This window comes from Kitasatospora sp. NBC_00458 (assembly GCF_036013975.1).
Classification (GTDB): domain Bacteria; phylum Actinomycetota; class Actinomycetes; order Streptomycetales; family Streptomycetaceae; genus Kitasatospora.
In genome coordinates, this window is record NZ_CP107904.1 from 3,535,001 (window position 1) to 3,590,369 (window position 55,369).

The 55,369-nt window shown below is 74.6% G+C and carries 53 protein-coding genes (1 of these 53 only partly in view); 21 read left to right on the forward strand and 32 right to left on the reverse strand.

Annotated features, from left to right (window positions below; genetic code table 11):
- Nucleotides 1-388: 388 nt before the first annotated feature.
- Nucleotides 389-1,393: a stage II sporulation protein M gene (locus OG550_RS14085; RefSeq protein ID WP_327677454.1), complete on the reverse strand. Its 1,005-nt coding sequence runs from the start codon at nt 1,391-1,393 to the stop codon at nt 389-391.
- A gap of 230 nt (nt 1,394-1,623) precedes the next feature.
- Between OG550_RS14085 and OG550_RS14090 the strand changes: the two genes are divergently transcribed.
- Entirely contained in the window at nt 1,624-2,598 is a 975-nt protein-coding gene (locus tag OG550_RS14090; protein WP_327677456.1) for an RDD family protein, read from the forward strand.
- A gap of 41 nt (nt 2,599-2,639) precedes the next feature.
- On the opposite strand, the gene OG550_RS14095 is transcribed toward OG550_RS14090, so the two are convergent.
- The gene (locus OG550_RS14095) at nt 2,640-3,293 is read right to left on the reverse strand and encodes a hypothetical protein (protein WP_327677458.1); all 654 of its coding nucleotides are present in this window, start codon (nt 3,291-3,293) and stop codon (nt 2,640-2,642) included.
- Nucleotides 3,294-3,432: 139 nt separating this feature from the next.
- On the opposite strand from OG550_RS14095, the gene OG550_RS14100 reads away from it, so the two are divergent.
- Together OG550_RS14100 and OG550_RS14105 are read left to right on the forward strand one after the other, a co-directional pair.
- Complete coding sequence (locus tag OG550_RS14100) at nt 3,433-3,984, forward strand: SigE family RNA polymerase sigma factor (protein ID WP_327677460.1); 552 nt, start codon at nt 3,433-3,435, stop codon at nt 3,982-3,984.
- Nucleotides 3,981-5,207 carry a hypothetical protein gene (locus OG550_RS14105; protein ID WP_327677461.1) on the forward strand — a complete coding sequence of 409 codons (1,227 nt, stop codon included), beginning with the start codon at nt 3,981-3,983 and terminating at the stop codon, nt 5,205-5,207. The genes OG550_RS14100 and OG550_RS14105 overlap by 4 nt, the downstream gene beginning before the upstream one ends.
- Nucleotides 5,208-5,377: 170 nt before the next feature.
- Here OG550_RS14105 and ahcY read toward each other — a convergent pair whose 3' ends face one another.
- The 6 genes from ahcY to OG550_RS14135 all read right to left on the reverse strand — a co-directional run bounded on the left by ahcY (nt 5,378) and on the right by OG550_RS14135 (nt 11,859).
- Complete coding sequence (ahcY, locus tag OG550_RS14110) at nt 5,378-6,826, reverse strand: adenosylhomocysteinase (protein ID WP_327677463.1); 1,449 nt, start codon at nt 6,824-6,826, stop codon at nt 5,378-5,380.
- A gap of 341 nt (nt 6,827-7,167) precedes the next feature.
- Nucleotides 7,168-8,145, reverse strand: a complete 978-nt coding sequence (locus tag OG550_RS14115) for a cation diffusion facilitator family transporter (protein ID WP_327677465.1) — start codon at nt 8,143-8,145, stop codon at nt 7,168-7,170.
- Nucleotides 8,146-8,236: 91 nt separating this feature from the next.
- Nucleotides 8,237-9,520, reverse strand: coding sequence for an SIS domain-containing protein (locus tag OG550_RS14120; RefSeq protein WP_327677467.1), 1,284 nt, complete (start codon nt 9,518-9,520; stop codon nt 8,237-8,239).
- Nucleotides 9,521-9,671: 151 nt separating this feature from the next.
- Nucleotides 9,672-9,854 carry a Trm112 family protein gene (locus tag OG550_RS14125; protein WP_327677469.1) on the reverse strand — a complete coding sequence of 61 codons (183 nt, stop codon included), beginning with the start codon at nt 9,852-9,854 and terminating at the stop codon, nt 9,672-9,674.
- Between the two features lie 86 nt (nt 9,855-9,940).
- Nucleotides 9,941-11,326 carry a phosphomannomutase/phosphoglucomutase gene (locus OG550_RS14130; protein ID WP_327677471.1) on the reverse strand — a complete coding sequence of 462 codons (1,386 nt, stop codon included), beginning with the start codon at nt 11,324-11,326 and terminating at the stop codon, nt 9,941-9,943.
- Nucleotides 11,327-11,493: 167 nt separating this feature from the next.
- On the reverse strand, nt 11,494-11,859 hold the full coding sequence (locus OG550_RS14135) for a DUF3499 domain-containing protein (RefSeq protein ID WP_327677473.1): 366 nt from the start codon (nt 11,857-11,859) through the stop codon (nt 11,494-11,496).
- A gap of 349 nt (nt 11,860-12,208) precedes the next feature.
- Between OG550_RS14135 and OG550_RS32780 the strand changes: the two genes are divergently transcribed.
- Entirely contained in the window at nt 12,209-12,478 is a 270-nt protein-coding gene (locus OG550_RS32780; RefSeq protein ID WP_442905994.1) for a metallopeptidase family protein, read from the forward strand.
- A 90-nt stretch (nt 12,479-12,568) separates the two neighbouring features.
- Here the strand turns inward: OG550_RS32780 and OG550_RS14145 are convergent, their stop codons facing one another.
- From OG550_RS14145 to OG550_RS14155, 3 genes are all read right to left on the reverse strand, one after another.
- Nucleotides 12,569-14,254 carry a DUF5719 family protein gene (locus OG550_RS14145; protein WP_327677477.1) on the reverse strand — a complete coding sequence of 562 codons (1,686 nt, stop codon included), beginning with the start codon at nt 14,252-14,254 and terminating at the stop codon, nt 12,569-12,571.
- Between the two features lie 6 nt (nt 14,255-14,260).
- On the reverse strand, nt 14,261-18,157 hold the full coding sequence (locus OG550_RS14150) for a glycosyltransferase family 2 protein (RefSeq protein WP_327677479.1): 3,897 nt from the start codon (nt 18,155-18,157) through the stop codon (nt 14,261-14,263).
- 293 nt (nt 18,158-18,450) lie between these two features.
- Nucleotides 18,451-18,720, reverse strand: coding sequence for a WhiB family transcriptional regulator (locus tag OG550_RS14155; protein WP_030310813.1), 270 nt, complete (start codon nt 18,718-18,720; stop codon nt 18,451-18,453).
- 619 nt (nt 18,721-19,339) lie between these two features.
- Here OG550_RS14155 and OG550_RS14160 point away from each other — a divergent pair.
- From OG550_RS14160 to OG550_RS14170, 3 genes are all read left to right on the forward strand, one after another.
- Nucleotides 19,340-19,984 (forward strand): cysteine dioxygenase, encoded by a 645-nt coding sequence (locus OG550_RS14160; protein WP_327677482.1) that lies wholly within the window; start codon nt 19,340-19,342, stop codon nt 19,982-19,984.
- 69 nt (nt 19,985-20,053) lie between these two features.
- Nucleotides 20,054-21,061 (forward strand): 2-phospho-L-lactate transferase, encoded by a 1,008-nt coding sequence (gene cofD / locus OG550_RS14165; protein ID WP_327677484.1) that lies wholly within the window; start codon nt 20,054-20,056, stop codon nt 21,059-21,061.
- On the forward strand, nt 21,058-22,350 hold the full coding sequence (locus OG550_RS14170) for a coenzyme F420-0:L-glutamate ligase (RefSeq protein WP_327677486.1): 1,293 nt from the start codon (nt 21,058-21,060) through the stop codon (nt 22,348-22,350). Before cofD ends, OG550_RS14170 begins: the two co-directional genes overlap by 4 nt.
- Nucleotides 22,351-22,372: 22 nt before the next feature.
- Here the strand turns inward: OG550_RS14170 and OG550_RS14175 are convergent, their stop codons facing one another.
- The 3 genes from OG550_RS14175 to OG550_RS14185 are packed head-to-tail and all read right to left on the reverse strand — an operon-like array spanning nt 22,373 to nt 23,903.
- Entirely contained in the window at nt 22,373-22,642 is a 270-nt protein-coding gene (locus OG550_RS14175; protein ID WP_327677488.1) for a type II toxin-antitoxin system RelE family toxin, read from the reverse strand.
- On the reverse strand, nt 22,639-22,911 hold the full coding sequence (locus tag OG550_RS14180) for a type II toxin-antitoxin system Phd/YefM family antitoxin (RefSeq protein ID WP_327677489.1): 273 nt from the start codon (nt 22,909-22,911) through the stop codon (nt 22,639-22,641). The genes OG550_RS14175 and OG550_RS14180 overlap by 4 nt, the downstream gene beginning before the upstream one ends.
- A 56-nt stretch (nt 22,912-22,967) precedes the next feature.
- Complete coding sequence (locus OG550_RS14185) at nt 22,968-23,903, reverse strand: DNA-3-methyladenine glycosylase family protein (protein ID WP_327677491.1); 936 nt, start codon at nt 23,901-23,903, stop codon at nt 22,968-22,970.
- A 39-nt stretch (nt 23,904-23,942) separates the two neighbouring features.
- Here OG550_RS14185 and OG550_RS14190 point away from each other — a divergent pair, with 39 nt between their 5' ends.
- Nucleotides 23,943-24,434, forward strand: coding sequence for an SgcJ/EcaC family oxidoreductase (locus OG550_RS14190; protein ID WP_327677492.1), 492 nt, complete (start codon nt 23,943-23,945; stop codon nt 24,432-24,434).
- A 123-nt stretch (nt 24,435-24,557) separates the two neighbouring features.
- Here the strand turns inward: OG550_RS14190 and OG550_RS14195 are convergent, their stop codons facing one another.
- Nucleotides 24,558-25,901 carry a peptidoglycan recognition protein gene (locus OG550_RS14195; RefSeq protein WP_327677494.1) on the reverse strand — a complete coding sequence of 448 codons (1,344 nt, stop codon included), beginning with the start codon at nt 25,899-25,901 and terminating at the stop codon, nt 24,558-24,560.
- 104 nt (nt 25,902-26,005) lie between these two features.
- On the opposite strand from OG550_RS14195, the gene OG550_RS14200 reads away from it, so the two are divergent.
- The 3 genes from OG550_RS14200 to OG550_RS14210 all read left to right on the forward strand — a co-directional run bounded on the left by OG550_RS14200 (nt 26,006) and on the right by OG550_RS14210 (nt 30,174).
- Nucleotides 26,006-26,797 (forward strand): TIGR03089 family protein, encoded by a 792-nt coding sequence (locus OG550_RS14200; protein WP_327677496.1) that lies wholly within the window; start codon nt 26,006-26,008, stop codon nt 26,795-26,797.
- Nucleotides 26,798-26,833: 36 nt separating this feature from the next.
- Nucleotides 26,834-28,201, forward strand: coding sequence for an LCP family protein (locus tag OG550_RS14205; protein ID WP_327677498.1), 1,368 nt, complete (start codon nt 26,834-26,836; stop codon nt 28,199-28,201).
- A 215-nt stretch (nt 28,202-28,416) separates the two neighbouring features.
- The gene (locus OG550_RS14210) at nt 28,417-30,174 is read left to right on the forward strand and encodes an LCP family protein (protein WP_327677500.1); all 1,758 of its coding nucleotides are present in this window, start codon (nt 28,417-28,419) and stop codon (nt 30,172-30,174) included.
- A gap of 76 nt (nt 30,175-30,250) precedes the next feature.
- On the opposite strand, the gene OG550_RS14215 is transcribed toward OG550_RS14210, so the two are convergent.
- Nucleotides 30,251-30,883, reverse strand: a complete 633-nt coding sequence (locus OG550_RS14215) for a DapH/DapD/GlmU-related protein (protein WP_327677502.1) — start codon at nt 30,881-30,883, stop codon at nt 30,251-30,253.
- 106 nt (nt 30,884-30,989) lie between these two features.
- A complete protein-coding gene (locus tag OG550_RS14220) occupies nt 30,990-32,030 on the reverse strand; it encodes a glycosyltransferase family 2 protein (protein ID WP_327677504.1) in 1,041 nt (346 codons plus the stop codon).
- 175 nt (nt 32,031-32,205) lie between these two features.
- Here OG550_RS14220 and OG550_RS14225 point away from each other — a divergent pair, with 175 nt between their 5' ends.
- Nucleotides 32,206-33,846 carry an LCP family protein gene (locus tag OG550_RS14225; protein ID WP_327677506.1) on the forward strand — a complete coding sequence of 547 codons (1,641 nt, stop codon included), beginning with the start codon at nt 32,206-32,208 and terminating at the stop codon, nt 33,844-33,846.
- Nucleotides 33,847-34,002: 156 nt separating this feature from the next.
- Here the strand turns inward: OG550_RS14225 and OG550_RS14230 are convergent, their stop codons facing one another.
- The 4 genes from OG550_RS14230 to OG550_RS32785 all read right to left on the reverse strand — a co-directional run bounded on the left by OG550_RS14230 (nt 34,003) and on the right by OG550_RS32785 (nt 38,586).
- Nucleotides 34,003-36,570 (reverse strand): ABC transporter permease, encoded by a 2,568-nt coding sequence (locus OG550_RS14230; RefSeq protein WP_327677508.1) that lies wholly within the window; start codon nt 36,568-36,570, stop codon nt 34,003-34,005.
- A gap of 19 nt (nt 36,571-36,589) precedes the next feature.
- Entirely contained in the window at nt 36,590-37,378 is a 789-nt protein-coding gene (locus OG550_RS14235; RefSeq protein WP_442905995.1) for an ABC transporter ATP-binding protein, read from the reverse strand.
- 378 nt (nt 37,379-37,756) lie between these two features.
- Nucleotides 37,757-38,311, reverse strand: coding sequence for an NADPH-dependent FMN reductase (gene ssuE / locus OG550_RS14240; protein ID WP_327677510.1), 555 nt, complete (start codon nt 38,309-38,311; stop codon nt 37,757-37,759).
- Between the two features lie 188 nt (nt 38,312-38,499).
- Entirely contained in the window at nt 38,500-38,586 is an 87-nt protein-coding gene (locus OG550_RS32785) for a putative leader peptide (protein WP_355403890.1), read from the reverse strand.
- A 320-nt stretch (nt 38,587-38,906) separates the two neighbouring features.
- Between OG550_RS32785 and OG550_RS14245 the strand changes: the two genes are divergently transcribed.
- Together OG550_RS14245 and OG550_RS14250 are read left to right on the forward strand one after the other, a co-directional pair.
- Complete coding sequence (locus tag OG550_RS14245; RefSeq protein ID WP_327677512.1) at nt 38,907-40,322, forward strand: LCP family protein; 1,416 nt, start codon at nt 38,907-38,909, stop codon at nt 40,320-40,322.
- A 48-nt stretch (nt 40,323-40,370) separates the two neighbouring features.
- A complete protein-coding gene (locus OG550_RS14250) occupies nt 40,371-40,865 on the forward strand; it encodes a hypothetical protein (RefSeq protein ID WP_327677514.1) in 495 nt (164 codons plus the stop codon).
- 98 nt (nt 40,866-40,963) lie between these two features.
- Here OG550_RS14250 and OG550_RS14255 read toward each other — a convergent pair whose 3' ends face one another.
- The 3 genes from OG550_RS14255 to OG550_RS14265 form a co-directional block, all read right to left on the reverse strand.
- Nucleotides 40,964-41,584 (reverse strand): hypothetical protein, encoded by a 621-nt coding sequence (locus tag OG550_RS14255; RefSeq protein WP_327677515.1) that lies wholly within the window; start codon nt 41,582-41,584, stop codon nt 40,964-40,966.
- Nucleotides 41,585-41,856: 272 nt separating this feature from the next.
- Nucleotides 41,857-42,366: a barstar family protein gene (locus tag OG550_RS14260; protein WP_327677517.1), complete on the reverse strand. Its 510-nt coding sequence runs from the start codon at nt 42,364-42,366 to the stop codon at nt 41,857-41,859.
- 1 nt (nt 42,367) lies between these two features.
- Nucleotides 42,368-42,802, reverse strand: coding sequence for a ribonuclease domain-containing protein (locus OG550_RS14265; RefSeq protein ID WP_327677518.1), 435 nt, complete (start codon nt 42,800-42,802; stop codon nt 42,368-42,370).
- Between the two features lie 206 nt (nt 42,803-43,008).
- On the opposite strand from OG550_RS14265, the gene OG550_RS14270 reads away from it, so the two are divergent.
- Nucleotides 43,009-43,533, forward strand: coding sequence for a peptidylprolyl isomerase (locus OG550_RS14270; protein ID WP_327677520.1), 525 nt, complete (start codon nt 43,009-43,011; stop codon nt 43,531-43,533).
- Between the two features lie 84 nt (nt 43,534-43,617).
- On the opposite strand, the gene OG550_RS14275 is transcribed toward OG550_RS14270, so the two are convergent.
- Entirely contained in the window at nt 43,618-44,196 is a 579-nt protein-coding gene (locus tag OG550_RS14275) for a TetR/AcrR family transcriptional regulator (protein WP_327677521.1), read from the reverse strand.
- 109 nt (nt 44,197-44,305) lie between these two features.
- On the opposite strand from OG550_RS14275, the gene OG550_RS14280 reads away from it, so the two are divergent.
- On the forward strand, nt 44,306-44,746 hold the full coding sequence (locus OG550_RS14280; protein ID WP_327677523.1) for a hypothetical protein: 441 nt from the start codon (nt 44,306-44,308) through the stop codon (nt 44,744-44,746).
- 93 nt (nt 44,747-44,839) lie between these two features.
- On the opposite strand, the gene OG550_RS14285 is transcribed toward OG550_RS14280, so the two are convergent.
- Complete coding sequence (locus OG550_RS14285) at nt 44,840-45,334, reverse strand: peptidylprolyl isomerase (protein WP_327677525.1); 495 nt, start codon at nt 45,332-45,334, stop codon at nt 44,840-44,842.
- Nucleotides 45,335-45,485: 151 nt separating this feature from the next.
- Nucleotides 45,486-46,133: a class I SAM-dependent methyltransferase gene (locus OG550_RS14290; RefSeq protein ID WP_327677527.1), complete on the reverse strand. Its 648-nt coding sequence runs from the start codon at nt 46,131-46,133 to the stop codon at nt 45,486-45,488.
- Nucleotides 46,134-46,245: 112 nt separating this feature from the next.
- On the opposite strand from OG550_RS14290, the gene OG550_RS14295 reads away from it, so the two are divergent.
- From OG550_RS14295 to OG550_RS14305, 3 genes are all read left to right on the forward strand, one after another.
- Nucleotides 46,246-46,854, forward strand: a complete 609-nt coding sequence (locus OG550_RS14295) for an NAD(P)H-dependent oxidoreductase (RefSeq protein WP_327677529.1) — start codon at nt 46,246-46,248, stop codon at nt 46,852-46,854.
- Between the two features lie 272 nt (nt 46,855-47,126).
- A complete protein-coding gene (locus OG550_RS14300; protein WP_327677531.1) occupies nt 47,127-47,726 on the forward strand; it encodes a hypothetical protein in 600 nt (199 codons plus the stop codon).
- 139 nt (nt 47,727-47,865) lie between these two features.
- The gene (locus tag OG550_RS14305) at nt 47,866-48,081 is read left to right on the forward strand and encodes a DUF397 domain-containing protein (RefSeq protein WP_327677532.1); all 216 of its coding nucleotides are present in this window, start codon (nt 47,866-47,868) and stop codon (nt 48,079-48,081) included.
- 51 nt (nt 48,082-48,132) lie between these two features.
- Here the strand turns inward: OG550_RS14305 and OG550_RS14310 are convergent, their stop codons facing one another.
- The 3 genes from OG550_RS14310 to OG550_RS14320 form a co-directional block, all read right to left on the reverse strand.
- Entirely contained in the window at nt 48,133-48,621 is a 489-nt protein-coding gene (locus tag OG550_RS14310) for a GNAT family N-acetyltransferase (protein ID WP_327677534.1), read from the reverse strand.
- Between the two features lie 116 nt (nt 48,622-48,737).
- Nucleotides 48,738-50,006, reverse strand: coding sequence for a beta-ketoacyl-[acyl-carrier-protein] synthase family protein (locus tag OG550_RS14315; protein WP_327677536.1), 1,269 nt, complete (start codon nt 50,004-50,006; stop codon nt 48,738-48,740).
- A 265-nt stretch (nt 50,007-50,271) separates the two neighbouring features.
- Nucleotides 50,272-51,555, reverse strand: a complete 1,284-nt coding sequence (locus OG550_RS14320; RefSeq protein ID WP_327677538.1) for an LCP family protein — start codon at nt 51,553-51,555, stop codon at nt 50,272-50,274.
- Nucleotides 51,556-51,745: 190 nt separating this feature from the next.
- Here OG550_RS14320 and OG550_RS14325 point away from each other — a divergent pair, with 190 nt between their 5' ends.
- Both OG550_RS14325 and OG550_RS14330 read left to right on the forward strand, forming a co-directional pair.
- Complete coding sequence (locus OG550_RS14325; protein WP_327677540.1) at nt 51,746-53,086, forward strand: UDP-glucose dehydrogenase family protein; 1,341 nt, start codon at nt 51,746-51,748, stop codon at nt 53,084-53,086.
- Nucleotides 53,087-53,233: 147 nt separating this feature from the next.
- The gene (locus OG550_RS14330) at nt 53,234-54,223 is read left to right on the forward strand and encodes a TIGR04222 domain-containing membrane protein (protein WP_327677542.1); all 990 of its coding nucleotides are present in this window, start codon (nt 53,234-53,236) and stop codon (nt 54,221-54,223) included.
- A gap of 66 nt (nt 54,224-54,289) precedes the next feature.
- Here the strand turns inward: OG550_RS14330 and OG550_RS14335 are convergent, their stop codons facing one another.
- Together OG550_RS14335 and OG550_RS14340 are read right to left on the reverse strand one after the other, a co-directional pair.
- On the reverse strand, nt 54,290-54,709 hold the full coding sequence (locus tag OG550_RS14335; RefSeq protein WP_327677543.1) for a CoA-binding protein: 420 nt from the start codon (nt 54,707-54,709) through the stop codon (nt 54,290-54,292).
- A gap of 117 nt (nt 54,710-54,826) precedes the next feature.
- Nucleotides 54,827-55,369: the 3' portion of an ABC transporter permease gene (locus OG550_RS14340; RefSeq protein WP_327677545.1), read on the reverse strand. The gene runs 243 nt beyond the window's last position; the window shows 543 of its 786 coding nt (coding positions 244-786); its start codon lies off the right edge, out of view — the gene reads right to left on this strand; it ends in the stop codon at nt 54,827-54,829.

Sequence of the window (55,369 nt, forward strand, 5' to 3'; positions counted from 1 at the left end):
AAGGAACGGACACTTCCTTCAGGCGGCTTTCACACCGGCCCTCCGGGCGCTTCGTTCTTTCGTGTTCCCAGCCTACCAGACGTTTTCCGCTCCGTTTTCCGGAGTTTCATTCGCCCGATTCCCGCTGGTGGGATTTCCTTCAACTTCGCTCGAAAGCCTATCAAAGCTTTCGGAGTGCTCAGTTCCGGGATTTACCTCGTCGGAGAGGGTGCGCATTCATGAAACGCGCTCACCTCGACTCGGCGGTGTCGAAGACACTAACGCCTGTCCCCGACTGGTGTCCAGTCGGTCGCAACCGTTCGAACCTACTAGCCCGGCACGACCACGTCAATGGTTCGGCTGAGATGCGAGGAGACTAGCAGGTCAGGGGCCTGTTGATCACATCGACTCAGGCGGCGACCGGCTGAAGGTCCGCCCGGTCGGACGCTTCCAGGTCCCCGGTCTCCCCCGTCGCCGCGGCCTTGCGCCCCAGCACCAGTGCGTAGAAGAGGAAGGCCGCCTCCGCCAGCGCGCCGATCGCGATCCGTGCCCAGGTGGGCAGGCCGGAGGGGGTGACGAAGGCTTCCAGGACGCCGGAGACCGCGAGGACGGTCGCGAGGCCCATGGCCATGCCGATGACGGACCGGCCCTGTTCGGCCAGGGCGGTCGCGCGGGTGCGCGGGCCGGGATCGATGATCGTCCAGCCCAGGCGCAGACCCAGTCCGCCCGCGACGAAGACCGCGGTCAGCTCCAGCAGGCCGTGCGGGATGAGCAGGCCGAGGAAGATGTCGAGCCGGCCGGCGGACGCCATCAGGCCGACACCCAGTCCGAGATTGAGGACGTTGCTCCAGAGCACCATCACCACCGGGATGCCGAGCGCGACGCCGTAGAGCAGGCACTGCACGGCGATCCAGGCGTTGTTCGTCCAGACCTGCGCGGCGAACGAGCTGGCGGGACGGTCCGAGTAGTAGGCCTCGTAGTCGCCACCGGGCCTGGTCATCTCACGGATCTGGTCCGGGGTCGCCAGACTGTTCCGGACCTCGGGGTGGCCGGCCACCCACCAGGCGACGAGTGCGGTCGCGAGCATGGAGAGGATCGCGACCGGGAGCCACCACCGTCGTGAGCGGTAGAGCGCGGCCGGGAAGCCCACCGTGTAGTAGCGCGCGACGTCCCGCCAGCCGCTGGTCCGACTGCCGGTGACCGAGTCGCGGGCCCGCGAGACCAGGCTGGTGAGCCGGCCCTCAAGGGTGGGATCGGGTGCGGCGGCCTGGACCTTGGCGAGGTGTCCGGTGACGCGCTGGTAGAGGTGGACGAGCTCGTCCGCCTCCTCCCCGGTGAGGCGGCGCTGCCGGGCGAGGGCGTCCAGCCGGGCCCACTCACCCTGGTGGGTGGCGACGAAGACGTCCAGGTCCATTCGGCGGCTCCAGGGTCGGCGCGGGGCGCGGGGCGGGCAGGTCGGACAGGTGGGCCCAGCATGCCAGGGCACGGGGGCGCGCGGGCGTCCGGGACCTCCCTTCCCGACCGGGTCCGGGGCCCCGTATGTTGACGACTGCGGACCACGGGATCGTGGGGGCCGATCCGACGGATCCCCTTCTCCCCCACGGATCACGATCCACGAACCACCGACGGGAACGGACGGGTGTCTTGAGCGACCTGGTGACGGGCGAGGCGGTCGTCCTCGGCCTGCGCGCGGCGAAGCTTCCGAGCCGGGCACTGGCGGTCGCACTGGACCTCGCCCTGCAGACCGCCGGTCTGGTGGTGGTGTCGCTGGTGCTGAGCCTGACCCTCGTCGACATCGACGGTGCCGCGGTCGCCGCGGTGACGATCGGGCTGATGGTGTTCTTCCTGGTGGCACTCCCCGTCATGGTCGAGACGCTGACCCGCGGGCGCTCGCTCGGGAAGGCCGCGTTCGGACTCCGGGTGGTGCGCAGCGACGGCGGACCGGTGCGGTTCCGGCACTCGCTGGTCCGCGGACTGGTCGGCTTCCTGGAGATCATCGTGCTCTTCGGCGTGCCGGCCGTGATCTGCTCGATGGTGTCCTCCGAGGGCAAGCGGCTGGGCGACGTCTTCGCGGGGACCCTGGTGATCCGCGAGCGCGTACCCGGCGGCGGCGGTGCCTCCGCGGCGCTGCCTCCGGTGCACCCCCAGCTGCTGCAGGCGATCGGCGCCGACCTGGTCGCGCTGGACCTCTCCGCCGTGCCCGAGCCGCTCTGGCTGGCCGTCCGCCAGCTGCTCGGGCGGATCGGCGAGCTGGACCCGGCGGTCGCCCACCAGATGTCCGTCCGGCTGGCCGACGACCTGACCGCCCGCACCGGCCGCCCGGCCCCGTACGGCGTGCATCCGGCGGCTTACCTGGGCGCGGTGCTGACCGAGCGCCAGCGCCGTGAGTGGGAGAGGGCCCAGGGGCACGCGTTCCGCCAGGCCCAGCAGCAGGCCCGGACAGCCCCGGCCGCTCAGCACCAGCCCTACCCGCAGCCGTACCCGGCGCCCCAGCACCAGCCGTACCCGCAGTCGACGCCCCCCGCCGCACCCGCCGCGCCGTCCGCGCCCACCGCGCCCACCGCGCCGGAGCCCGCCCCGAAGCCGGCGCCCGGCACCGGCTTCGCCCCGCCCGCCTGAGCCGGCGCCCACCCCCACTCCCGCAGTCGCCCCCTCGGGTCTCAGCCGCCCAGGCCCTCGCCGTACCCGAACTCGGCCGGCCAGGCGTTCGGCGGCGACTCCAGCTCCTCCAGCTCGATCCCGCCGGCGGCCAGCACCACGTCCCCCGCCAGGTGCACCACCTGCTGCTCGCCCGTCTCCAGGTCGCCCACCTGGTACCGCTCGACCAGCAGCGGCCCGGAGTCGGTCTCGTGCGTGTCCACGCCCTCCAGCAGCCACCCCTGGTCGAAGGTGCGCGGCGCCAGCACCGGCTCGGTGAACGCGACCAGCCGCACCCGGGCGCTCGCGCCCTCCCGCAGCCGCAGCATCCGGGCGGTGGCGACCAGGAACCCCGGCGAGCGCCCGGCGAAGCCGTGCGCCCGGTCGTGCCCCTCGGCCGCCTGCTCGCCGGCCGGGTCGGCCGCGTCGGCCCGCACCCAGGCGACCCCGTCGACGGCGCCGCCCCGCACCTGCCAGCCGCCCGCCCGCAGCTCCATCCGCAGCGGCCTGGCCCGGGCGTCGAGCGTCAGGTCCACCGTGCCGAGGACGCCGCCGTCCGGTGCGTAGGTCTTGGAGACGTACCGCCAGCCGGCCGGGCCGGGGGCGCAGCTGAAGCGCTCCTCGCCGAGCAGCACGTGGTCGTGGGTGTCGTGGAGCGAGTACCGGCCGTTGGGCATGCCCGAAAGCCTACGTCCGGACCGGACCGGCCCCGTCCGCACCGCTTCGAACGGCCGTGCAACCCCGTGCCGCCCGCCCGCATTAGGGAGGTGTGCGCCGTGGACGCGGCGCCGCCGGAAGGAAAGGAGGTTCCCGTCGATGGCGAAGCAGACCCGCGACGCCGAGTTCACGGCGTTCGTGGCCGCGCGAGCGCCGTGGCTCCGCAAGGTGGCCTATCTGCTGTGCGGTGACTGGCACCGGGCGGACGACCTGGTCCAGGAATCGGTCACCAAGCTGTACGTCCGCTGGGGCCGGCTCTCCCGGTTGGAGAACCTGGACGGCTACGCCCGGACCGTCCTGGTCAACACCTTCCTCGCCGAGCAGCGCTCGCCGTGGGCCCGGTGGACGGCCCGGCGCCGTGCCGAGGAGGTGCCGGAGGCGGCCGCCGCCCTGACGGACCTGGACGCCTCGGTGGACCTCAGGAGTGCCCTGGCCGCGCTGCCGCCCCGGCAGCGGGCGACGGTGGTCCTGCGCTACTTCTGCGACCTGACGGTCGAGCAGACCGCCGCGGCGATGGGGTGCTCCACGGGCAACGTGAAGAGCCAGACCTCCCGGGGCCTCGACGCACTGCGCCGACGCCTCGACCAGCGGAACCTCCCGGACCTCAGCGACCTCCGGCCGACGGCGCCGGTGGAAGGGGCAGTCTCATGAACGACCACGCGAACGACCACATCGACACGGCCGGGCTCCGCCTGGCCGCCGACCTCGCGGCGCTGGCCGACTCGCCCGCACCGGCCGGAGGGACGGACACCGCCTGGGCGATCCGCACGGGCCGGTCCCGGTTGCGCCGCCGCCGGCTCGGGGCGGTCGGCGCGGTGGCGGCGGTGGCGCTGGGCGCCTCGGCCCTGAGCATCGGCCTGCCGGACGGCGGTCGCGTCTCCACCGCCCCGGCGGCGGCGCCGGGCTCCGGCGGGTCCCCGGCCCTCCCGCTGCTGGGCCCCGACCACGGCCGTGACCCGCTCACCGTCGAGGCGACCTTCGGCTGGCTGCCCGAGGGCTTCGGCTCGGTCAACTACACGATCGGCTTCACCGGCCGGCCCACGACGTTCGGCGGCAAGGCCCTCGGGCCGGCGCAGACCGGTCCGAACGCACAGCCGATGAACCACCAGGCGCTCTTCCTCTCGGTCTACGCACCCGGCGAGGTCCCGCCGGTCGGCACCGACTACGCCGGCGGGCAGCAGTACCAGGTGGACGCGCCCGCGGTGGACGGGCGGCCGGCCTACTGGCTGGGCCAGGGCCCGAACGACCCGTCGCAGGGGGGCGACCACGTCCTCCGCTGGCAGGCCGCCGACGGCCGGTGGCTGGAGCTGCACGCCAGCTACATGAGCGCTGCGGACGGCGTCCTCGACGTCCTGCACCAGGTCGCGGAGGGGGTCGTGACCGGTCGGCAGGCCGTACGGCTGCCGTTCACGCTCGCCTCCGTGCCGAGCGGCTTCACCCTGTCCGGGGTGCGCCTCAGCCAGGGGCCCGCGCTGGCCGACGGCGCGGCCTGGTCCGCGGCGATCATCTACTCGACGGGGGACGACTACCTCAGCGTCGACGTCCGGCCCGATCCCGTCGGGCAGCCGCCGAGCAACACGCCCAGCTTCCCGCTGGGCCCCGACGGACTGGCCACGGTGCCCGGGCCCGGCTCCCCGTCCGCCCCCGCCTGGCAGAGCCCCGGCAACCTGCCCGGCCTCACACTCGTCACCAGGGACCCGTCCATCCAAGCCCCGCTCCTGACGTGCGTGACGGCCCAGGGCACGCAGCTGTGCGCGACGTCCGACCAGGGGGAGCAGCCCTTCGCGGCGGTCGGCGGCTTCACCGGCTGGCTGGGCCACTTCACCTCGCTCGGCACCGACCCGTCGGCCTGGACCACCGACGTCATCAGCTGAGGTCCCCGGCCGGCGCCGTCGGGTGACGGCCGCACCGGGCCCGGCCCGGCCCCGTCCGCCGACCGTCCGCCGGCCCGCCGGGGCCCGGAAACGCCGGTGGCCGGCGCCCCCGCGAGGGGAGCGCCGGCCACCGCGTGCGTCGTGCGAGCCGGACCGCGTGCGTCCGCGGATCAGTAGCGGTACTGCTCCGGCTTGTACGGGCCGTCGACCGCGACGCCGATGTAGTCGGCCTGCTCCTGGCTGAGGGTGGTGAGCTTCACGCCCAGCGCGTCGAGGTGCAGGCGGGCGACCTTCTCGTCCAGGTGCTTCGGCAGCACGTAGACGCCGATCGGGTACTGCTCGGTCTTCGTGAACAGCTCGATCTGGGCGATCGTCTGGTTGGCGAAGGAGTTGGACATCACGAAGGACGGGTGGCCGGTCGCGTTGCCCAGGTTCAGCAGGCGGCCCTCGGAGAGGACGATGATGGTGCGGCCGTCCGCCTTGCGCCACTCGTGGACCTGCGGCTTGACCTCGGTCTTCACGACGCCCGGGAGCTTCGCGAGGCCGGCCATGTCGATCTCGTTGTCGAAGTGGCCGATGTTGCCGACGATGGCCTGGTGCTTCATCCGGGCCATGTGGGAGGCCATGATGATGTCCTTGTTGCCGGTCGTGGTGATGAAGATGTCGGCGGTCTCGACGACCTCGTCCAGGGTGGTGACCTGGTAGCCGTCCATCGCCGCCTGCAGCGCGCAGATCGGGTCGATCTCGGTGACGATGACCCGGGCGCCCTGGCCGCGCAGCGACTCGGCACAGCCCTTGCCCACGTCGCCGTAGCCCGCGACGACGGCGACCTTGCCGCCGATCAGGACGTCGGTGGCGCGGTTGATGCCGTCGATCAGCGAGTGGCGGCAGCCGTACTTGTTGTCGAACTTCGACTTGGTGACCGAGTCGTTGACGTTGATGGCCGGGAACAGCAGCTTGCCGTCGCGGTGCATCTCGTACAGGCGGTGCACGCCGGTGGTGGTCTCCTCGGTGACGCCCTTGATGGTGGCGGCGACCTCGGTCCACTTGTTCGGGGTGTCCTTGAGCGTGCGGTTGAGCAGCTCCAGGATGATCCGGAACTCGTCGTTGTCCGCGGTGGACGGGTCCGGGGCGGCACCCGCCTTCTCGAACTCGACGCCCTTGTGGATCAGCAGGGTGGCGTCGCCGCCGTCGTCCAGGATCATGTTCGGGGTCTGGCCGTTCGGCCAGGTGAGCGCCTGCTCGGTGCACCACCAGTACTCGTCCAGGGTCTCGCCCTTCCAGGCGAAGACCGGCACGCCCTGCGGGTTCTCCGGGGTGCCCTCCGGGCCGACCGCGATGGCGGCGGCGGCGTGGTCCTGGGTGGAGAAGATGTTGCAGGAGCACCAGCGGACGTCGGCACCGAGCGCGGTGAGCGTCTCGATCAGGACGGCGGTCTGCACGGTCATGTGCAGCGAGCCGGTGATCCGGGCGCCGGCCAGCGGCTGGGTGGCGGCGTACTCGGCGCGGATCGTCATCAGGCCGGGCATCTCGTGCTCGGCCAGCTGGATCTCCTTGCGGCCGAACGGCGCCAGGGAAAGGTCGGCGACCTTGAAGTCACCGGTGATGTCGGTCGACATGCGTCTGCTCCTCGCTGATGGGGTGGGGCACGGCCAAAGGTCCTCGGGGTGCGTCACAGCGCGGCGGGCCGCACGGGTACGCGGCGACGCCGGGCGGCCCCGGTCCGGGAGGGAACGGTGCCCTGCTGCTCGCACAAACCGTCGGAGGACCTCTCTCCCTCGACCGGCACGCGCCCTCGCGGACACGGGCGCCGATCGACCGCCATCAGCAGCGACGTTCTGGCTCTGGGGACGAATCTACACCGGAGGCCCGGGGCGGCGGCTCGGTACGACCGTTTTTCGGCCTCGTCCGGGGCGGCGCGCACGCCCCCCGCGCGCGCCGTCCCGGGCGGTCCCGCAGGTCAGTGCGCGGTGTCGGGCACCGGCCCGCCGGGCGTGGCGTGCGGGTCGTCGCCCTGGGCCTCCTTCTCGGCGCTGAAGATGTCCGGCTCCAGGTAGATCACCCGGGCGATCGCCACGGCGCGGCGGACCCGCGCCTCGGCGGCGTCGATGGCCTCGGCGACCTCGGTGGCGGTGGATTCGGCGGGGACGGCGATCTTGGCGGCGACCAGCAGCTCCTCCGGGCCGAGGTGCATCGTCCGCATGTGGATCACCCGGGTGACGGAGTCGTGGTCGACCAGCGCGTCGCGGATCTCGGCCACCACCTCGGGGTGGGCGGACTCGCCGATCAGCAGCGACCTGGTCTCCACCGCCAGCACGAGCGCGATGGCGATCAGCAGCACGCCGATCGACAGCGTGCCGATGCCGTCCCAGACCGCGTCACCGGTGATCACGGTCAGGCCGACGCCGAACAGCGCCAGCACCAGGCCGATCAGCGCGCCGGTGTCCTCCAGCAGCACGACCGGCAGCTCGGGGGCCTTGGCCCGGCGGATGTACGCGGTCCAGCCGTGCCCGCGCTTGTCCTTGACGGCCTCGCGGTACGCGGTGAGGAAGGACCAGGACTCCAGGCCGATCGCGAAGACCAGCACGCCGACCGGCCAGTACCAGTTGTGCAGCTCGTGCGGGTGGGCGATCTTCTCGTAGCCCTCGTAGATCGCGAACATGCCGCCGACGCTGAACAGCACGATCGAGACCAGGAACGCGTAGATGTACCGCTCGCGGCCGTAGCCGAACGGGTGCTCCTGGGTGGCGGCCCGCTGCGAGCGCTTGCCGCCGACGAGCAGCAGCACCTGGTTGCCGGAGTCGGCGATCGAGTGGACGCCCTCCGCCAGCATCGAGGAGGAGCCCGAGAACGCGAAGGCGACGAACTTGCTCACCGCGATGCCCAGGTTCGCGGACAATGCCGCGACGAGTGCCTTGGTACCGCCTTCGGTGCTCATGCTCGGGGTGGTCCCTCCGTCGGGGGCCGTCCACGCAGCCCGCGCCCAGTCGTTGTCGAGCGCATACGGTACCGGGCCCGACCGGCCGGGTTCAGGACTGCGCCGCGAGCCCCAGGTAGACGGCGGCGAAGTCGGTGAGCGCGACCAGGTCGGCCAGCGCGTGCAGCGGGTCGGCCCGGCGGCTGGCGTACTCGGTCAGCCGGACGTCGTGGGCGCCGGCGAGCCGGTGCGCCCGGGAGGCGCCGAAGCTGCGCGGGCCCTCGTCGTCGGCGGGGACCTCGGCCGGGCCGCCGTCCGGCTCGCCGGGCGCGGCCTCGGCCGCGGGCGTCCGGTCGCCGGGGATGTGCCGCAGCAGCAGGACCTGGAGGTGCAGCGGGTCCGGTTCCTCGACGCGGTCGCGGAAGAAGTCGTCCGGGTCGGCGCCGGCGCCGAGCTGGCCGGTGAACATGCCGCGGTGCGCGGTGAGCACCTGCGGCAGCAGCCCGGCGAGGGCGGGCCGGCCGGCCCGGTCGGCGAGCTGGGCGGCGAACCGGGCGGCGGCCGCACCGGCCACCGGGCCCTCGGCCCAGAGCAGCGGCACCGTCCCGGCCAGCCGGGCGGCCAGCCCCTTGGCCGGGTTGGTGTACGCGGCGGCGTCCGGGCGGCAGCGGACGGCGGTCTCGTCCAGCAGGTCGGCGGTGGCCGGCAGCGCGTCGTACGGCAGCTGGGTGATGCCGAGCTTCTGGCTGAGCGCGAGCAGCGGGGTGAGGTGCGCCCAGAGCGCGGCCGGGTCCTCGGCGGGCAGGTCGGGCTCGGCGCTGTACGCGGTCGCGGGCGGGGTGCCGTCGTCCGACGGGTCGGCGGCGGTCGCGGGCGGCACGAAGGGCAGCGGCAGGGCCCGGACCTGGAGCGCGGCCTCGGCGAGCGGACTGCCCTCGGGCGCGGTGACGACGATCGCGCAGCCGCGCGCGTACGCCTGCTCGGCGAGGGCGACGAGGCCCTGCTCGTTGCCGTCGCCGGAACTGACGACCAGCAGGTCGAGCGGCCCGGCCCAGCCGGGGAGCTGCCACGCCAGGCCGGTGGTGAAGACGGCTGGTGCGGTGGCCCGGTCGGTGCGCGGGACGGGCGCGGCGTCGGTGGGCGGCAGCGGGGCGACCAGGCTGGCGGTGCCGGCCAGGGCGGCGAGCATCTCGGCGGCGGTCAGGGCGCTGCCGTGCCCGGCGACCAGGACGGCGCGCGGGCGGCCGTCCGGGCGGAGCCGGTCGACGCCGGCGGCCTCGGCGAGCCGCAGCGCGGTGCGGACCCGGGCGCCGGAGCCGGCGAGGGCCAGCAGGGCGCGGTCGTGGTCGGCGCGCTGGAGGGCGGCCGGGTCGTCGAGCAGGGTGTCGTCGAGCATGCGGCGGGCCTCCGGCTGCTGGCTGGGCGCTGAGGGCTGCTGGCTGTGGGAGTGGTGCGGTGCGGTGCGGCACTGTCGTACCGCCGGAAGAACGGGCACTGCGGACGTGCGGGCACTGCGGGCCGGGCGCGGTGGCGCCCGCCCCCAAGGATCACGCCGGGCGGCGGGCCTCGTCCACCAGCAGGACCGGAATGCCGTCCCGGACCGGGTAGGCCAGGCGGCAGCCCTCGCCGGTGCAGAGCAGCTCCGGCTGCTCCTCGGTGCCGCCCTCGGTGAGCGCGGACCGGCACTGCGGGCAGACCAGGATCTCCAGCAGGAAGGATTCGAGCTTCATGGGGTTCGGGCTCCAGTTCAGAGGGGTGGCACGGCGGTGCCCCGGCCGAGAGGAAACCCTACCGGCCGGGGCACGACGGGTGTGCGTCAGGCGCGGACGAGCGCGAGGACGCCGTCGCGCAGTTCGGCCATCCTCGCCGGGTCCTTCGCCTCGACGTTCAGGCGCAGCAGCGGCTCGGTGTTGGAGGCGCGCAGGTTGAACCACCAGTCCGGGCCGGCCACGGTGAGGCCGTCCAGCTCGTCGACGGTGGTGCCCTCCAGGCCCGCGTAGGCGGCGCGGACGGCGGCGGTCCGGTCGGCCTGGTCGGCGACGGTGCTGTTGATCTCGCCGGAGGCGGCGTACCGGTCGTACTCGGCGGTGAGGGCGGAGAGGGTGCCGTCCTGCCCGCCGAGGGCGGCGAGCACGTGCAGCGCGGCGAGCATGCCGGTGTCGGCGCGCCAGAAGTCGCGGAAGTAGTAGTGCGCGGAGTGCTCGCCGCCGAAGACCGCGTCGGTGACGGCCATCTCCTGCTTGATGAAGGAGTGGCCGACCCGGGTGCGGACCGGCTTGCCGCCGAGCTCGCGGACCACCTCGGGGACGGTCCACGAGGTGATCAGGTTGTGGATGATGGTCGGCTCGTCCTCGCCGGCGGCCCGGGCCCGGGCGATCTCGCGGGCGGCGACCAGCGCGGTGATGGCGGACGGGGAGACCGGCTCGCCGCGCTCGTCGACGACGAAGCAGCGGTCGGCGTCGCCGTCGAAGGCGAGGCCGAGGTCGGCGCCGGTCTCGCGGACCCGGGCCTGGAGGTCGACCAGGTTCTTCGGGTCGAGCGGGTTGGCCTCGTGGTTGGGGAAGGTGCCGTCCAGCTCGAAGTACATCGGGACGAGCTCGATCGGCAGGCCGTCGAAGACGGTCGGGACGGTGTGGCCGCCCATGCCGTTGCCCGCGTCGACGGCGACCTTGAGCGGCCGGATGGCGGCGAGGTCGACCAGGCCGAGCAGGTGGTCGGCGTAGCCGCGCAGGGTGTCCTGCTCGGAGAGGGTGCCGGGCTCGACGTCCCGGGCCGGCACGGTGACGGTGTCGTCGTCGGCCGTCCAGGACTCGACCAGCTCGCGGATCTCGGAGAGCCCGGTGTCCTGGCCGACCGGGGCGGCGCCGGCGCGGCAGAGCTTGATGCCGTTGTACTGGGCCGGGTTGTGGCTGGCGGTGAACATCGCGCCGGGCAGGTCGAGCGAGCCGCTGGCGTAGTACAGCTGGTCGGTGGAGCAGAGGCCGATCAGGACGACGTCGGCGCCGTAGCCGGTCGCGCCCTCGGCGAAGGCCAGGCTGAGGGACGGGGAGGAGGGGCGCATGTCGTGGCCGACCACGATCGCGGTCGCCTCGGTGACCTGCACGAACGCGGCGCCGAAGGCGCGGGCGAGGTTCTCGTCCCACTGGTCCGGGACGACGCCTCGGACGTCGTACGCCTTCACGAGCTGCTTGAGGTCGCGCACTGCGGCTCCACCCTGGTTCTCTGTCTGATCGACTCGACGGGTCGGTCGACGGGCTGGTCGCCCACGGTCACGGTACGTCCGGGCCCGGCGGCGGCCGGTACACGGTCAGGGGCAGCGTACCGGGGCCGGAGGAGGCGTCCGTGCGGGACGGGTGGAAGGCCAGGGCGTCAGTTGTCGGGCGAGCGGAGCACCCGGAGGTGGCCGCGGCGGCCGCCCTCGGTGGAATCGCCCTCGGGGCCGCGGCCCTGACGGGGGGTCTGCGGGCGGGCGGCCTCGCGGACGGCGTTGGCGAGCGCTTCGAGGTCGTCGCTGCTGCGGCGGAGCGGTCCGGCCTCGGCGACCAGCCGGACCACCTCCCAGCCGCGCGGGGCGGTGAGGCGCTCGGCGTGCTGGGCGCACAGGTCGTAGCAGTGCGGCTCGGCGTAGGTGGCGAGCGGGCCGAGGACGGCGGTGGAGTCCGCGTAGACGTACGTCAGCGTCGCGACGGCCGGCCGGCCGCACGCGGTCCGCGAACAACGACGTACAGAGCTCACGAGGGTGGACGGTACAGCACTCCCCGCCGGGGAGCGAAGACCGCCTGCCCGGAGGGCGTCCCGTGTCGCGGTCCGCGCGCCCGTGCGTGCACCCGCCGCCCCGGGCGATTGGGTGCGGGGGTGGTCCACTTCCGACCGTCCAAGGACTACCCTCGGCAGTGATATGGACAGCTCCGCACCGCAGTCATCGACGGGTCCTTCGCGCCGCCCCCGGCACCGCGACCGGCACGGCAGGGGTCTGCGCGGCCCGCTGGCGCCCCCGCAGGTACCGATTTCGCTCACCCGCTCCGAGTTGTTCGACGATTACGTGCGCGAATCGGTCGAGCGGCTTGAACGGCGTTGGCCGCAGTTGATCGAAGTCGAGTTCGCCGTCCAGGAGGTGCCGCTGCACGAGCCGGACGGCTCGGCCGACCCGGACGGCGGGGTGCCGCTGGGCCGGGTGTCGCCGGGCCGGCAGGGACGGAAGAGTCAGATCGTGGTGTACCGGCGGCCGGTGGAGATCCGGGCGAAGTCGCGGGAGGACCGCGCCGCGCTGGTGCACGAGATCCTGATCGAGCAGGTGGCGGAGCTGCTGGGGCTCTCGCCGGACGCCATCGACCCGCGCTACGACGAGGACTGACGGGCCGCGGGGGCCGGTGTCCCCGGGCCCGGGGACGGCGGAGGGGGCGGCACCCGGACCGGGTGCCGCCCCCTCCGCCGTCCTTCCGGCTCAGCGCAGGACCACGCCCGGGTCCTGGGCCGCCTTCGGGACCTGCACGCTGCTGCGGTCGTCGCGCAGCGCCTGGACGGTGAACATCGGCACGTCCTTGGTGGTGATCGCGAGCATCCGGGCCGCGGCGACCGGGCCGCCGGAGACGGTCTCCACGGTCAGCGCGTAGGAGCCGTTCAGCCCGGCGGGCTCGGGTGCCGGGAGGGCGACCGTGCCGCCGGCCGGCAGCTCGACGTCCTTGGTGGCGGGGGTGCCGCCGCCGGTGCCCGCCGAGGCGGTGACCCGCACGGTGGCGGCCTCGCCGGTGGAGGTGAGGAAGAGCGTGGAGGCGCCGCCGCCGCGGTTGTCGGCCACGGTGGCGCGGGCGCCGACCGGTGCGGTGCCGCTCAGCCAGGCCGCGTCGGACTTGCCGTTGGCCCCGGTCCGGTCGATCCGCAGGCCGGCCACCACCTTGGTGGGGTGCTTGTCGTCGGTGGGCGACAGGCGCAGGCCCGCCACCTCGTCGCGGGTGATCCTGCCGAGGTCGACCGCGGCCACCGTGCCGGCCTTGACGTGGATGGACTCGTTGCCGGCCGGGGTGAACCAGCCGTTCTTGCCGGAGAGCTCGATCTTCAGGTCGGCGTCGTCCTCCGGCGGGGCCCAGACCACCAGCCGGGCCGCCGTGGTGTCGGCGGGCAGGCCGGGGAGCACCTGGGTGGGCGCCGGGCCGGCGGAGGAGGGCACCCAGTCGGCGCCCTTGGAGCCGTCGGCGGCGTGCAGGGCGGCGCCGACCCGGCCGCTGCGGGTGACCACGTGCACGGCGAGGTCGGCGACCTGGCCCTTGCTGATGGTGGGCAGCAGCACCGACTGCGAGCTGCCGGGGGCGACGGTGATGCCGTTGGCGGCGTCGTTCTCGATCAGGCCCTTGTCGCCGTAGAGCTTGAGGTCGACCACGGCGGCGGTGGGCTCGGTGTTGACCAGGCTGATGTAGTCGGTGCGGTCACCGGCCGTGGAGGCGCCGGCGAACCAGAAGCTGTTGCCGGACGGCGTGCAGGTGATGCCGGACAGGCCGAGGCCGCGCTGCTCGGTGACCGTGGTGGTCTGGGTGACGGTGAAGCCGGGGGCGAGCGCGCCGGTGGCGACGGCCCCGGTGCCCGGGGCGGTGTCGCCGTTGGCGGCCGGGGCGGTCACCGGGGTGCCGGGCTTGGCCAGGGTGAGCCGGGCGTCGGCGGGTGCGGCGTTCTTGTCGACGGCGGGGGCGGGGGTGCCGGCCCCGGTCGGGGCCGCGGCGGTCGGGGCCGCCGGGGCCGCGGGGGCCGCGGGGGCCGCGGGGGCCGCGGACGGCGCGGCGACCGGCGGGGCGGCGGGCGCGGCCGCGTCGGAGATCCAGCCGGTGCCGGCGGCCTCCCCCGCGCCGGGCGGGGTGTAGGCGGTGAGCGTGGTGGCGCCGGTGAGGCTCTGGATCGGCTGCGGGCAGACCGCTGAGGTCCGTTCGACCTGCGCCGAGGCGGCGGTGCCCGCGGTCGCGACCGGGGCGGCCGGCGGGCGGAGCTCGGCGATCCCGTACACCGCCGCCAGCACCACGGCGGCGGCCAGCAGCGACTGGGTGGTCCTCGCCGCGCCGGAGCCCCTCGGGGCGGTGCCGGGCACCGGCGCCGCGCCCTCGGCCTGCGGGTCGGACTTCTTCTTGAACGCGGGCTTCTTCATCGCGGGTCAGCTCCCCGATCCGTGGTGGTGCGGGTAGCGGCCCGGTCCGTGCGGATCGTTCGGGTCGGTCGGGCTGTTCGGGTCGTAGTAGGCCTCGGCCTGCGGCTGCCCCGGCACCCACGGCTGCTGGTCCTGCTGCGGCTGCTGGTACTGGTCGTAGCCGTACTGCGGGTCCTGCTGGTCCTGCTGCTGGTACGGGTCGTAGCCGGTGCCCTGCGGGTAGGCCTGCGGCTGGTAGCCGCCGTCCTGCCCGTATCCCGCTCCCGCGCCGTACGGCGCGGCCGCCGGCTGCTGCGCGGCGTAGGGGTCGTAGCTGTACGGGTCGGCCTGCTGGTAGGCCTGGTACGGGTCGGCGTACTGCTCGGCCTCCTGGGCGGCGGCGGCCGCCTGGACCGCGCCGACCGGCGGCTCGCCGACGGCCTGGGCCGGGATCGCGCCCGGCCGGCCCTCGTACACGCCGCCGTCCGGGTCGCCGTTCTCCGGGCCCTCGCCCTCGGCGCCCTCGCCGCGCTCGGCCATCCGGCGGGCCCGGCGGCTGCCGGGGGCGGGGGCCTGCGCCTGGGCCGCGGCGGCGAGCGCGGCGGCCGCGACCACGTCCTCGGGGAGGTCGTCGTCCTTGTGGCTGCGCCGGCCCGGCAGGGCCAGCACCAGGACGGTCAGGCCGAGCAGCAGCTGGGCCCAGATCCAGCCGGTGTGCAGCAGGCTGCCCTCCCGGGTGACGGCCAGCTTGCCGCCGCCCGCCGGGAGCTTGAAGCCCTGCGCCCAGCCGTCGACGGTGGTCGCCTCCAGCGCGGTGCCGTCCAGGGTGGCCCGCCACTCGGGGCCGGCGGCCTCCGCGAGGCGGAGCACCCGGCCTTCGGGCCCGGCCGGGACGGTGGTGGCGAGGTCGCGCTCGCCGGACGGGACCACCACCGGGAGGCTGCCCGGTGCGGTGATCAGGGCGCGGGTCGCCGGGGTGCCGTCGACCTGCCAGAGCGCGGCGCCGCCGTCCTGGTTGGCCTTGACCAGCCCGGGGGTGGTGTCGAGGACGTCCTTGAAGGCGCCGATCAGCGGCTGGTCGACCAGCACGTAGGCGATGCCGTAGCGGGAGAGCGCGTCGGCCTGGTCGGCGCCGGAGCCGGCCAGCAGGCTGCCGACCGTCTTGTCCAGGCCCGCGGTGGTGCCGGTGGCCGGGTCGACGGTGGACTCGGCCTGGCCGAGCGTCAGCCCGGCGCCGCGGACCACGGTGTAGCCGACCGAGCCGCCCTTCGGGTCGCCGGTGACGACCAGGGTGCGGGAGCGGTCGGTGGTGCCGGCCTGCTCCGCGATGAAGGCGGGGACCTGGGCGGCGCGGGCCCGGTGCAGCGGGCCGTCGGCGCCGGTGACCGCCCACCAGAGACCGGTGCCGAGCGGCGCGAGCACCGCGGCCGCCACCACCAGGGCGGCGACCGGCTGGCGCCAGCCGAAGGCGATGCCGGCCACCCGGGCGTTGGCGCCGTCGGCGCCGATCGCGGCGGCGGCGAGCAGGGCGATGCCGGCCAGCAGGGTGGCCGGGCCGGACCAGGCGGGCACGTCCGGGCCGCCGGAGGCCGGGGTGACCGAGGTGCCGGCCACCGCGACCGCGAAGACCAGTCCGGCCCCGGCGGCGCCCCAGGCGGCGAGCACCGCGCGGCGGCGGTCGGCCCGCAGGAGGGCGGCCAGCGCGGCGAGCACCACGCCGGCGGAGAGCCAGACCGGCGGCACCCCGGCGCCGCCCGGGTTGACCATGAGCAGACCGGCCGCGGACGGGCCGGCGCCGTGCAGACCGGGCAGACCGGCCTCCAGCAGCAGCCACTGGGGGTGCGACAGCACCTGGAACGACCAGGGGGCGAGGACCGCCACCGGCACCGCGAGGATCACCAGGACGCGCAGGCCGAGCAGCCGCAGCGCGGCGGTGCCGGAGCCGAAGGCGCCGCCGCGGACCACCGCGATGACCAGCATGGCCAGGCAGAGCGGGACGGCCAGGGCCCAGGCCAGCGGGACGAACGCGGTGGCCAGGGTGAGCAGCAGGACGGTCATCCAGACCGGGCGCCAGCCCGGCCGGGCGCCCTTGGCGGCGCTCTCGGCGCGGATGCCGAGGCCGGCGCCGATCGCCGCGGCACGGGCCAGCGGCGGCAGCAGCACGGCGAGGACGGCGGTGCCGATCCGGCCCTGTGCGAGCGCGCCGGTGGCGGCGGGCAGCAGGGCGTAGGTGGCGCTGGCCCAGGCGCGGACCAGCTTGGAGTCGATCAGCGGCCGGGATACCAGGTAGGCGCTGACCGCGGAGAGCGGCACCGCGAGGACGACCAGCACGGTGACCGCGAGGTCGGCGTGGTCGAAGAGCAGCCAGGAGAGGACGGACAGCACCCCGAGGTAGGGCGGTGCGGCGGCGGTGGAGCCGGTGCCGACCGGGTGCCAGGCGTCGGCGTACATCGCCCAGAGGCCGGCGGCGCCGTCGGTGGCGGGCAGCAGGGCGCCGCCGAACAGGTCGCCGGCGCCGAACAGGTCGCGGCAGGCGGCCAGGGCGAACACCAGCAGGGCGGCGAACAGCACCGGGGCGGGGCGCCGTGCCAGCTTCTTGAGCAGGGTGAACTGCTCGACGACCAGGTCCTCGGCGTCCTCGTCGCCGGGCCCGGCCTCGACGGAGCCGTGCCGGCCGGCTCCGGAGTCGTCCCCTCCCCCTATGCCGAGCGAGCCGACCACGCCCTCGACCGCGAGGCGGGCGGTGGCGCCGGGCGCGGGGAAGAGCGTCCGGTCGTCCAGGGCGTCGGCGGCGCGGGCGCGGGCCCGGCGCTTGCGGGCGGCCAGCAGGCGGGGGAAGCGGACCAGTTCGTGGCCGAGGCCGGCCAGTTCGTCGAAGGCCTGCTTCGGGTCCTTGCCGAGCAGGTTGGCGACCACCCGCAGCACGGTGCCGAGCACCAGCCGGAGCAGGACGTAGGGGAAGAGCAGGCCCCGGGAGTTGGCGAGCAGGGTGTAGACCGCGCCCGCCTTGTCCATCCGGTGCGGGTGGGCGGGGCCGCAGTCGATGGCGCGGCGCTCGCGGCTGGCGGCCTCGGCGTGCCGCAGCACGGCGTCGGGGGCGACCACGACGCGGTGGCCGGCGGCGTTGACGCGCCAGCAGAAGTCGGCGTCGTCGCGCATCAGCGGCAGGGCCCGGTCGAAGCCGCCGAGCTCCTCGAAGACGTCGCGGCGCACCAGCATGCCGGCGGAGGAGACGGCGAGCACCGGGCGGACCTGGTCGTGCTGGCCCTGGTCCTGCTCGCGGCGGTCGAGGCCGGTCCAGCGGCGGCCGGAGCGGGCGATGCTGACGCCGACCTCCAGCAGCTGGCGGCGGTCGTACCAGCTGCGCAGCTTGGGGCCGACCACGGCGGCGCTGGGGGTGGAGTCGGCGACCTGGAGGAGGCGGCGCAGCGCGTCGGTCTGCGGCTCGCAGTCGTCGTGCAGCAGCCAGAGCCATTCGATCGGCTGGGTCTCCCGGGGGCCGCCCCGGCCGAGGTCGTCGTCCTGGCCGAGCGGGTCGCCGAAGTCGTCCCAGCCGCCGGTGACCGGGTCGTAGCCGGAGGGGTCGAGGCGGTAGGGCAGGTCCTCGGGCCGCAGCGGCGGGCTGTTGAAGACGGCCTCGGCGACGGCGGTGCCGAAGCCGGCCCGCCGGCCGAGGATGACGGGGCCGCTCTCCGGGAGCCAGTCGGCGAGGGTGTCGGCGAGCAGTCGCGGAGAGTCGTCGGTGGAGCCGGTGTCGACGGCGAGGACGCGCTGGACCTGGCGGTCCTGGCCGAGCAGGCCGGCGAGGGCCTGCGGCAGCCAGCGGGCGCCGTCGTGCGAGACGATCACGGCGGTGACCAGGTGGCGCGGATAGGCGGGCGGCCTGCTGGCGGAGAGTCCGCTCTGGTGGCTGTAGACGGTCATCGAGTGCGCGGGCCCCAGTTCTCGGTGGACACAGCCGGTGAACGGCAACCGGATGGCGCACCACACTAACGGCTCCGGATGACCGCTCCGTCCACGGTGTCCGTGCGAGCGGTGCGGGGGCGGTGCGGGGGCGGTGGGGAAAGGGCCGGGAATGCGAAAGCGCCTCACCACCGAGGTGAGGCGCCTCTACGACGATGCGGGTGTCCGGGCCGCGGTCGCCGCCGCGGCCGCCGGAGGGTCGGGAGGGTTCCGGAGCGGTGGCCCGGCCGGGGGCCGGACCGGGGCCGGACCGGTCAGACGGCGCTCTTCTTGAGCCGACGGCGCTCACGCTCGGAGAGGCCGCCCCAGATGCCGAAACGCTCGTCGTTGGCCAGGGCGTACTCCAGGCACTCGGAGCGGACCTCACAGGCGAGGCAGACCTTCTTGGCCTCGCGGGTGGAGCCGCCCTTCTCCGGGAAGAAGGACTCGGGGTCGGTCTGGGCGCACAGCGCGCGCTCCTGCCAGCCGAGTTCCTCTTCCTCTTCGATGCCGTCACCGATCAACAGCTCAAAGAGCTCGCTCATGTGGCGCGCCTCCTCTGCCCCTATTGGCGTCCCCGTGGTTGCCGTTGCCTCGTGCGGCCGACGACACGAGTGAAATTACAGTTGCGTCACTCTGGCCCAGTCAAGCCGAGCTCTGGTATTGGGGCCAGGATTCACTCCCCGGCACCAAGCCGTTACGAATAGTGTACATAACCGGACACATCGGACCTGTCGCCTGATTGCCTCGAAGGTCGACGAACCGTGCGCAACCAGGGGCCGGATGACGTGCCGTCATCCTCACAGGCCGGTCATCGGGCTGCCTTCCCGGCGATCTTCCCATCGAAACATAGAGGGTGATTTATCACCCCATCGGGTAGTTCGTGGCCCATATCCCCCGAATGTCCGCTCTCCGGAGTTGACACCGCCCCCACGGATGCGGTCTCCTTTCCCCTATGTCAGAGTTCGCCAGCCCCCGGAGCGGTTCCACGCTCCGCCGTGCCGTGAACTCCTGTTGTCGCCTCTGTTCCTGCCGCTGTATCTAGGCGCCCGCCGTCCCGCCGCGCGCCGCCCAGGAAGCACAGAGGCCGCCCGCGATTCCCGCCCCAGGACATCCCGGATCCGGCTGATCCCCTGACGACCCAGCCCTCCGAGGACGACTCCCGTGCGAATGATCCGCATCCGCAAGCGGAACCGCGACCGCAACAAGCACTCCCTCCGCAGCCACCCGGCCGCCCATCCGGCTACCCCGGTCCGCCCCGTCCACACCTGGACCGACGGCCTCAGCGACGTCTCCATCGCCGGCGACCCGCTGGCCTTCCCGCACCTCGCCCGCACCGACCTGCCCAGCCACCCCACCACCGTCGCCGGCTACGCCCAGCTGGTCCGCGAGATCGCCGCCGACCGCTCCCGCTGGGAGCCCCTGGTCCGCTACGACGCGCTCACCCGCTGGTACGCCCGGCTGGAGACCGGCCCCGGCTACGAGGTCTGGCTGCTCAGCTGGCTCCCCGGCCAGAGCAGCGGCTTCCACGACCACGGCGAGTCCAACGGCGTCATGACCGTCGTCCGCGGCGAGCTCGTCGAGCGCTCGCTCACCCACGCGGGCGAGGGGGCCCGGACACTGCGGCCCGGCGGGCAGCGGGTCTTCTCCTCCGGCTACCTGCACGAGGTGGTCAACGGCGCGCTGGAGCCGGCCGTCTCCATCCACCTGTACACCCCCGGCCTGACCGAGATGAACCAGTACGGCGGCGCCGCCGTCCCCGAGCAGCACCCCGAGCAGCACCCGCAGGAGCAGGCCGAGGCCCACTGACCCGGGACCCCGGCGGCGGACGGTCGAGGGTCGGGCTGACGACCCGTCGGCGCGTGGCAGGATGGGCGCATGCGCATCGTGGCACTGGCAGGCGGGATCGGCGGAGCGCGTTTCCTGCGCGGACTCCGGGAGGCCATCGGTCCCGAGGACGAGATCACCGTCATCGGCAACACCGGTGACGACATCCACCTCTACGGGCTGAAGGTCTGCCCCGACCTCGACACCGTGATGTACACCCTCGGCGGCGGCATCCACGAGGAACAGGGCTGGGGCCGCACCGACGAGACCTGGTCGATCAAGGCCGAGATGAAGGAGTACGGCGTCGGCCCCGAGTGGTTCGGGCTCGGCGACCGCGACTTCGCCACCCACCTCGTCCGCAGCCAGATGCTCACCGCCGGATACACCCTCAGCCAGGTCACCGAGGCGCTCTGCGTCCGCTGGCGGCCCGGCGTGCGACTGCTGCCGATGAGCGACGACCGGGTCGAGACCCACGTCAGGATCACCGACGAGCAGGGCACCCGGGCGATCCACTTCCAGGAGTACTGGGTCAGGCTGCACGCCGCCGTCACCGCCGAGGCGATCGTCCCGGTCGGCGCCGACACCGCCAAGCCCGCCCCCGGCGTGCTGGAGGCCATCGCCGAAGCCGACGTCATCCTCCTCCCGCCGTCCAACCCGGTCGTCTCGATCGGCACCATCCTCGCCGTGCCCGGCATCCGGGCCGCCGTGGCCGCCGCACCCGCGCCCGTCGTCGGACTCTCCCCGATCATCGGCGGCGCACCCGTCCGCGGCATGGCCGACAAGGTGCTCGCCGCCGTCGGCGTCGAGGCCACCGCCGAGGCCGTCGCGCTCGACTACGGCAGCCGGGCGGCGCAGCGCAGCGGCACCGGCGGGGGCGCCGGCGCGCGGCCCGGACTGCTCGACGGCTGGCTGGTCGACACCGCCGACGAGGCCGCCGTCGCCGTCGTCGAGGCCGGCGGCATCGCCTGCCGGGCCGTCCCGCTGCTGATGACCGACGTCGCCGCCACCGCCGAGATGGCCCGCGCCGCCCTCGCGCTCGCCGAGCAGGTGCGCGCATGACCCTGCACGTCCTCCCCGTCACCGGGCTGCCCGAGATCGACGCCGACGCCGACCTCGCCGGGCTCATCGCCAAGGCCGCCGCGTACGAGGACGGCGACATCCTGCTCGTCACCTCCAAGGTGATCAGCAAGGCCGAGGGCCGACTGCTGCACGCCACCGACCGCGAGGCCGCGATCGACGCCGAGACCGTCCGGGTGGTCGCCCGGCGCGGCACCATCCGGATCGTCGAGAACCGCAACGGCCTGGTCATGGCCGCCGCCGGCGTCGACGCCTCCAACACCGCCCCCGGCACCGTCCTGCTGCTCCCCGAGGACCCGGACGCCTCGGCCCGCGCCCTGCGCGCCCGCCTCCAGCAGCTGACCGGCCGCCGGCTCGCCGTCGTCGTCACCGACACCTTCGGCCGCCCCTGGCGCAACGGCCTCACCGACGTCGCCATCGGCGCCGCCGGGCTGGCCGTCCTGGAGGACCACCGGGGCCGCACCGACTCGCACGGCAACGAGCTGGCCCTCACCGTCACCGCCACCGCCGACGAACTCGCCGCCGCCGCGGACCTGGTCAAGGGCAAGTCCACCGGCACCCCGGTCGCCGTGGTCCGCGGCCTCGGCCACCTCGTCACCGCCGAGGACGGCGGGGGCGTCCGGCCGCTGCTGCGCCCCGCCGACGAGGACATGTTCCGACTCGGCACCTCGGAGGCGATCCGGCAGGCCGTCACCCAGCGGCGCACCGTCCGCGCCTTCACCGCGGAGCCGGTCGACCCGGGCGCCGTCCGGCGCGCCGTCGCGGCCGCGGTCACCGCGCCCGCGCCGCACCACACCACGCCCTGGCGGTTCGTCCTGCTGGAGACCCCCGGCGTGCGGACCGCGCTGCTGGACGCGATGCTCGCCGCCTGGCGCCGCGACCTCGCCGGACTCGACGGCTGGGACGAGGAGAGGATCGCCCGCCGCACCGCCCGCGGCGACGTCCTGCGCGCCGCGCCCTACCTGGTCGTCCCCTGCCTGGTGATGGACGGCTCCCACGACTACCCCGACCCACGCCGCTCCACCGCCGAGCGCGAGATGTTCACCGTCGCGATCGGCGCCGCCGTGCAGAACCTCCTGGTCACCCTCGCCGGCGAGGGCTACGGCTCGGCCTGGGTCTCCTCCACCATGTTCTGCCGCGACACCGTCCGCGAGGTGCTGGACCTCCCCGGGCACTGGGACCCGATGGGCGCCGTCGCCGTCGGCCGCCCCGCCGAGACCCCGCGCACCCGCCCGGAGCGCACCGCCGACGCCTTCATCGAGGTGCGGTAGCCGCACCGGGGGGCGGGGTGGTTCAGAGCCTGCGGTACACGTCCCTGCGGTTGCCGACGTGGACCACGAGGATGACCATGACGTCGTCCTGGACTTCATAGACCACCCGGTAGTCACCGACCCTCAGGCGGTAGAGCCCGTCGTACCCGCTCAGCCTCTTCACGCTCGGGCCGTCGGCGTACGGGTCGTCGCCGAGCTCCGTGAGCGCCGTCAGGATCTTCAGGGCTTCGAGCTGGCCGATCGCCCGCAGCCGGCGCTGGGCATGGGTGGTGAACCGAAGTGCGTACTTCACGCGGCGCTCCCAGCCGAGCCGGGCGGCGACGCGAAGAGGTCGGCCAGCAACTCGGCCATGCTGACGGTCGGATCGTCCCGGTGCTGCATCGCCTCTCTCGCGGCGAGCTCGTCCGCCGCTTCCTCTATGGCGTCGAGGATCTCGATCGGCACCACCGCACCGACTCGCTCACCTTTGCGGGTGATCACGGTGACCTCACCGGCCTCGGCCCTGTCGACGACCTCGGCGAGATGGGCGCGGGCTTCACGGATACTCAGCGAATCGGCCATGCGTCCAGCGTACACCTCGACGTGTACACCGCGCCGGGTCCGCGCCGGGGGTCCGGTCAGCGGTGGCGGTGGTCGTTGGGGGTGAGGCGGGGGCCGTAGCGGGGGGCGTGGGCACCGGTGGAGACGAGCAGGCGGCAGAGCCGGTGGCGGTGCGGGCGGTACGGCTCCAGCAGGGCCAGCATCTGGGCGTCGTCGCTGCGCGGGCGGCCGGCCAGGGCCCAGCCGACCAGGTTGGGGAGGTGGAAGTCGCCGACCGACACCGCGTCCGGGTCCCCGTTGCTGCGCTGCAGGGTCTCGGCCGCCGTCCAGACCCCGACGCCCGGGACGGCCGTCAGGCGGGCGAACGCGGCGCCGTGGTCCAGCCCGGACGCCTCCTCCAGGCGGGGGGCCAGCCGGACGGCGCGCTGGACCGTCGCCGAACGCTTCGGGTCCACCCCCGCGCGGTGCCACTCCCAGCTCGGCACCAGCGCCCACTCCCGGGCCGACGGCGCCACCCGCATGCCCTCGGCCGGGCCCGGCGCCGGGGTGCCGAAGTCGAGCAGCAGCGTCCGCCAGGCCCGGTAGGCCTCCGCGGTGGTCACCTTCTGCTCCAGGATCGCCGGCACCAGCGACTCCAGCACCAGGCCCGTCCTGGTCAGCCGCACCCCCGCCGCCCGACGCTGCGCCTCGCGGAGCGGACCGGGCGGCAGCACCAGGCCCGCCGGGTCGTCCTCCGCCCCGAGCAGCACCGGCAGCCGGTCCAGCAGCCACCCGGCACCCGGACCCCAGGCCGTCGCCTCGACCTCCCCCGCGGCCGGGCGGGCCAGCACCCGCAGCGTCCCGACGCCCGCCGGGGTGCGGGAGGCCCGCCAGACCGCGCCGTCGCCGGTGGTCCGGTACGCCGGATCGGCGGGGCCGCGGCGCAGCGGGAGCAGGGTGCGGGCCGCGTCCAGCGGGAAGCCGGGACGCCAGCGGCGGGCGGCGCCGTCGGCCGTGGCGGCTGCGCCGTTCATCGCCGTGCACCTCCATCGCTCTCCCCCGACCATGGGGGTATGAACGATACGCGGCTGCCGGAGCTCTCCCCCGGGGACCAGAGTGCGGTGCGGGCGCTCTACCACCGGGCGCTGGAGGGGTGGAACCTGCGGGACGGCCCGGCCTTCGCCGGGCCGTTCGCGGTGGACGGGGAGGTCGTCGGGTTCGACGGGACCCGGTACGCCGGGAGGTCGGTGATGGCCGCCGAACTGGGCCGGGTCCTCGCGGACCACGCCACCCCGGAGTACGTCGCCAAGGTGCGGCGGGTGCGGGCGCTGGGCCCGGGGGTGGCGCAGCTGGACGCGGTGGCGGGGCTGGTGCCGGACGACGCGGACGACCTGGACCCGGCCCTGAACGCGGTGCAGACGGTGATCGCGGTGAACGCGGGCGCGGGGTGGCGGATCGCCCTGCTGCAGAACACCCCCGCCCGGTACGACCTGCGGCCGGACCTCGCGAAGGCGCTGACGGCGGAGCTGCGGGAGCTGGTGGGGCGGGGGCCGGGGCCGGTGTAGCCCCGGGTCGCCCGGAACCGCGAGCCGTGTCCCGCACACGGCGGGGCACGGGCGGGGCGCGGGGCACGGGCAGCGGGGCGCGGACGGCGCGCGGGGCACGGGCGACGGGGCGCGGACGGCGGTTCAGCGGCCCTGGAGCTGGGCGGCCCGGGCCCGCAGGTCGGGCAGCAGCGGGTAGAGGGCCGCGCCGGGGCACTCGGTGTTGAAACCGTCGCGGTGACCGGAGACCGCGTCGAAGGTGACGGTCGTCCCCAGCGGGTAGCGGCTGGCGCTCGAACCGGACACCAGCCGGGTCCGGCCGGCGGCGTCCTGGTCGGTGAGCCCGAGCTTCCAGGCCGAGATCCCGGCGAGCCCGTCCAGCAGGGGCTGCGGCGGCACGTCGCTGACGTAGGTGCCGATCGCCGCGACACCGGCCGAGTCGGTGTTGAAGCCGAGGGTGTGCGCGCCGTGCACCGGCAGGTCGGTGCCGCCGGCCCGGCCCTCGTACACCGTGCCGCAGCGGTCGACCAGGAAGTTGTAGCCGATGTCCCGCCAGCCGTTGCCCTGCACGTGGTACTGGTAGATCGCCCGGATCACCCGGGGCGCGTCGGCGCACTCGTACGCGGTCGCCGTGGCGGTGTGGTGGACGAAGACCGCCCTCACCGCGCCGGTGTACACGAAGTCCCGCTCGCGGATCGACTCGTCGGCGCCCCAGCCGGCCCGCGTGACGATCTCGGGCCGCGGCGCCTGATGGCCGATCCGCCGACCGCCCGGCGGTTCGGCGGGCAGCACCCGGGCGGCGGCGGACCCGACGCCGTGCCCGGGGTCCACCAGGTCGACCCGCAGCCCGGCCGGCAGGCCCGCGGGGCCGGGGAGCACCTGGACGGCGACACCGTCGCTCAGGCCGGTCCAGAGCGGCGCCGTGGCGCCCCGGGACACCCCGTCCGGACCGTGCGGCACACCGTCCGGGGCGTCCTCGCCGTCCGCCTCCAGCTCCCGCCAGCCGCTCCACACTCCGGTGGCCGCGTCCCTGGTGCGGACCCGGACGGTGCCGCCGGCCAGCGAGGTCGCGGGACCGTCCCAGCCGACGCCGAGCAGTTCGAACGGCGGGGTGGAGCGCGGCGTCAGGAGGTGACCGGCGGTCAGCGGCAGCGTGGTGACCGAGCCGCCGCCCGCCGAGGTCCTGGCCCGGGCCGCGGCGGCGGCCGGGGCGGCCGCCGCCACCGGCTGGAGGAGCAGGGCGGCGGTGCAGCCCGCGAGCAGCGCGGCGGGCAGGGCGGTGCGGACGGAGCCGGCGGACCGGCCGGGGCGGTCGCTGCCCGCGGGGCCGTCGGAGCCGCCGCTCCCGGGCCCGCCGGAGCGGTCGGGGCCGCCGGGGAGCGGACCGGAGGAACCCCCGGGGCGAGGACCCCTGAGGGAGCGGTAGGAGCGGAAGCCGGGGAGCGAACGGAGGGAGGCGGGCATGACGGCCCGGGAAAAGAAGCGCATAAACCGGATGTTCACCTCAAAACGGCCCAGCCGCCACGCCGCCCCGCAGCTGCCCCGCCACCCCTCCCGGTCGTCCACCCGAAGGCCGTAGGCTGGGGCGCACCATGACTGCGCCTTTCGCTGCCGATGCCCAAACCCCCGTCGAGCTGCTGCACGCATTCCTGCGAGGTGGCACTCCCTCGGTCGACCCCGCGGCCCCGCTGGTCACCTTCTACGACGACGCCACCGGCGAACGGGTCGAGCTGTCCGCCCGCACCTTCGACAACTGGGTGGCCAAGACCGCCAACCTGCTCCAGGACGAGCTGAACGCCGGCCCCGGCGACCGCGCCGCCCTGCTGCTCCCCGCCCACTGGCAGAGCGCCGTATGGCTGCTGGCCTGCTGGTCCGTCGGAGTGGCGGCGGCCCCCGCCGGCGACCCCTCCGACGCCGACCTGGTGGTCAGCGGACCGGACGGCCTGGAGGCCGCCCACGCCTGCGAGGGCGAACGGGTGGCGCTCGCGCTGCGCCCGCTCGGCGGCCGGTTCCCACAACGCCCTGACGGCTTCCTCGACTACGCCGCCGAGGTGCCGGGCCAGGGCGACCGGTTCGCCCCCTACTCGCCCGTCACCCCGGACGCGCCGGCCCTGGAGACCGCCGTCGACGGCCTGCCGCTGAAGCTGACCGGGGACCAGACCGTCCGGCTGGCCCGCGAGGGCGCGGCCCGGCTCGGCCTGGAGCCGGGCGACCGGGTGCTCTCCACGCTCTCGTACGACGACTGGACGGGCCTGGAGGCCGGCCTGCTGGCACCGCTCGCGGCCGGCGCCTCGGTGGTCCTGTGCCGCAACTCGGACGGCCTGAGCGCCGAGCAGTGGGAGAAGCGGGTGGAATCCGAACGGGTGACACTGCGCCTCGGGTAACCCCCGGCCCGGGCCAGGCGGGTAGGGATCCCCGCCATGGCCGAGGATGACACCGAGCACCCCCCGACCGAGAACCCCGATGATCCGGACCCGGACGCCCCGGGCACTCCGGCCGCGCCGCGGCGCCGGCGCCGGCGGTGGCTGATGATCACCGCCGGCGCCCTCGCCTTCCTGCTGGTCGCCTGCGGCACGCTGCTCTGGGTCGCCTACCGCAAGCTCGACGGCAACATCCGGACCGACTCCACCACCGACCAGCTGCTGGCCCGGCTGGAGGCCGAGCGGCCCAGCCGGACCGCCGGGGCCCGCGGCGCCGAGAACATCCTGCTGATCGGCAGCGACGACCGGACCGGCGCCAACGCCACCTACGGCGAGGCCGGGGGCCAGCGCTCGGACACCACGATCCTGCTGCACCTCGCGGCGGACCGGCGGCACGCGACCGCCGTCTCCATCCCGCGCGACGTCATGGTGACCGTCCCCGCCTGCCAGAAGCCGGACGGGACCCGGAGCCGCCAGAGCCTGATGCAGTTCAACGCGGCCTTCGAGACCGGCGGACCGGCCTGCTCGATCCGGACCGTCGAACAGCTCAGCGGCATCCGGGTCGACCACTACGTGATCCTCGACTTCGCCGGCTTCAAGCGCATGGTGGACGCCGTCGACGGCGTCGAGGTGTGCGTCCCCCAGGCGATCCACGACAAGGACGCCAAGCTGGACCTGTCGGCCGGGAGGCAGACCCTGCGCGGCGAGCAGGCACTCGGCTACGTCCGGGCCCGGGAGACCCTCGGCGACGGCAGCGACACCCAGCGGATGGGACGTCAGCAGCAGTTCCTCGCCGCACTGATCCGCAAGGTGCAGTCGCAGGACGTGCTGCTCAACCCCACCAAGCTGTGGCCGGTGCTGGACGCCGCCACCTCCTCCGTCCGGGCGGACAGCGGGCTCTCCTCGCTCGGCGCGCTCTACGACCTGACCCAGGACCTGCGCGGCATCCCCTCCTCGGATGTGGTGTTCCTGACGGCGCCGCGCCGGCCGTACCGGTTCGACTCGGACCGGGACGAGTTCGTGCAGCCGCAGACCACCCAGCTGTTCACGGCGCTGCGGGACGACCGGCCGGTGACCGTGCGGCCGCCGGGGTCGAGCCCCTCGGCGGGCGCCTCCGCGTCGAAGGGGGCCTCGCCGTCGGCGGTCGCCGTCCCTTCGGGCGATCCGTCGGACGATCCGTCGGACGGGCCTTCGGGAGGGGCCTCCACGGGGCTGCCGGACGCCGCGGAACCGTCCGCGGCGGCCTCCGGTCCGGCCTCCGGTCCCACCGGCGGCACGGGGCGGACGGCCGGGGCCTCGCCGGCCGCCACCGCTCCCCCGTCCTTCGAGGGCCGGACCGCCGACGTGGACGGCTGCACCGTGCATTGACCTCGGGTCAGCTCGAATTTTCGTACACGGATAATGGTCCTCGCAGGTTCTCCCCGGGAATTCCCAGAAGCCGATTCACCTGCGGAAATCACCGCGGACGAACATGACGGGAATCACACCAGGAACAATTCCCCCACCCGGCTCGTCTAGGGTGTCCGAGTCGGTCGCGCAATTCGCGAACCGACCGTCGGACCGGTCGGAGGGAGGGGACACCCGTGCAGCAGGACAGCCAGGACGTCGACCCCGCCGACCAGTGGGTGCTCGACCCGGAGACCGGCCAGTACCGCCTCGACCCGGCCGCGGGCATCCCCGCCCAGCGCCGGCACGCCCGCCCCGCGACGCCGGGGGCGGGAGCGTCCGGGGCGGGGACCGGAGCCGCCGGGGCGACGGCAGCCGCGGGGACCGCCGGGGCGGCCGCGACCGTCCCGCACCAGGCCCGCACCGGCGGACGGGCCGCCCACCGCCGGGCGGGCGCGAAGAAGCGCAACCGCCGGCGGCGGCTGCTGAAGTGGACCGGCGGGATCGCCGCACTGGCCCTGGTGGCCGGCTGCGGCGGCGTGTACTACGCCTACCAGCACTTCAACAACAACATCACCGCCGTCAAGGTGCAGCTGGGCGACGAGGCCGAGCGGCCCAAGGCGGTGGCCGGCGACGCGCTCAACATCCTGGTCATCGGCACCGACAGCCGGGCGGGACTGGGCCGCGAGTACGGCGACGAGGGCAGCGCCGGGCACGCCGACACCACCATGCTGTTCCACGTCGCCAAGGACCGCACCAATGCGACCGCGATCAGCATTCCGCGCGACCTGATGGTGGAAGTGCCGGAGTGCCGGACCGCGGACGGGAAGACGATCCCCGGCTCCGCGCGCACGATGTTCAACAACAGTCTCGGCCAGGAGGGCCGCGATCCGGGCTGCACCTGGAAGACCGTCGAGAAGCTGACCGGGATCCGCGTCGACCACTTCGTGATGGTCGACTTCGAGGCCGTGAAGACGCTCTCCAGCGCCGTCGGCGGCGTCGAGGTGTGCGCGGCCAAGGACATCGACGACCCGGACTCGCACCTGAGGATGAGCAAGGGCCGGCACGTCGTCCAGGGCGACGAGGCACTGGCCTTCGTCCGCACCCGGCACGACGTCGGACTGGGCGGCGACCTCACCCGGATCCCGCTCCAGCAGCAGTTCATCAGCTCGATGATCCGCTCGGTCAAGAGCAGCGACACGCTGACCAACCCGGCCAAGCTGTGGAAGCTCGCGGACGCCGCCACCAAGGCGCTCACCGTCGACTCGGGGATCGGCAGCGTCGACAAGCTCAAGGACCTCGCGCTGGACGTCAGCAAGGTCGACACCGAGCACATCACCTTCACCACGCTGCCGGTGCTGGACGACCCGGCGGACGAGAACCGGCTGGTGGCCAAGCAGCCGGACGCCGGGCAGCTGTTCTCGATGATCGGCAACGACCGGTCGCTGACCGGGCCGGCCGCACCGGCCGACGGGGCGGCGGACACCGGTGCGGCTGCCGCACCGGCCGCCCCCTCCGCCGCCCCCTCCGCGGCGCCTTCCGCGGCTCCGGCGGCCCCGTCTGCGGCCGCACCGGCGGTCGACGTGAAGGACGTGCGGGTGACGGTGCGCAACGGCACCGGCACCCCGGGCCGGGCCCAGCAGACCGTCGACCGGCTCCGGACGGACGGCTTCGCCAAGGCCGCGACCGGCGCCAACGCCACCGCGGCGCCGACCACCTCGGTCTCCCACCCGGCCGGGAAGGGCGCCGAGGCGACCGCGCTGGCCGCAGCGCTGGGCCTGCCGGCCGACGCCGTGAAGGCCGACCCGAAGGCGGGTCCCAAGGACGGGCTGGTGGTGGTGCTCGGCAAGGACCTGGCGGCGGTCGCGACCCCGACCCCGAGCGCCGTCCCGACCGAGGCCCCCAAGGACCTCCAGCGGGTCCAGGCGGACGACACCGACGTCTGCGCGAAGTAGCCCGCGCCCCGACCTTCCCGTGGGACGGGACGGACGGGGCGGGGCGGGCACCCGGGGCGGGGCGGACGGCGGGCCGTCAGGGCTGCTGCGGCTCCCCGGGCGTGAGCACGCCGTCGGCCTCCCGGTACTCCTCGCCCGTGCGCGGGCAGCGCCAGCGTCCCTCGCCGTCCGGCTCCAGGGGCTCGCCGGCCCGGCCGACCCACTTGATCCGGCGGGCCGGCACCCCGGCCACCAGGGCGAAGTCCGGGACGTCCCGGTGCACCACCGCACCTGCGGCGACCAGTGCCCAGCGGCCGACCGTCACCCCGGCCACCAGGACGGCCCGGCCGCCGATCGAGCAGCCCCGCCGGAGCGTCACCCCGCGGGCGTCCCAGTCGTCGCCGCGCTTGAGCCGTCCGTCGACGTCCACCGAGCGCGGGTAGAGGTCGTTGGTGAGCACCGCCGCCGGGCCGACGAACACGCCGTCCTCGACCACCGCCGGCTCGTAGACCAGCGCGTGGTTCTGGATCTTGACCCGGTCGCCGATCCGCACGCCGGGGCCGACGTAGGCGCCCCGGCCGATGATGCAGTCGGCGCCGATCACCGCGTCCTCGCGCACCTGGGCCAGGTGCCAGACGGTGGTACCGGCGCCGATCACCGCCCGGTCGTCGACGTCGGCGCTGTCCTCGACCCGGGCAACGGCGGCGGACCCGCCCTCAACTGTCCCCATGGCGCCCGACGATAGCGCCGGCGGGGGGACGGGAGGACGGGTCCGCGGGATCGACCGGGCCGCCGACCGGCGGCGGGCGGCGCACCGGGGCCGCCGGTGCCCCGGGTCAGTGCTGCTCGGCGACCACGCTGCCGGAGGCGGGGGCGCGGCTGCCGATCACCTTGCGGGCCAGCGAGCGCGGCGAGGTGAGGAACCCGAAGCCCCAGCTCAGGTGCATGGTCACGAAGGCCACCGGGAGCATCGCCTTGGCCTTGGCGGAGAGGCCGCGCCCCTCGACCATCGCGCCGCCGACGATGCCGAGCAGGTAGGCGACGGGCAGCGCGAGGAAGGCCGGGTGGACGGCCGCGCCGAGCACCACGCCGAGCACCACGCCCAGGAAGGCGGTCGGCGGGGCGAGGTACCGGAGGTTGACCGAGCCCTTGTGGTAGCGGGTGACCACCCGGCGCCAGCGGCCGTAGTCCTTGTACTGCTTGGCCAGCGCCCGGATGCTGGGGCGGGGCCGGTAGGTGACCCGCAGCTGCGGGGTGAACCAGACCAGGCCGCCGTCCTGCCGGATGCGGTAGTTCAGCTCCCAGTCCTGGGCGCGGACGAACTCCTCGTTGTAGCCGCCGAGCCGCTCCAGCACCTCGCGCCGGAACACCCCGAGGTAGACGGTGTCCGCCGGGCCGGCCAGGCCGCCGGTGTGGAAGGCCGCGTTGCCGACGCCGATCTTGGAGGTCATCGCGGCGGCGACCGCGTTCTCCCACTCGGTCTCGCCCTCGGCGTGCATGATGCCGCCGACGTTGGCGGCCTCCATCTCGCCGAGCAGCCGGACCGCCGTGGTGATGTAGCCCGGGGTCAGCAGGCCGTGGCCGTCGACGCGAACCACTATCGGGTGGCTGGAGCCGCGGATCGCGGCGTTCAGCCCGGCGGGGGTGCGGCCGGTGGGATTCTCCACGGTCCGCACCCGCGGGTCCTCGGCGGACAGTTCGGCGGCGATCTGCGCGGTGCGGTCGGAGGACGGACCGAGGGCGATCACCACCTCCATCGGGCCGGCGTACTCCTGGTCCAGGATGTGCCGGACGGCCGTGCGCAGGTGTCGTTCCTCGTTGAGCACCGGCATGATCACGGAGACCGCCGGCAGCTCCTCAGCAGCCTTGGTGTTCATCGGGGCCAACCGTACCGGTGAGGGTGGGCCGCCGTCTTGTCCCGGTCTGGGGGCTCCGCCCGCCCCGCGGTCCCGGACTGCCGGAGGAACGTTTCAGCGATCGGGGCCCACCGTACTCCCCGGCCACGGCGCGCCCTCACCCGGCCCGGTGGAGGGCGCCCCTACCATCCGAGAGATGCCCGTCTCCCCCCTCTCCGACCGGCCCGGGGCCCAGCCCGGGGGGCGCCGTCCGTGGCCCCGCCGACTGGCCGCAGGCATCGCCCTCGGCATCCTCGTCACCTCAGGCGGCGGCTGGGCTCTCCTGCACGGCATCGCCTCGATCGACCGGGTCGACGCCTTCAGCAACGACCTCGCCCGTCCGGCCGACGACGGCTCCACCACCTTCCTGGTGGTCGGCACGGACGAGCGCGACGGCATCCCGGAGCGGACCCTCAAGGACGTCCTGCACGCCGGCGGCGAGTCCTGCCACTGCACCGACACGATGATGATCGTCCAGCTCTCCGGGGACGGCTCCCGGGCCGGCGTGATCAGCATCCCCCGCGACTCCTACGTCGACATCCCCGCCCACCGGGACCAGGCCACCCGCAAGGAGGTCCCGGCCGGCAAGGGCAAGATCAACGCCGCGTACGGCCTGGGCGGCCCGCAGCTGGCGGTCGCCACCGTCGAGCAGAACACCGGGCTGCGGATCGACCACTACCTCCAGGTGAACTTCGCCGGGTTCGTCTCCGCGGTGGACGCCGTCGGCGGGGTGCGGGTGTGCACCGCCAAGCCGCTCAGGGACGAGTACTCCGGGCTCGACCTGCCCGCAGGCACCAGCACCCTCGACGGTGCGGGAGCGCTCAAGTACGTCCGGGCCCGGCACCTGGACGGTAGCTCCGACCTGGGCCGGATGCACCGGCAGCAGAAGCTCGTCGCCCAGCTGCTGCACCAGCTGACCAGCGGCGGCACCCTGCTCAACCCGGTCCGGCTGGCCCGGGTGACCGACAGCGTGCTCGGTTCGGTCAAGGCCGACAAGGGGCTGACGGCGGACGGCCTGATCACCCTGGCGACCCGGATGAAGGACCTCACGGCCGGTCGGGCCGACTTCGCGACCGTCCCGCTGGCCGCGGTCGACCACCCGGTCGCCGGATGGGGCTCGACGGTCCTCTGGGACCGGGCCGGGGCGCGGGCACTGTTCGACGCGGTACGGGAGGGCCGGCCGCTCGCCGGGACGACCACGTCCGCCCCGCCGTCCGGCCCGCCGTCCGGCCCGCCCGTCGCGACCCCGACGGCGGCGGTACCGACGGCGGCGGCGACGACGGCCGCACCGACGGTCGCGCCGGAGCAGGTGCACGTCCAGGTGTTCAACGCGGCGGGGGTCGTGGGGCTGGGGGCCCGGGCCGACGCCGAGCTGCGGCGGGCGGGCTTCGCCACCACCGGGGCACCGTCCAACGCCCCGGCCGGGACGCCGGGCGGGCGGACGGTGGTCCGGTACGACCCGCGCTGGGCCGAGTCGGCCCGGACCCTGTCCGGTGCGCTGCCGACGGCGGAGCTGACGCCGGTGCCGGGGCTGGGGCCGACCCTCCAGGTGTACGTGGGCGGGGACTACCCGGCGGGCGTGAGCCCCTCGCCCGGAGCGGGCACCGGCGCGGCCTCGGCGGGCCCGGTGGCGGCGGCGCCCGCACCGCCGCCACCGCCGGCCGGGACGGCGACCCCGGCACCCGGTACCGCGGCGCCCGTCGGGGGCCCGGGGGCGAGTGCCGGTGCCGGTGCCGGTGCCGGGCTGACGGTGGCCGATGCGGGGGCGGAGCGGGCGAGCGACATCCTCTGTCCGTGATCCCGGCCCGGGGCGGTTGGCGGGGCGGGGACGGGACGGGGACGGGGCTCGCAGACGGACAGACCGCAGGGGCGGGGCGCACTCGGCGCCCCGCCCCTGCGGTCGGACGTCCCCCGGTCCCCCGTCCCGGGGGACGTCCCGGTCGGTCCGTCGCGGTCAGTCCGTCGCGATCGCCGCGAGGACGTTCATCCGCCCGGCCCGGAAGGCCGGGACGAGGGCGGCCAGCAGGCCGATCAGCACCGAGGCGACCAGCGTGAAGGCGATCGTCCCCACCGGGACGGCGAGCGCCTCCAGGCCCTGGCTCCGGAGCACCTGCTGCCCGGTGATCCCCCAGGCCAGACCGAGCCCCGTCCCGAGGACCACGCCGAACAGCGCGATCACCACGGATTCGAGCCGGATCATCCGCCGGAGCTGGCGGCGGGAGAGCCCGATCGCCCGGAGCAGGCCGATCTCGCGGGTCCGCTCGACCACCGAGAGCGCCAGGGTGTTGACCACACCGAGCACCGCGACCACGATCGCCAGGCCGAGCAGGCCGTAGATCATGTAGAGCAGGGTGTTGACCTGCTCCTGGATCTGCTCCTTGTAGCCGGCCTGGTCGCGGACCGAGGCCTGCGGGAACTCCTTGAGCGACTCCTCCAGGGCGGCGAGCGTCTTGGCGACGTCCGCCCCGGTGGCGGCCTTGCCGAAGACCATCGAGTCGACCGGCAGGTCGGCGGCCGGGACGGCCTTGGACACCGCGCCGAGGTCGGCGAAGGTGGCGCCGTCGAAGAGCGAGTTGCCCTTGGTCATGACGACCCCGACCGGCAGGGACTGCGTGCGCCCCTCCCCGTAGTCGATCCGGACGGTGTCGCCGACCTTGAGGCCGTGCTCCGCGGCGTAGTCCTCGCCGACGGCCAGCGAGCCCTGCTTGAGGGAGTCGGCGCTGCCGCTCTTGACCGGCAGGCGGAAGTCGTCGGCGAAGGCGGCGGAGACCGCGGCGACGCCGCCCTTCGTGGTCCTGCCGTCCGGCGTGGTGAAGGCCGCCGGCAGGTCCTTCTGCTCGGTGACGTGGTCCACGCCCGGGGTCTTCCGCAGGGCGTCGACCATGGCCGGGGTGATGCCGGTCTGCCCCGCCGTGATGATGTAGTCGGCGCCGACCGAGCGGTCGATCTGCTGGTTGGTGGACTTGATCACCGAGGAGGTGAACACCGAGGTGCCGATCACCAGCGCCAGTCCGATCATCAGCGCGGCGGCCGTGGCGCCGGTCCGCCGCGGGTTGCGCATCGCGTTGCGCTGGGCGAGCTTGCCGGACGGGCCGAACAGCGAGGGCAGGAAGGCCCCCAGGACCCGGACCAGGGTGGTCGCCAGCAGCGGGCCGAGGACCACGAAGCCGACCAGGGTGAGGAACACGCCCAGCCCCAGGTACTGGCCGCCGGTGGCCGCCTTCTCGGCCTTGGAGGCGAGGACCAGCAGGCCGCCGCCGCCCGCCGTCAGGACCAGGCCGAGGACGGCCCGGACGGTGTTGGAACGGGCCTCGGTCGGCGTCCCGTGGTCGCGCAGGGCGGCGATCGGCGCGATCCGGCTGGCCCGGCGGGCCGGGATCCAGGCCGCGAGCACGGTGATCACGATGCCCACCGCGTACCCGGCGAGCGGGACGTTCAGCCCGATCTTCAGGTCCGAGGAGCTGACGTGCATGCCGACGGCGTTCATCAGCTGGATCAGCCCGACCGCCAGGCCGAGGCCGGCGCCGATGCCGAGCGTCGAGCCGACCGCGCCGAGGAGCAGCGCCTCCACCAGCACCGAGCGGTTGACCTGCCGGCGGCTGCCGCCGACGGCGCGGAGCAGGCCGATCTCCCGGGTGCGCTGGGCGACCAGCATCGAGAAGGTGTTGATGATCAGGAAGCCGCCGACCAGCAGGGAGATGCCGGCGAACCCGAGCATGGCGTACTTCATGAAGTCGAGGAAGGACCCGACGTCCTTGGCCCCCTCCTCCTTCTGCTCCGCGGCCGTCTTGGCCTGGTAGCCGGTGCCGAGCTTGGCGAGGGCGTCGGCCTTGAGCTGGTCGTCGGTGCGGCTGCCGTCGCCGAACAGCTCGACGGAGGTGTAGGCGGGCTGCCCGAGCAGGAGGCCCTGCGCCGTCGGGGTGTCCAGGAAGGCCAGCGCCGCCCCGGGGTTGGTGGTCTTGAAGGTGACGATGCCGACGATGGTGAAGTCGTGCTTGTCGTTGGTGAGGACCCGCAGCTTGCCGCCGAGGGCGAGGCCGGCCTTCTTCGCCGTGTCGGCGTCGAGCATGACCTGGTCGGCGCCCTGCGGCGCGTGGCCGGAGGTGATCTCGACCGGGTTGCGCGGGGTGTCCGCCCAGTTGCCGGTCATCGTCGGTGCACCGGTGGTCGGGCCGACCTTCTTGTTGGTGGCCGGGTTGACCAGGGTGGCGCTCTTCACCGAGACCTGGCCGACGGCGGACTTCACGCCGGGGAGGGCGGAGGCCTTCTGGACGGTGTCGACGGGTATCGTCCGCGTCTTGCCCCGGACGTCGTCGTCGTCCCCGCCGAACTCGCCCTTGGCGGGCTGGACGGAGAGGTCGGAGGCGGTCGAGGCGAAGAGCTTGTCGAAGGTGCTGGTCGCGGTGTTGGAGAACACCAGCGTCCCGGAGACGAACGCGACCGACAGCACGACCGCGACCAGGGAGAGCAGCATCCGGCCCTTGTGGGCGAAGAAGCTTCTGAGTGACGTCTTGAGCAGCATGGTCCGGTGTCCCCCGCGCTCAGCTGGTGCGCTTGCCGTCGAAGCGGCGCATGCGCTCCAGGACGGAGTCGGCGGTCGGGGCGTACATCTCGTCGACGATCACGCCGTCGGCGAGGAAGAGCACGCGGTCCGCGTAGCCGGCGGCCACCGGGTCGTGGGTGACCATGACGATGGTCTGGCCCAGCTCGTCGACCGAGCGGCGCAGGAAGGCGAGCACCTCGGCACCGGAGCGGGAGTCGAGGTTCCCGGTGGGCTCGTCCCCGAAGATGATCTCGGGGCGGGCGGCCAGTGCCCGGGCCACCGCGACGCGCTGCTGCTGGCCGCCGGAGAGCTGGGTCGGGCGGTGCTTGAGGCGGTCCGCCAGGCCGACCGTCTCCACCACGCGGTCGAGCCAGGCGGTGTCCGGCTTGCGGCCGGCGATGTCCATCGGGAGCGTGATGTTCTCCAGCGCGTTCAGCGTCGGGAGCAGGTTGAACGCCTGGAAGATGAAGCCGATCTTGTCCCGGCGCAGCTTGGTGAGCTGCTTGTCCTTCAGGCCGGTGACCTCGGTCTCACCGATCCAGATCCGCCCCTCGGTGACCGTGTCCAGACCGGCCAGGCAGTGCATCAGGGTGGACTTGCCGGAGCCCGAGGGCCCCATGATCGCGGTGAACCTGCCGCGCTGGATGTCGACGTCGACCGCGTTCAGGGCGGTCACCCTGGTCTCGCCCGCGCCGTAGGCCTTGGTCACCTGACGCGCCGAGGCGGCGACGGCGGCGGCGCCACCGGGAAGCTGGGGGTCGTACACGGCTGCTGCTGCCGTCGTCACTTGCGTCTCCTAAGAAGTGGGCCCACCCGTTGCCCCCCAGCCTCGTCTTCACCACCGGCCCTGCGACATCGCGCAGGGGATAGTTCTCGACCGGGAGTCAGCCCCACCCTCCCGGTGAACCGAAGACCCGGGCCCGACCGAAGCGGGCCCGTATCGGACGGGCGGGGACAGGAACCACGTTAGGAGCGGGGACCCTCCTGCCTCGTCATCCGACGGGAGGAAGCGGCCCAACCGTAGTTGTACGGGGCGCGGCACCCCTCCCCCTAGGGGTAGCCGCGCCCCTCCTCAGGGTGGGCCCGTACGGGAGCGTTCCCGACGGTGCGACGGCCCGCGTCGGTTCGCGCCCGCACGGGCCGCGGCGGTGGACCCGGCGCCCGGTCAGGAGGCCAGGGCCGGGGTCGCGAGCCGCTCCAGGGCGGTCGCGAACCCGTCCACCACCGGACGGAGCAGGACGTCCGTCTCGCGCTCGACCACGGTGGTGCCGTCCTCCCTGACCGTGATGTGACGGTCCAGCACGAACCAGCCCTGGGTGATGTGGCCGGCCCCCATCGAGCTGAGCACCGGGCGCAGCGCGTAGTCCACCGCCAGCACGTGCGCGGTGGAGCCGCCGGTGGCGAGCGGCAGCACGGCCTTGTCCCGGAGCGCGAACTGCGGCAGCACGTCGAGCAGCGTCTTGAGCAGGCCCGAGTACGCGGCCTTGTAGACCGGGGTGCCGATCACCACGCCGTCCGCCGCGGCGAACAGCTCCAGGGCGGCCACTATCTCGGGATGCGAGAAGTCGGCGGAGAGCAGCGCGTGCGCGGGCAGGCTGCGCACCTCGAACGGGACGACGTGGTGCCCGCGCGCCTCCAACTGCGCGTCGACGTGGCGCAGCAGCCGGGCGGTGCGGGAGGTCGCGGACGGGGAGCCGGAGACGGACAGGACGGTGGCCATGGGTTCACCTCGGGGAGGAAGCGGGCGGGACTGCGGGCGGCACGACTCCTCGGCGGCACCGGGGCCGCCGGCCCGGCGACGGGCCGGACGGGGCAGCGGGCCGGGCGGGCAGCGGTCAGCGCGCTGCGCGGGCAGCGTCGAGGAGGGAGGAGAGACGAGGAGGGAGTGCTGGGTTCGACGGGCGCGCGTCAGCCACAACAGAGCGAACAGGACACACGCAGAAGGTCGACGTGGCGCCGACGCGTGAGAGTCCATCGCTGATCCATGGCATTCATGCAAACACGCAGCGTTCCGGACGGTCAAGGATCGTCCCGGCAGCCGAACACCAGGTGAGACGGACGGTGAGACGGCCGGTGCGGCGGGTGGTCGGCCGGGGACCGCGCGGACGGGGCCGCGGGGGCCTCCGGTGCACGGTGGGCGAACGGCCGTTGCGCGACGGGCCGGGCGGCGCGCGGGGGCCGGCCGGGCACCCGGCGCACGCCCGGCCGGGACCATGCCGCGGAACGATCCGGCGCGTGCATCAAGTCTGCTACAAGGGTCCTGGTGGGGGCCCCGGGGGGAGTCACCGCACCCCGCGTCGGGCATCCTCTCCCACATGAACACGTGGCAGGAGGGCCGCCCCGGCGGCGGTGGGAACTCGTACGGCAGCGGCAACGGTGGCGGTGGCGGCGCGTACGGGCACGGTGGCGGCGGCGCCTCGGCCGAGCCGCCGCTGCCCTCCTCGCTGAACCCGCGCGGGCCGGGCGCCCCGGCGCCCCGGCAGCCCCAGCCGCCGCAGTCCCCGCCCGGGCAGTACGGGCCGCCGTCGGGCGGGCAGCCGCAGGCGCCCGGGTACGGGCCGCCCCAGGGCTACGGCACGCCCCAGACGTACGGGCAGCCGGGCGCGCAGCCCGGCGCGCGGCCGGGGGTGCCCGCGCAGGGCACGCCCGGGCGCCCCGGTCCGGGCGCACCCGGTGGTCCCGGTGCGCCCGGCGGCCCGATAGCCCCCGGCGGCTCCCAGCCGCCCGCGGCCGCCCGGCCGTCGCGCTGGCCCCGGCGCCGGATCGTCAAGTGGTCGGTCTTCGGCGTCCTGATCGCGATGATGGTCACCGCCGTCTCCACCTGGTTCTGGGCGGACTCCAAGCTCAACCACGAGAACGTGCTCGCCGACTACCCCGGCCGCCCCGCCGCGGGCAAGGGCACCAACTGGCTGATCGTCGGCTCCGACAGCCGCAACGGCCTGTCCGACGCCGAGGAGGAGGACCTGCACACCGGCCACGCGGGCGGCAAGCGCAGCGACTCGATGATGATCCTGCACGTCGGGGACAACGGGAACACCCTGATGAGCATCCCGCGTGACTCGTGGGTGCCGATCCCGGACCACCCGGGCGACAACGGCAAGACCGTCAAGTCCGCCCCCGCGAAGATCAACTCGGCCTTCGCGGTCGGCGGCGGCAAGCTGCTCGCCCAGACCGTCGAGCTGAACACCGGCATCCGCATCGACCACTACGCCGAGATCGGCTTCGCCGGCTTCGTGGGCATCGTCGACTCGGTCGGCGGCGTGGACATGTGCATCGACCAGGACGTCAAGGACAAGGACTCCGGCCTCGACCTCAAGGCCGGCTGCCAGACCCTCAGCGGCACCCAGTCGCTGGCCTTCGTCCGCCAGCGCCACCAGATGGCCGACCAGGACCTCGGCCGGATGCGCAACCAGCAGAAGTTCCTGGGCGCCCTGGCCAAGCAGGCGGCCTCCCCCGTCACCGTGCTCAACCCGTTCACGTTCTACCCGCTGGTCTCCTCCGGCCTCGGCACCCTGATCGTCGACGAGGACGCCGGACTGACCGACCTCGGCTCGCTGTTCCTCGCCATGAAGGACGTCAACGGGGGCGGCGGCAAGAGCATCACGGTGCCGATCGCCAACCCGGACTTCAGGACCGGCACCGGGGAGTCGGCGGTCAAGTGGGACACCGCCAAGGCCAAGCAGGTCTTCGACGCCTTCAAGAACGACACGGCCGTGCCCGAGGTCAAGTGACCGCGGGTCCTGCGTGACGCAATGTAACGCCCCCGACACAATGGGTGGATGTCTCTCGTCACCGCGCTGATCCACCGCCGCCGCCACCGCCTCCTGGGCCGCCTGGTCCAGGAGGCGCTCGCCGTCTACGGGATGGAGGTGCCGGCCGCCGCCGAGATCGGGCCGGGCCTGATCGTCTTCCACCGCGGCTTCGGCACCGTCCTGCACCCGTACACCACGCTCGGCGCCGGCGTGACGCTCTACAACGGCGTGACCGTCGGACGGGCCGACCCCTGGGTGCCGCAGGAGCGGAGCCCGATGCGGCGCGTGGTGGTCGAGGACGGCGCGGTGCTCTGCGCGGGCGCCAAGGTGATCTGCAAGGAGGGCGTGCTGACCGTCGGCGCCGGCACCGTCGTCGGCGCCAACGCCGTGCTCACCCGCTCCACCGGGCCCGGCGAGATCTGGGCCGGCGTCCCCGCGCGCCGGGTCGGGACGCGGGAGGGGTGGCCGGGGACGGCGCGGGTGGCGCCGCAGGAGGCGGCGCAGGCGGCCGCAGGGGCCTGAGCGGAGCCCCGGGCGGGGCGGGGCCGCCCGGACGGCGCTCCGGCGGCCCCCGCGGGCCCGGTGGGGCCGGGGCGGATGCGGCGGGGACCCGGCGGGCCTCAGTGGGCGACGACCTGCGGGAGGTGGCCGGTGGCGCACTCCGCGTACCGCTGGACCGCCTCGCCCTCCCCGCCGCAGCCCTCCGTCTCCCCCGCGAAGCCGTAGTGGATCTCCGGCCCGCCGGCGCCGCCGGCCCACCAGGCGTCCGCGAGGTGCACCACGAGGGTGGCCGGGCGGTGCGGCTCGGGACGCTCCAGGACGAGCTCGCGGAGGGTCTCGCCGGACCGGAACGTCACCACCGTCTCGGTGGTCCTGATCCGCGCCCGGCCCTCCTCCCCCTCACAGGCCCAGTAGGCGGCCACCTTGACGTCCAGCCGCCCCTCGACGCCGCCCTCGCCCGGCCGGACGTACTCCTCGTCCGGCACCCAGCGGGCGTGGCTGCGGATGTCGTCCGGCCCGAACCACTCCGCCCAGGTGATCCAGTACCCGGCGACGCGCTTGAGGGTCATACCCTCGCGCACGATCCGCACCGGGATCCGGGTCGGGTTCGGCGGCTCGTCGACGAGCAGCACGCGGCCCTGGCGGTCGACGCGGGAACCGCTGTGAGCCTCGAAGGACAGGACGGTCACCTGCTCGAACGTCACCTCGGCGTCGTCCTTGCGTCGGCCCGACTGACTCATGGGTGAACCACCTTGCCGGATAGCTGAGTTGAACACGTCGCGGGCGACCGGAAGCGAATTCCCCCCGCGCCAGGGCAGCATACGGTGCACGCACGGTCGCGAAGCGTGATTCCGGCGAACCCGCCCGAACCGGCCGACACACGGCTATCCTGCGCGTGCACACCACGCGGAAGGGCCCACCGCCCGACTCGCCCCCGACCGCGACGAGTTCATCGGGGCCTGCCGACGGACCCGGAGGAGTTCGGGGCCGCCGTGCCGCGGCGCGGGCTGCTCTAGGCCGTGCCGATCCGGGCTTCCCGTCCGGCCGCGCGCAGCCGTCGTTCGGTCTCCGCGGTCGCGGCGCTCCCCGCGTCGGCACCCGCGGTGAAGAGCACCCGGAGCGGCCCCCCGGCCCCGGGGGCGGTGGCGACCGCGTCCAGGATCCGCAGGAGCAGGGCGAGTTGGCCGCCGGGCTCGTCCGCGAGGAGCGATCCGGCGGCGGTCACCACGATCAGCGGGCCGCCGTCCGGGGCCTCGCCGGGCGGCTGGATGGCGTCACCGAGGCACTCCTCGAAGGCGTCCCAGTTGTGGCCGAAGTAGCCGGGGAACGCGAGCGCGCGGGCCCATTCGGCGAACAGTGCGGGCCTGGTACGGCAGTGCTCGCCCCGGACGACGCGGAGCCGTCCGGGGCCTGCGGCGAACCCGGCCCAGGAGCGGCCCGGCAGGACGTCCCACCGGGCCGGGCCGAACACCTCGCCGCCACCGCCGTCGCGTCCGGACGGGGCGGAGGCGGCGGCGCTCACGTCAGCAACCCTCCGAGATCTCGCGGAAGTCGCCGTAGTGGTCGGCGGTGTACCAGACCTGCACGGTGGCCTCGTCACGGACCAGGCGCTCGGCGTCGCGGTGGGTGGTGGGCGTGGGGCGGGGGTTGACGTCGTACTCGTGGTAGGCGCCGCCGGACGGGAGGTCGCCGCTGCGGTTGCCGTAGGGGTTGCCGCCGCGGATGAACTCCGGGCCGGGGATGCGGAAGTCGACCGGCCGGGGGTTGGTGGGCCAGCCGAGGCCCTCCCAGATGCGGCAGGCGCGCTCGACCTGCCCCGGGAGTGCGTCGACGGGGAGCGGCGGCTGGAGGAGGGCGCGGGTGGCGGCGGGGGCCGGCGCGGCCCAGGCCTGGGTGGGGACGACGGGGCAGGCGAGGGCGAGGACCAGGGCGGCCCCGGCCAGGCGGCGGAGGGTCATGCGGTACCCGTTTCGGTGCGGTGGGGCGTATGCAGAGAAGGGGTACCGCGCGGGGCTCGGGGCACGGTGGCGGACGCGCCGGGGCCGGACCGGCGCCCACCCGTTCGGGTGACGGGGGCGAACGCCGGCCCCGGGCGGGACGGCGGGCCGGGCGAACGGCTCGTGGCAGGATCGGGCGGACGTTCCCCACCACTCCCGGAGACATCGTGGCCGAGCAGTTCTACGCCGTCCTCAAGACCAACCACGGCGACATCACCGTCAAGCTGTTCCAGTTCCACACCCCGAAGACCGTGCGCAACTTCGTCGGGCTCGCCGAGGGCACCCTGGAGTGGACCGACCCGGCGACCGGCGAACCGGGCACCACCCCGCTCTACGACGGCACCACGTTCCACCGGGTCATCCCCAACTTCATGATCCAGGGCGGCGATCCGGCCGGTGACGGCACCGGCGGCCCCGGGTACTCGTTCGCGGACGAGTACCACCCCGAGCTCTTCTTCACCAAGCCCTACCTGCTGGCCATGGCCAACTCGGGTCCGAACTCGAACGGTTCGCAGTTCTTCATCACCGTCCGCGCGACCCCGCACCTGAACCGCAAGCACACCGTCTTCGGCGAGGTGGCCGACGAGGCCGGCCGGAAGGTCGTCGACTCGATCGCCGCCTCCCCCACCGGCCCGGGCGACCTCCCGCTCGACGACGTGGTCATCGAGTCCGTGGTGATCGAGCGCCGCTGACGGCCCCGGAGGGGGAGCCGGTCCGGCCGCCTCCCCCTCGCCCGGCCTTCCGGACCCGGGCCCTCCCGGGGAGGGGCCCATCCGCTACTCCGGGCGGGCGAAGGCCAGCTCCAGCACCGCCCGCGCCAGCTCCTCGACGTCCCCGCCCTCCCGGCTCTCCGGCAGCGCGCCGTTCAGCCAGAGGCCGGCGAAGCCGTGCGCCAGCGACCAGGCCGCGATCGTCGCCGTCCGGTCCGAGCCCTCCCCCGGCGACAGCTTCCGCCCGCTCGCCGCCAGCACGGCGCCCGCGCGCTCCCGCGCCGCGGCCATCTCCGGGTCGTCCGCCCGGTACAGCTCCGGCCGGAACATCACCTCGAAGTACGCGCGGTGGTCGACCGCGAACCGCACGTACGCCACGCCCGACCCGAACGGGTCCCCCGCCGCGCGCTCCAGGCTGTCCGCGAACAGCCCGAAGCCCTCCGCCGCGACCGCCGTCAGCACCCCGGTCTTGTCCCCGAAGTGGTGCGCGGGCGCCGCGTGCGACACCCCGGCCCGCCGCGCCAGCTCGCGCAGGCTCCACCCCGACGGCCCCGACTCGGCGATGGCCTCCAGCGCGGCGTCCAGCACCGCCCGCCGCAGGTTCCCGTGGTGGTAGCCGGGCCGGCCCTGCTCGGTGTTCCCCATGCGCGTTCCTCTCCCAGGTGACCCCGCCGTGACCTCGCCATCCTATCTAGTCATTGACAAGATTGCTCGCGGGCGCCAATCTTTCCAGTGACAAGATTGGAGTCCACCCATGGCACCCCTGATCGCCCTCGTCGGCGGCTTCGCCGTCCTGCGCCTGCTCGGCCTGTTCGCCCTCGACGGCCTCGACGCCTGGCAGCCCGCCCTCCGCGGCGCCCTCGCGCTGATGTTCGTCACCACCGGCGTGCCGCACTTCATACCGTCCTGGCGCCGCCAGTTCGCCGCGATGATCCCGCCCGCGCTCCCCGCCCCCGCGCTGCTCGTCACCGCCACCGGCGTCCTGGAACTCGCGGGCGCCGCCGGACTCCTGGTCCCCCCGCTCGCGGCCCCGGCCGCCGCCGGACTCGCCCTGCTGATGCTCGCGATGTTCCCGGCCAACGTGTACGCGGCCCGCAACGACCTGACCCTCGCCGGAAAGCCGGTCACCCCGCTGCCCGCCCGCACCGCGCTCCAGGTGCTCTTCGTCGCGGCGGCCGTCGCCGCCGCCCTCTGACCCGGCGGGCCGGGCCGCGGACGCGGGGGAAAAAGCGCGGACGCGGCCCGCGTGGTGCGGGCCGCGTCCGAATGCGGTGAAAGGGACCGGCCCTTACTCCACGATGCCGGAGGAGGCGATGGTGATCTTGGCCGAGGTGCGGCCGCTCTGCGAACCGAGGCCCTCGATCTTCTTCACCAGGTCCAGGCCCTCGACGACCTCGCCGAAGACGACGTGCTTGCCGTCCAGCCAGTCGGTCACGATGGTGGTGATGAAGAACTGCGAGCCGTTGGTGTTGCGGCCCGCGTTGGCCATCGAGAGCTGGCCCGGCTTGGTGTGCTTGAGCTGGAAGTTCTCGTCCTCGAACTTCGCGCCGTAGATGCTCTTGCCGCCGGTGCCGTCGCCACGGGTGAAGTCGCCGCCCTGGAGCATGAAGCTCGGGATGACGCGGTGGAACGACGAGCCCGCGTAGCCGAAACCGTGCTCGCCGGTCGCCAGCTCGCGGAAGTTCCGGGCGGTCTTCGGGACGACGTCGTCGAAGAGCGTGAAGACGATGCGGCCGGCCGGCTGGTCGTCGATGGTGATGTCGAAGTAAACGTTGGAACCCATGCATGGATCATGGCATGCCACGCGCCCCGGCGCGCGACACCCCCCGGCCACGGCCGGCCGTCCCGGGCGGCCCGGGGCGCAGGGGGCTCCCGAGCCCCCCGCCGCCCCCGGCGGGCCCTGGACGGGCCCTCTGGGGCCCCCGGCGGCCCCCCTAGGCGCCGAGCGGCCGGCGGGCCAGCAGGAACGCCTGCGGGGTGCTCTCCTCGCCCACGGGCTCGCGGACCAGCCGGGTGGTGACCGTCAGACCCGCGTCGGCGGCCAGCCCGGCGACCAGGTCGGGCCGCCGGCGGCGGAAGTCCAGGGCCACCGGGTGGCCGAAGGGCCGGTCGATCCGCAACGGCCGGTCCCCCACCTGGAAGGCCAGCAGCAGGTGGCCGCCGGGCGCGAGGACGCGGTGCAGCTCGGCGAAGACCCGGGGCAGGTGCTCCACCGGGGTGTGGATGATCGAGTACCAGGCCGCGGCACCGGCCAACTCGCCGTCGGCGTACGGGAGGTCCAGCAGCGACCCGACCTCGAAGCGAAGGCCCGGGTAGTCGGCGCGGGCCAGCTCGACCATCCGCGGGGAGAGGTCGAGGCCGGACACGTCCAGCCCGAGGCCGGCCAGGTGACCGGTCACGTAGCCCGGGCCGCAGCCGAGTTCCACCACCCGGCCGCCGGCCGCCAGTTCGGCGAAGGCCGCCAGCATCGCCCGGTCGAGGGGCCTCGCCGCCAGCACGTTCCGATACCGGTCCGCGTAGTCGACGGCGACCGCGTCGTAGAACGCCCGGGCGGTGGTCAGGAACTCCGGCTCGGTGGTCATGGCCCCCGACCCTACCCGGGGCCGGGGGCGCGCCCCCGGGCCCCCGTCCGCGCCCCTCCCGGGCACCCCACTAGCATCGCGCCGGAAGGAACTGATCGAGGGGGAACGGGACATGAAGCGGATCGGTGTCTACCTGGCGCACCCGCGGGCGGGCAGCTTCAACCACGCACTGTTCGACGCCGTCGTCGACGAACTGCGGGAGCGGCGGGGCTGCGAGGTGGTCGCGCACGACCTGTACGCGGAGGGCTTCGCCCCGCTGCTGACCGCCGAGGAGACCGGGACGGTGACGGAGCACGGACGGCAGCAGGGCGCCGGCGATCCGCAACTCGCCCTCCACCGGGCCGAGGTGGCCACCCTGGACGCGCTCGTCCTGGTCCACCCGAACTGGTGGGGCATGCCGCCCGCCGTGCTCACCGGCTGGGTGCAGCGGGTGCTGGTCCCGGGGGTGGCGTACAAGCTGGGCACCGCGGACGGCGAGCCGGTGGGCCTGCTGCGGGCCGGACGGGCGCTGGTGCTGAACACCTCGGACACCCCGGAGGCCCGCGAGCAGGAGGAGTTCGGGGACCCTCTGCAGCGGATCTGGGCGGCCTGCGTGCTGCCCTACGTGGGCGTCACCGACGTGCGTCGGCGGGTGTTCCGCACGGTGACGGACTCCTCGGACGACACCCGCGCACAGTGGCTCCGCCAGGCGCGGCAGGAGGCGGCGGCGCTGATCGGCTGAGGCGGACCGGAGGAACGGTGCGGGGCGCGTAGACGGCGCGACGCGAAGTGACCGTCCGGGCGGGGACGCGCGGGTGGCGGCGTACGCGGGCGTGCTAGAACCTGCAACGGGTGCGAACGCTCACTCGCGTCGCAACCCCGGCACCCCCGCGTCACCGCGCGACCCCGCGTCACCGGGCGACCCCGTGCCCGGGTGCCGCACCGTGCCACCCGCACCGCCCCGCGTCACCCCGTGCGAATCCGTGCAACCCCGGCCACCCACAAGGGAGACCCATGTTCACCGCACGCACCCCCCGCCGCGCCCCCGTGCGCCTCCTGCTCGCCGCCTTCGCCGCCCTGGCACTGCTGCTCTCGGGCGCCGCCACCGCGACCACCGCCTCGGCCACCACCACCGGACTCGACGGCGTCTGGGCCTGCACCGTCCCGGCCGGGTACACCTACGACCAGGTGTCCATGAACCGGACCTGCAGCTCCGGCAGCTGGAACGCGCCGCAGTTCCGGCTGCGCACCCCCGCCGAGGGGCTGACCGCCTGTACCAGCGCACCCGGCTTCGTCTACGACTACATCACCTGGGGCAGCGCCTGCAGCCAGCAGCCCGGCGTGACCTCCAACGCCTACCACCTGCGGACGCCGTACGACGGCCTCACCGCCTGCGTGGGCACCCCGGCCTTCACCTACGACCTGATCACCTACACGAGCGGGTGCAGCCTCAACCAGGGGACCCAGGCCACCACCTTCCGCCTGCGCAAGCCGGTCAACGGCCTCTGGGCGTGCCAGGTCCCCAGCGGCTTCACCTACAGCGCCACCACCCAGAACTGGGACTGCAGCCACATCCAGGGCGTGCCGTCCACCAAGTTCCTGCTGCTCGGCTGACCGGTGACGGGCCGCCCCCGGGCGGCCCGTCACCGACCGGTCGGACGCTCGCCGGCCGAACGCCTGCCGGCCGAGCCCCGACCGGCTGAACACGGCCGTGGGGGCGGGCAGTCCGGCCCTCGCCGGGTAGCCTGCCCCCATGGAGAACGACACGCCGAACGCCGAACCGCTGCAGTGGCAGAAGGGGACGCTGGACCCCGACGCGTCCACGCCCTGCCTGGAGATCGCCGGTGACGGGGACCTGATCCGGCTCCGCGAGTCGGACTCGCCCGATCTCGTCGTCACCACCAGCAAGGCGAAGCTGCGCGCCTTCATCCTGGGCGTGAAGGCGGGCGAGTTCGACCACCTGGTCTGAGACCCGGAGGCCGGAGCCCCAGGCCCGGGGGCCCGGGGCTCCGGCCCCGGTTCAGTCGAGGTCCAGCTCCGCGACGGCCTGGTCCCCGCTGAACTCCCCGGTCGGCCGGAAGCCGAGCTTCGCGTAGAACGCCCCGGGGCCGTCGTCGTCCGGCACGTAGGTGACGGTGACCCGGCTCCCGCCGCGGCGGCGGATCTCGTCGCCGACCTGCGCGACCGCGAAGCGGCCGTAGCCCCGGCCCTGGGCGTCGGCGGCGATGTTGAGCCGCCAGAGGCCGGAGCGCGGGAGGTCACCGGGCCGGTCCGGGTGGAAGGTGACATCGAAGAAGGCCATCACGAACCCGACCGTCCGGTCACCGTCGACGATCAGCCGCGGCCAGGCGGCCTCACCGTGCGCGTAGGCCTCGGCCAGCGACTTGACCACCGGGGAGACGAACCGCTCCTGGTCCGGATGGACCTTCAGCTCCAGGGCGGCGTCGATGTTCGCCGGGGTGACCGGCTCCAGGCGCGGCGACGGCGGTACCGAGGGTGACGTAGACATGGCGGCCACCCTAGTGAGCGCCCTCCGGACCGTCTCCCGGTTTTCCCGGCACCGGTTCTCACGCCACCGGCTCACGGCACGGGCCGTCACGGCGCGGGCCTTCACGGCGCGGGCCTTCACGGCGCCGGCGTGAACACCAGGGACGCGTTGTGGCCGCCGAACCCGAAGGAGTTGGTGAGCGCCGCGGTCAGCGGCCCGCGGCGCGGGGCACCGGCGACCACGTCCAGCCCGACCGCCGGGTCCTGCACCTCCAGGTTGAGGGTGGCCGGCACCACCCCGTCGCGCAGCGCCAGCACGGCGGCGAGCGCACCCAGCGCACCGGCCGCGCCGAAGAGGTGACCGGTCATCGACTTGGTGGCGGTCACCACCGGGTGGACCCCGATCGCCTCGGCCACCGACTCCGCCTCGACGAGGTCGCCCAGCGGCGTGGAGGTGGCGTGCGCGTGGACGAGGGCGATGTCCGCGGGCGAGAGCCCGGCCTCCGCCACCGCCCGGCGCATCGCCCGGACCTGGCCCTCGGCGGCGGCCGCGGTGATGTGGTGGGCGTCCGAGGTGACCGCGGCGCCCGCGAGCGTCGCGTGGGCCCTCGCCCGCCGGGCGGCGGCGAACCCGGCCCGTTCCAGCACGACGACCGCGGCGCCCTCGCCGATCACGAAGCCGTCCCGGTCGACGTCGAACGGGCGGGAGGCCCGGCCGGGCTCGTCGTTGCGGGTCGAGTGGGCCCGGGCCTGGGCGAAGCCGGCCAGCGGCAGCGGGCAGATGCACGCCTCGGCGCCGCCGGCCACCACCACGTCGGCCCGGCCGAGCCGAATCAGGTCCAGACCGAGCGCGATCGCCTCCGCGCCGGACGCACAGGCGCTCACCGGGGTGTGCGCGCCGGCCCGCGCGCCCAGCTCGATCGAGACCCGGGCCGCCGGGCCGTTGGCCATCAGCATCGGCACGGTGTGCGGGGAGACCTTCCGGACCCCGGACGCCTCCAGGACGTCGTCCTGGCCGAGCATGGTGAGCGCCCCGCCGGTGCCGGTGCCGATCACCACGGCCAGCCGCTCGCCGTCCACCTCGGGCGCGCCCGCGTCGGCCCACGCCTCGCGGGCGGCGATCAGCGCGACCTGCTGGCAGCGGTCCAGCCGCCGCGCCTGCACCCGGTCCAGCACCTCGGAGGGCTCGACCGCGAGCTGCCCGGCGATCCGGACGGGGAGCCCGGCGGCCCACTCCGCCCCGATCGGGCGGATGCCGGAGCGGCCGGCCAGCATCGCGGCCCAGGTCGAGGCGGCGTCCCCGCCGAGCGGCGTGGTGGCCCCGAGACCGGTGACGAGGACCGGCTCGGCGCCCGGGGCGGTCCGGTCCGGACGGGCGGCCCGGACGCGGTTGGTGGCAGTACCCATCGAAGGAGCTCCATGACTGTTGTGGAGATTGTGGGATAGAGACAATCCGCCGCATCGATACTCGCGGGGAACCTGCGCCTCTCCAGCCACTCTGACACGCCGATGACGGTCGTTCAGGTGCGTCAGCCAACCGATTCGCTCGCGGATGGCTTGTAGGAAACCTCCACATCACGCCGTCGACAGGGGCAACGGCGGAGGCCCCCGGCCGCAGCTCGCGGCCGGGGGCCTCCGGGTCGGTGTCCAGGTCTCCGGAGCGCGCCCCGGGTCAGTCGACGTCCGTGCCGAGGACGTCCCCCGTCCGGTGCTCCTGGAAGTACTGCGCCATCCGGTCGTTGCGCATCGCCTCCCAGAGCCGGGCGGCCGGGCGCTCGTCCAGCAGCACGACGCTCTGCCCGTCCCGGGTGCCGAAACCGCCGAACGGCGCGTTCATGAACCGCACGTCGTCGGCGCGCAGCGAGCGCAGGCTCCAGGCGAGCTGGTACAGGTCGGTGTTGGAGAGCCGGTCGTCGACGCTCACCACCTCGCCGACCGTGCCCAGCAGACCCCCGAGCCTGGCGGGACTGGTCAGCGTGCCGGAGTCCATGACCTTCAGCATCAGCGCGCGCAGGAAGTTCTGCTGGCGCTTGGTGCGGTCGAGGTCGCCGCCGGGCAGGCCGTAGCGCTCGCGGACGTAGAGCAGCGCCTGCGCGCCGTCCATGTGGTGGGTGCCGGCCTCCCAGGCGCGCGCCTCGCCGACGCCCTCGATGGTGCGCGGGACGGTGATGTCCACACCGCCGACGGCGTCCGTCAGGGCCCGGAAGCCGTTCCAGTCGACCACGGCGAGGTGGTCGACGCGGATCCCGGTGAGGTTCTGCACGGTCTCGGTCATCAGCGGCGGACCGCCCCAGGAGTAGGCGGCGTTCAGCTTCGCCTCGCCGTGGCCGGGCACCTGCACCCAGGTGTCACGGGGCAGCGAGACCAGGGTGGCGGAGCGCCGGTCGTCGGAGAGGTGGAGCAGCATCATGGTGTCGCTGCGGGCCGCCCCCGCCCGCCAGACCGGCGCCTTCGCGGCACTGCCGGTGGTCGGGGCGTCGGAGCGGGCGTCCAGGCCGACCAGCAGCAGGTTGAGGCCGCTCGCCGGGACCGGCCGCGGCTGGGCGGACTCGGGGGCGGTCGGGAAGGCGTCCGGGATCCGGTGGACGGAGGAGGCGTAGTGCTCGGCCGTCCAGAAGAGGGCGCCGCACCCGCCGACGACGAGGACCAGCAGCACCGAGAGGGTCCAGAGCAGGACGCGGCGGGTCCGGCGGCGCCGGGCCGGGGGCTCGGAGGGCCCGTCGGAATCACCCGCGTCGCCCGGGCCGCCGGGACCGTCGGGATCACCCGGGCCACCGGGACCGTCGGGACCGCCCGGGTCACCGGAGTCCGCGCCGTCCGCGCCGTCCGGCGGAACCGCGGGCCTCCCGCGCGGCTCGAAGAGGCTCAGCCCCTCCCGCACCGGCGGCCCTCCCGCCGCCCGCTGCGCCCCGTCGTCGCCCGCCCGGCCGTCCACCCGATCGCCCTCCGACTCCATGTGCGCATTGTGCCGCCGGTCACAGCCCCCGCGCCGGGTTTCCGCCGAGCCCGCCCACCCGCGCCCGCCCCACCCGTTTTCACCCAATCCATCCCGGGACGGCCTGGGCCGTACCCGTCAGGCCGGATAGCATCGGTGGGCGCGGCCCCCACCGGGACCGTCACCCTCAGCCCGTCCCGAAGGGGAAACCGTGACCCTCCGCATCTCCGTGATCGGCACCGGTTATCTCGGTGCCACCCACGCCGCCGCCATGGCGGAGTTCGGCTTCGAGGTGCTGGGACTGGACATCGACCCCGACAAGATCGCCACCCTGACCGCGGGCCAGGTCCCGATGTACGAACCGGGCCTCTCCGAGCTGCTGCTCAAGCACGTTGCCGGCCACGAGGGTTCGACCGGGCGGCTGCGCTTCACGACCTCCGCGAAGGAGGCGGCCGAGTTCGGCGACGTGCACTTCGTCTGCGTCAACACCCCGCAGCGCAAGGGCGAGTTCGCCGCCGACATGTCGTACGTGGACGCGGCGATCGACTCGCTCGCACCGCACCTGACCCGCCCGGTGCTGGTGGTCGGCAAGTCCACCGTCCCGGTCGGTTCGGCGAGCCGGCTGGCCGAGCGGCTGGCCGCGCTGGCGCCGGCCGGCGAGGCGGCCGAGCTGGCCTGGAACCCGGAGTTCCTGCGCGAGGGCTTCGCCGTCCAGGACACCCTGCGCCCGGACCGGCTCGTGATCGGCGCCCGCGGCGGCGGGCGGGCCGAGGAGCTGCTCCGCGAGGTGTACGCGGAGCCGATCGCCGCCGGGGTGCCGTTCCTGGTCACCGACTACGCCACCGCCGAACTGGTGAAGACCGCCGCCAACTCCTTCCTCGCCACCAAGATCTCCTTCATCAACGCGATGGCGGAGGTCTGCGAGGCGGCCGGCGCCGACGTCACCCAGCTGAGCAAGGCGCTCGCGCTGGACGAGCGGATCGGCGGCAAGTTCCTCAACTCCGGGCTCGGCTTCGGCGGCGGCTGCCTGCCCAAGGACATCCGGGCGTTCATGGCCCGGGCCGGCGAGCTGGGCGCCGACCAGGCGCTGACCTTCCTCCGCGAGGTCGACTCGATCAACATGCGCCGCCGCTCCCGGATGGTCGAGCTGGCCCGCGAGCAGTGCGTCGGCGGGTTCCTGGGCCGCCGGATCGCCGTCCTCGGCGCCTCCTTCAAGCCCAACTCGGACGACATCCGGGACTCCCCCGCGCTCAACGTCGCCGCCCAGATCCAGCTCCAGGGCGCGCAGGTCACCGTCTACGACCCCAAGGCGATGGACAACGCCCGCAAGATGTTCCCGAGCCTGGCCTACGCCGCTTCGCCGCTGGAGGCGGCGGAGGGCGCGCACGTCGTCCTGCACCTCACCGAGTGGCAGGAGTTCCGCGAGCTCGACCCGGCCGAGCTGGGCGCCGTGGTCGCCGAGCGCCGCCTCCTCGACGGCCGCAACGTCCTCGACGCCGACGCCTGGCGCGCCGCCGGCTGGACCTACCGCGCCCTCGGCCGCCCCAGCTGACCCTCCGGGGGCCCGGCCCCCGCCGCACAGGTCGCCCGCCCGGCCCCGCCCCTCCCGGCGGCGGCCGGGCGGGCGTCTTGTGCCGGAGCGTCACCGCTCCCACACTGTGGGGGCGGTGGCGGTCGGCCGCCGCGGACCGGGGGTGCCATGGGAGCCGTGACCGTCCTGTTCCTCGCCGCGATCGCGGTGGTGGGCCTCAACGTGTTCCGCGCCGCGGCCGCCGTGGCCGGCCTTCGCCGGGCCGAACTGGCCCCGCGCCGATCGGGATTCACCCCGGGCACCTACGAACTCGCCTACCTCGCCGAGCACCTGGCCGAGACCGCGGTCGCGGTGATGCACCAGGAGGGCCGCCTGGTGGCCTCCCGGTCGGGCACGGTGACGGTGACCGACCCCGCCACCGCCGCCGAGACCGCGGTCGCCGCCGAGGCCACCGTGATCCTCGCCGCCGGACCGACCCGCACCCGCCCGCTGGCCGAGCTGCTCGCCGACCGGCGCCTCTCCGGCTGGCAGCTCGCCGAGGCCTCCCCGGAGCTCCGGGAGCGCCTGGTGGCGTCCGGCCTGCTCCGGGACCAGCAGCTGTACGCCAGGGCCCGGGCGGGCTACGACTCGGCGCCCTACGCGCCGGTCCTGGTGGGGCTGATGGGAGCGGTCGCGCTCTGGCAGGCGGACCTGCACGAGGGCCCGTTGGGCCTGGTGCAGGCGGGGTTCGGGGTCCTGTTCGCGGCCGCCCTCGCCGTCGCCCTCTGGCCCCGCCCCAAGCCGAGCCACACCACGGAGCTCGGCCGGAAGGTCCTGGCCCGGGCCCGGGCCTCCGCCGACGGGGAGTCCCCGGCCCTCGTCGTCGCGCTCGGCGGGCTCTACGCCCTCCCGCCGGACCACCCGCTGGCGGTCGCCCGGGCCGCTCCCCCGGCGCCTCCCGAGCCCGTCCGGCGCTCCGCACCGCCCGTCGCTCCGCCCGCGTCACCGGGCCCGTCCGACGCACCGCCCGGCGCACCGTCCGACGCACGGCCCACCCGGTCCGACACGCCGCGGAGCACCGGCCGTCAGGACCCGCCCGAACCGGGGTGGGGCGGTGTCGGCACCGGTGGCCTCGGCGGCGGCGGGTGCGGCGGCGCGGGCTGCGGCGGGGGGCTCTGAGCGGAGGAGTCCCAGCGGGGGCTCCGGGCAGGGCGCTCCGGGCAGGGTCACGCGCCCGGACGGGGACTAGCCGGCGACGGGGCCGAGCCTCGGGATCTCGATGGCGGGGCACTTGTCCATCACCATCTCCAGCCCCGCGGCCCGGGTCCGCTCGTACGCGGCCTCGTCGATCACCCCGAGCTGGAACCAGACGGCCCGGGCGCCGATGGCCGCCGCCTCGTCCGCGACCGGGCCGGCGAGGTCCGAGTTCACGAAGACGTCGACCACGTCGACCTCGAAGGGGATGTCCGCCAGGGAGGCGTACCCCTGCTCCCCGTGCACCGTCTCCGCCTTCGGGTGCACCGGCACGATCCGCTTCCCGAAGCGCTGGAGCACCTCGGCCACGCCGTAGGCCGCGCGCTGCCGGTTGGACGACAGGCCCACGACGGCCCAGGTGTCACCCGTCCCGGTCAGGATCCTGCGGACCGTCTCCTGGTCGCCGTACATGCCCCGCCTCCTCGTGTCCCCTGGTCCGGGAACTCGTCATGCCAAGCGCCGCCCGGGGCCGGGCCATTCCCGCCCTCGGCCGTCCCGGGGTGGGTGGGTGGGCGGCCTCACGGGGGGCTACTTCGGGTCGCGGTCGAAGGTGGCGGTGGACCAGCGGTAGCCGAGGAGTGCGAGGCCGAGGCACCAGGCGAGGGCGAGCCATCCGCTGTGGCCGATCCCGGTGCCCAGGAGCAGGCCGCGCAGGGTCTCGATGGCGGGCGTGAACGGCTGGTACTCGGCGACCGGCTGGAACCAGCCCGGCATGGAGTCGACCGGGACGAACGCACTGGACAGCAGCGGCAGCAGGATCAGCGGCATCGCGCTGTTGCCCGCCGCCTCGGCGTTCGGACTGACCAGCCCCATGCCGACGGCGATCCAGGTGAGCGCCAGCGCGAAGAGCACCAGCAGCCCGAACGCCGCCAGCCACTCCACGGCGCTCGCACCGACGGACCGGAACCCGACCGCCACACCGACCGCGCCCACCAGGACCACACCCGCCACCGAGCGCAGCACACTGCCCGCCACGTGCCCCACGAGCACCGAGGGACGGTGGATCGCCATGGTCCGGAAACGGGCGATCACACCCTCCGACATGTCCGTGGACACCGACACCGCCGTACC

Excerpts from the sequence above, each read along its gene's own strand:
- OG550_RS14085 (WP_327677454.1), bottom strand. The coding sequence starts at position 1,393 with ATGGACCTGGACGTCTTCGTCGCCACCCACCAGGGTGAGTGGGCCCGG.
- OG550_RS14095 (WP_327677458.1), bottom strand. The coding sequence starts at position 3,293 with ATGCCCAACGGCCGGTACTCGCTCCACGACACCCACGACCACGTGCTG.
- OG550_RS14100 (WP_327677460.1), top strand. The coding sequence starts at position 3,433 with ATGGCGAAGCAGACCCGCGACGCCGAGTTCACGGCGTTCGTGGCCGCG.
- OG550_RS14105 (WP_327677461.1), top strand. The coding sequence starts at position 3,981 with ATGAACGACCACGCGAACGACCACATCGACACGGCCGGGCTCCGCCTG.
- ahcY (WP_327677463.1), bottom strand. The coding sequence starts at position 6,826 with ATGTCGACCGACATCACCGGTGACTTCAAGGTCGCCGACCTTTCCCTG.
- OG550_RS14115 (WP_327677465.1), bottom strand. The coding sequence starts at position 8,145 with ATGAGCACCGAAGGCGGTACCAAGGCACTCGTCGCGGCATTGTCCGCG.
- OG550_RS14120 (WP_327677467.1), bottom strand. The coding sequence starts at position 9,520 with ATGCTCGACGACACCCTGCTCGACGACCCGGCCGCCCTCCAGCGCGCC.
- OG550_RS14125 (WP_327677469.1), bottom strand. The coding sequence starts at position 9,854 with ATGAAGCTCGAATCCTTCCTGCTGGAGATCCTGGTCTGCCCGCAGTGC.
- OG550_RS14145 (WP_327677477.1), bottom strand. The coding sequence starts at position 14,254 with ATGAAGAAGCCCGCGTTCAAGAAGAAGTCCGACCCGCAGGCCGAGGGC.
- OG550_RS14150 (WP_327677479.1), bottom strand. The coding sequence starts at position 18,157 with ATGACCGTCTACAGCCACCAGAGCGGACTCTCCGCCAGCAGGCCGCCC.
- OG550_RS14155 (WP_030310813.1), bottom strand. The coding sequence starts at position 18,720 with ATGAGCGAGCTCTTTGAGCTGTTGATCGGTGACGGCATCGAAGAGGAA.
- cofD (WP_327677484.1), top strand. The coding sequence starts at position 20,054 with ATGCGCATCGTGGCACTGGCAGGCGGGATCGGCGGAGCGCGTTTCCTG.
- OG550_RS14170 (WP_327677486.1), top strand. The coding sequence starts at position 21,058 with ATGACCCTGCACGTCCTCCCCGTCACCGGGCTGCCCGAGATCGACGCC.
- OG550_RS14180 (WP_327677489.1), bottom strand. The coding sequence starts at position 22,911 with ATGGCCGATTCGCTGAGTATCCGTGAAGCCCGCGCCCATCTCGCCGAG.
- OG550_RS14185 (WP_327677491.1), bottom strand. The coding sequence starts at position 23,903 with ATGAACGGCGCAGCCGCCACGGCCGACGGCGCCGCCCGCCGCTGGCGT.
- OG550_RS14190 (WP_327677492.1), top strand. The coding sequence starts at position 23,943 with ATGAACGATACGCGGCTGCCGGAGCTCTCCCCCGGGGACCAGAGTGCG.
- OG550_RS14195 (WP_327677494.1), bottom strand. The coding sequence starts at position 25,901 with ATGCGCTTCTTTTCCCGGGCCGTCATGCCCGCCTCCCTCCGTTCGCTC.
- OG550_RS14200 (WP_327677496.1), top strand. The coding sequence starts at position 26,006 with ATGACTGCGCCTTTCGCTGCCGATGCCCAAACCCCCGTCGAGCTGCTG.
- OG550_RS14205 (WP_327677498.1), top strand. The coding sequence starts at position 26,834 with ATGGCCGAGGATGACACCGAGCACCCCCCGACCGAGAACCCCGATGAT.
- OG550_RS14215 (WP_327677502.1), bottom strand. The coding sequence starts at position 30,883 with ATGGGGACAGTTGAGGGCGGGTCCGCCGCCGTTGCCCGGGTCGAGGAC.
- OG550_RS14220 (WP_327677504.1), bottom strand. The coding sequence starts at position 32,030 with ATGAACACCAAGGCTGCTGAGGAGCTGCCGGCGGTCTCCGTGATCATG.
- OG550_RS14225 (WP_327677506.1), top strand. The coding sequence starts at position 32,206 with ATGCCCGTCTCCCCCCTCTCCGACCGGCCCGGGGCCCAGCCCGGGGGG.
- OG550_RS14230 (WP_327677508.1), bottom strand. The coding sequence starts at position 36,570 with ATGCTGCTCAAGACGTCACTCAGAAGCTTCTTCGCCCACAAGGGCCGG.
- ssuE (WP_327677510.1), bottom strand. The coding sequence starts at position 38,311 with ATGGCCACCGTCCTGTCCGTCTCCGGCTCCCCGTCCGCGACCTCCCGC.
- OG550_RS32785 (WP_355403890.1), bottom strand. The coding sequence starts at position 38,586 with ATGAATGCCATGGATCAGCGATGGACTCTCACGCGTCGGCGCCACGTC.
- OG550_RS14245 (WP_327677512.1), top strand. The coding sequence starts at position 38,907 with ATGAACACGTGGCAGGAGGGCCGCCCCGGCGGCGGTGGGAACTCGTAC.
- OG550_RS14250 (WP_327677514.1), top strand. The coding sequence starts at position 40,371 with ATGTCTCTCGTCACCGCGCTGATCCACCGCCGCCGCCACCGCCTCCTG.
- OG550_RS14255 (WP_327677515.1), bottom strand. The coding sequence starts at position 41,584 with ATGAGTCAGTCGGGCCGACGCAAGGACGACGCCGAGGTGACGTTCGAG.
- OG550_RS14265 (WP_327677518.1), bottom strand. The coding sequence starts at position 42,802 with ATGACCCTCCGCCGCCTGGCCGGGGCCGCCCTGGTCCTCGCCCTCGCC.
- OG550_RS14275 (WP_327677521.1), bottom strand. The coding sequence starts at position 44,196 with ATGGGGAACACCGAGCAGGGCCGGCCCGGCTACCACCACGGGAACCTG.
- OG550_RS14280 (WP_327677523.1), top strand. The coding sequence starts at position 44,306 with ATGGCACCCCTGATCGCCCTCGTCGGCGGCTTCGCCGTCCTGCGCCTG.
- OG550_RS14285 (WP_327677525.1), bottom strand. The coding sequence starts at position 45,334 with ATGGGTTCCAACGTTTACTTCGACATCACCATCGACGACCAGCCGGCC.
- OG550_RS14290 (WP_327677527.1), bottom strand. The coding sequence starts at position 46,133 with ATGACCACCGAGCCGGAGTTCCTGACCACCGCCCGGGCGTTCTACGAC.
- OG550_RS14295 (WP_327677529.1), top strand. The coding sequence starts at position 46,246 with ATGAAGCGGATCGGTGTCTACCTGGCGCACCCGCGGGCGGGCAGCTTC.
- OG550_RS14300 (WP_327677531.1), top strand. The coding sequence starts at position 47,127 with ATGTTCACCGCACGCACCCCCCGCCGCGCCCCCGTGCGCCTCCTGCTC.
- OG550_RS14305 (WP_327677532.1), top strand. The coding sequence starts at position 47,866 with ATGGAGAACGACACGCCGAACGCCGAACCGCTGCAGTGGCAGAAGGGG.
- OG550_RS14310 (WP_327677534.1), bottom strand. The coding sequence starts at position 48,621 with ATGTCTACGTCACCCTCGGTACCGCCGTCGCCGCGCCTGGAGCCGGTC.
- OG550_RS14315 (WP_327677536.1), bottom strand. The coding sequence starts at position 50,006 with ATGGGTACTGCCACCAACCGCGTCCGGGCCGCCCGTCCGGACCGGACC.
- OG550_RS14320 (WP_327677538.1), bottom strand. The coding sequence starts at position 51,555 with ATGGAGTCGGAGGGCGATCGGGTGGACGGCCGGGCGGGCGACGACGGG.
- OG550_RS14330 (WP_327677542.1), top strand. The coding sequence starts at position 53,234 with ATGGGAGCCGTGACCGTCCTGTTCCTCGCCGCGATCGCGGTGGTGGGC.
- OG550_RS14335 (WP_327677543.1), bottom strand. The coding sequence starts at position 54,709 with ATGTACGGCGACCAGGAGACGGTCCGCAGGATCCTGACCGGGACGGGT.